Source organism: Bacillus sp. JJ1532 (assembly GCF_036965085.1).
Taxonomy (GTDB): Bacteria; Bacillota; Bacilli; order Bacillales; family Cytobacillaceae; genus Cytobacillus.
The window spans coordinates 1-57671 of record NZ_JBALOW010000016.1 but is presented as its reverse complement, the minus strand read 5'-3'; the positions used below and the strand labels follow the sequence as shown (position 1 = coordinate 57671).

Below are 57671 nucleotides of genomic sequence, written 5' to 3'. Positions count from 1 at the left end.
CAACTCTGCCCTTGCTTATCCAATTGTCGTGGGGATCGTGGCAATTGCTGTTGTTATTTTTCTTTTAGTTTCGGTTGTGCCGACATTTGTTGCAATGTTTGAAGATTTCGGAGGAGAATTGCCAGCCATTACGAAGTTTGTTCTGAGCGCAAGCGAATTTATGCAATCTTATTGGTGGCTAGTTTTAATCTTTTTTATCAGTTTGGTAATTATGATTATAATCCTGAGGAATAATTCGAAGACAAGATATTATTTAGATTATATAATTCTAAGAATCCCTATATTTGGAAAGATGCTGCAAAAAGCAGTAATCGCAAGAATGACAAGGACATTAAGCTCGCTATTTACGAGTTCTGTCCCCATATTACAGGCCATGACGATAGTTGAAAAGGTTGTTGATAATGAAGTTATGGCAAGGGTTATACGGCAATCAAGAGCTTCTCTTGAAAAAGGTCAATCATTAACAGAACCAATGAAAAAGCACTGGGCCTTTCCTCCTCTCCTAACACAAATGATCGCTATTGGGGAAGAAACAGGTGCTTTGGACGCCATGCTTGGTAAAGTAGCTGATTTCTATGAAAAAGAGGTAGAAAACAGTACTGATAGAATTAAATCTCTTATTGAACCGTTAATGATTGTTTTCCTTGCGGGCATTGTCGGAACGATTGTGACATCCATAATGGTTCCAATGTTTGAGATCTTTAATCAGGTCGGATAATGTTTTCAAAAAATTAACATTTTATATCTATTATTTTTATTAGCGTCTAGTATAATTAAATTTAGGTCTTATGTCATAATTTGATATTAATAGAGAGGGAGATTAGTATGTTGAAAAGAATTGGAAAGAGATTGAAGGATCAGCGTGGGTTGACGTTGGTTGAATTGTTGGCGGTAGTTGTAATTTTGGGGATTATAGCGGCTATTGCAGTTCCAAGTATCGGAGGTATAATTGAAAAGTCTAAAGAAGATGCAGTGAAGGCTGAGGCAGTACAAGTTTTAAATGCAGCAAAGCTTTATACAGCTTCTAATAACGTTGTAGGATCAATTACCTTATCACAAGGAACCGCTGCAGGAACGGGGGTTGGTAACTTGGATAATTTTTTAGATAACCCAGGCCCTTATTCCATTACTATTACTAATACAGCTGGGAATGTAGACTATACAGCTGTTTCAGTTACAAAAAATAATATAACAATGACATTTGCTACTGAACAAGTAGTATTAGATGGTAAACCAACAACAACTACAAAAAAATAATTGTTGAAATAGAATATTAAAAATATAGGAGTATTAGGTTGATTTTACTTATAATTTTTTTATATGGAATATTTCTCGGCTCCTTTTTCAACGTGGTCGGCCTCCGAGTCCCACAAAACCAATCCATTGTGGCACCGCGTTCAGCCTGTCCTAATTGCCATCATCAGCTCAAACCTCATGAGCTGATACCGGTTCTATCATACATCATCCAAGAGGGGAAATGCCGCCAATGCAAGGTGCGCATTTCTCCTATTTATCCATTAATGGAGCTGCTAACTGGATTGCTGTTTGCGGCAGCGCCGTTAATATTAGGTTGGTCAAGTGAGCTGTTTGTTGCTTGGACGTTAATTTCATTATTTATGATTATTTTTGTATCTGATATCAAGTATATGATTATCCCTGATAAAGTTTTACTCGTGTTTACAGGGATTTTTTTATTAGAACGGATTCTTATTCCTCTTGAACCATGGTGGAATTCCCTCCTAGGGGCAGCTGTTGGTTTTTCCCTCCTGCTTTTTATCGCAATTATTAGTAAAGGAGGTATGGGGGGAGGAGATATTAAGCTTTTTGCCCTTATTGGCCTTGTGGTTGGATTGAAAGTAGTTCTATTATCTTTCTTTCTAGCAACCTTATATGGGGCGGTTTTTGGTATAATTGGATTATTAACCGGGAAGCTGAAAAGGAAAAATCCAATTCCGTTTGGTCCGTTTATTGTTGCAGGAACACTGACTGCCTATTTTTATGGAGATTTGATCCTCGAAAGTTACTTTCGCTTATTTGCATCTTGATTTTAGTAAGGGGTTTAATAAATGGCACTTTCCCTTTTTTTGCGAAAAAACCGTATCATTAATCTGATTATTAATGACTATTCGATTCGGTTTGTCGAATTGAAGCAAACGAATCCGCTTAGTATCCACAGATGGGGAGAGCGGTTTATTCCGTTTGGGATTGTCAGAGACGGAAAAATAATTGACCATGAAACATTAGAAATGATTCTTGAAGAATGTCTTGCTGATTGGAAAATTCAGAAGCGCGCTGTTCGATTTATCGTTCCTGATTCCTTTGTCATTATTCGAAAGGTAAATATTCCTGGCGATGTCAAGGACGATGAAACCAATGGCTATTTATATCTAGAACTTGGCACTATTATTCATCTTCCATTTGATGAGCCTGTATTTGACACGTATACGGTGAGAAAAGAAAAAGATAAAAAAGAAATTTTAATATTTGCTGCACAGGAAGAGAATGTCTTAGACTATGCTGGACTACTCACGAATGTAAAGCTCGTTCCTGAAGCTGCTGATGTTTCTTCACTTTCTCTTTATCGGCTTTATCATCATTTAGGGATGCCTGATCAAGATGAGCAGCTCTTAATGATTCAATTTGATATTAATATGGTAAACCTCTGCATTTTTGAGAACCAGCTACCTCTATTTATGCATCATTTAGTATTCGATTTTGAAGAAGATAAATGGGAGATCAAATCAGGCAGGAACGGGTCACATGAGCTTCAATATAACGGGGATCCAGAGGATTTGCTTTTTCAACTTGAGGACATATATAAAGAGATAAGTAAATTCATGGATTTCTACCGATATTCAATTAATCAGGGAAAACAGCAGGTAACCAAAATTTTCTTAAATGGTGATCATCCTTACCTTGATATCATCAAAAAAGAAGTGGAAAACCGATTTGACCTTCCACATCAATCGATTAATGCAAACTCAATTCCTTCAGCAACAGAAGAAAAGCTGCCAAGATCTCATTATCTGACTCTTGGGCTTGCATTGAAAGAGGTGTAAGCATGCTCATCGAAATCAACCTATTGCCAAAAAAGGAATCGAGGAATAAATCTCTTGTCATGTCAGCTTGTGTGTTGGTTTTTATTTTGCTTTTGGGAATCGGATCTGCTGTTTGGGTTGGGCAAAGTTATAAAGGAAAAATTGACTCTATTTCACAGCAGCAAGCACAAATACAGAAATTAATTGCTGTGGAGCAAGAAAAAGTGGCCAATGCGGAGTCCCTTAATTCATTGGAAGAACTCGAAAAGGCAGTAAGTTGGGCTCAAGATTACCCGATCAAAACAGTACCTATACTTAGGAAGTTTACCGCCCTATTACCAGAAAGAGGCTTTGTTCAAACCATTAACTACGAGGAAACGGGTAATATTGTGTTAACTGTTCAGTTTGATACAAGTCGCGAAGCGTCCTATTACTTAAAATCAATGCTGGATTCAGAATGGATTGAAGATGCTACTATCAATACTTTAACCACTATTGATATAACAGAGGAAAATAGCGACCAAGAACACATTTTTGAGCCAGATAAAGAAAAAATTCTGCCTCGTTACCTTGCTGAATACGAGATTATTATAAATCGATCGGTTATTAAACAGGATGTAGAGTTAGTTGAAAATGGGGGGAATGAATCATGACCCTTCTTTCTTCAAAAAAAGAAAAATTTATAGGGATTACTGGCTTTATCATATTAGTCTTAATTTTTTTAGGTATCTACTTTCTTTATATTCAGCCGCTAAGGTCTACGCTAGCCAGTAAACAACGGGAGTTGCAAACGGAGGAACAGCTGCTTGCGGTTATTGAAAGTCAGATTAAAAAAACAGACTCTAATACGTATGAAGGAACAGAAGCACTTCAAAAAAAAATCCCCGTAAAGCCGCTGGTTGAACAACTGCTTCTTGATATTGAAAAGGCTGAAACTGTATCAGGGAGTTTTGTTTCAAATATGGAGTTTTCAACAGATGAAAAGGAAGAAGATGCACAGGGTGAAACAAATGATTCAATTTTAGAAGAATCGTCAACCAATCAAGAGGAAGAAGAAAATTCAAACATTCCAATGCCAGCTGGGATGAAAAAAACAACAGTTTTACTAACCGTTAAATCCTCTAACTATTTTGAAATGGAGAAATTTATCGAGTCGCTAGAATCAGAAAATAGGATCATCCTTGTTGAGACCCTTAATATTTTCGGTCAGGATGAGATTGTTTCTACAGATCAAGAAAAACAGACGATTGAATCGGAAATAACCATTTCCGCTTTTTACATGCCGGCATTAACTGACCTGAGAGATCAGCTTCCAAAAATGGAAGTTCCAAAGACAAGCGATAAAAAGAATCCGTTTAGCATGTCTGGAAATATTTCAAATAAAGCAAATAAAGAACAATAAAAAATTTGACGAAAATCCCCCGTAACAAGACGACAAAAGTCTTGTTATTTTTTTTTTTCGATATGTTAGGATGAAACATAATCATCAATCGACATGGAAGGAGGACGAATGGTGGAAGGCCGGGAAAAAGGTAGAACCATTACGATAAAAATAAATGGCGAGCATCGGTCCTACGAAGAAAACCTTGTGGAAGAAAATCAAAAAGAGGATATAAAAATTGAGCATTTACAACAGGAAGGCAGAACAGAAAATTGGGACAATATGTCTTTGGAAGAATCGGCAGCCGCTAAGGAAACAGCTGATGATGATAGCTTTGATTGGATTCTGCCAGAAGACACGATAGAAGAAACAGATTTAAAAGAGTATAATATAGCTGCACAAACGAAGAAATCTAGTAAAAAAGGAAATGGGACATTCGGCCAAAGCTTTAAAAAGAATAGGCATAAGGGATTTCTCACATCCGTATTCATAACAGTATTTTTTGCTATTTTACTAGGGACAGGCTTTGGATTTATCATGTTAAAGCTAGTCATCACTGAAAATTCAGCAGAAATTGAACAGCCGGTTATTGCCGAGCCAGCCGTAGAGGAAGTGGTCAAACAACCTGAAGGTTCTGAAACAGCCGTTTTACAACCTCTATCAACCTTTGTTATCCAAGGTGGTGTTTTCTCTAATATTGAAGCAGCTAGGCAAATCGAAGGGGATCACATACAAAAAGGAATCCCTTCAAAGGTTATTGATATAAATGGACAGGCCGTACTTTATTTAAGTATTGCCTCAAGTATTGAAGAAGCCAAAGAAATAGGGAATCAATTCAAGGACAAAGGATATGAAGCTTTTGCAAAACCTATCACTTTAGATGAGAAATCACTAGAGGGGCTTCTAGCAGTGGAGAAAAAAATAATCGATGCTGCCCCCGGTATTTTTCAAGCTATCGCAGAGGGAGCAACGGAAGCAGCTACGAAACAAACATTATCTGATGCTAATGTTGATAAGATAGCAGCCCAAATTGAAAGCATAAAGACCGATAAAGGTGATCAGATAAAAAACAAAGGGATCATTTCTTTAAATAATGAACTAAATCATGCCCATCAACAGTTAATGGCATATAAAGAGTCAAAGGATTCCGCAGCTTTAACAAAGGTTCAACAGCATTTACTTGAATTTTTTTCGGTTTATCAAGCATTGTAAAAGTACATATTTTCGTGTGCATAAAAAAGTAGTTGAAAGGTTAATTATGTTTTATAAATGAAAGTTCAAGTGCCTATATAGTACCTAAATGCTTTTAAGTCTAACAAAATCAAGTTTCGACATTAACCTCCCTTAATCGAATATTTTCTGGGAAATAACGCACATTATTGGAGTCTGTTCTTACTTTTTCGACAGACTCCTTATTTATTTTGATAAGGTAAAGGGTTAAAGTGGTTAATCGCATTAAAGATTTATTATTTGTTGGAATAAAATTGTTTGTCCTGCTGAATTTTGGTACGATATAGATGTATCTCCCGATATGATACAAATTTAAGGTAAGGTGATTATATGAAAAACCTCATTCTAGCCTCTTCTTCTCCACGACGAAAAGAACTTCTTGAAAATCTTCATTTAACCTTTGAAGTATCCAGCAGCGATGTCGATGAAAGCTTTGACCCGGCATTAACACCGGGTGAAATTGTCATGGAGCTCAGCAATAGAAAGGCAAAGGCAGTAAGTTTACAAAACCGAGAGTCATTTGTCATTGGTGCAGATACGGTAGTAGTTCTTGAAGGAGCCGTATTAGGAAAGCCGAAGGACAGAACAGAAGCCTACACGATGCTAAAAAGTCTATCGGGTAAAACTCATTCTGTCTATACAGGGGTATCCATAATCGCACCGGAAAAAGAAAAGAATTTCTATGTGAAAACAGATGTGGTGTTTTGGGAGCTTTCAGATGAAGAAATAAATGCTTACATTGACACCAGTGAACCCTTTGATAAGGCAGGAGCATACGGGATTCAAGGCTTCGGAAGCGTTCTCGTCAAGGAAATCAATGGCGATTATTTTTCTGTTGTTGGTCTGCCAGTATCAAGGACAGTTCGTGAATTAAGAAATGCAGGATATTCCCAACCATTTCCATAAACAGCGAATTCATCTTAATCTCCCTCGCGCCCATGTGTAAGGGAGGAAATGAAACAATGGAAACACAAAGCTTAATGATCAAGGATTTTCCGCAGGATGAACGTCCAAGGGAACGCTTTATCCAAAATGGACCTCAAAGTTTATCTACCCATGAACTTGTTGCCATCCTTCTTCGTACCGGTACAAAGGATGAATCAGTTCTGCAATTATCTAATAGGCTCCTTACTCACTTTGAAGGCTTACGGCTATTAAAGGATGCAACATTAAATGAAATCACTTCCATAAAAGGCATTGGTACAGCAAAAGCCATTCAGCTTTTGGCAGCCGTTGAAATTGGCAGAAGAATATCCAATTTATCTTATGACGACCGTTATACGATCCGCTCTCCAGAGGATGGGGCAAAATATGTCATGAACGACATGCGCTTCCTATCTCAGGAGCATTTTGTTTGTCTCTATCTAAATACAAAAAATCAAGTTCTTCACAAGCAAACGGTTTTTATCGGCAGCCTAAATGCCTCGATCGTGCACCCAAGGGAGGTATTCAAAGAAGCGTTCCGACGTTCAGCTGCTTCAATCATCTGTGCCCATAATCATCCTTCTGGTGATCCCGCGCCAAGCAGAGAGGACATTGAAGTAACGAAAAGGCTTTCTGAGTGCGGAAAAATAATTGGCATTGAGGTGCTCGATCATCTTATTATTGGAGAAAATAAATTTGTGAGTCTGAAGGAAAAAGGGTATTTATAGCACTATGTTTTTATTTGACGATAAGCTATAATATTGTTTATGCTTTTTTACGTGAATGATTATAATCACCTATTCGAAAAGTAACTTTTTTATGAAAATAAATATACTAGTCAGCTAGCAGCTGGCTCTGTTCATTTTCGCATTTCGTATCAGAAAGGGAGATACAAACGATGTTTGGAACTAAGGATCTTGGAATTGATTTAGGAACGGCTAATACACTTGTATATGTGAAGGGAAAAGGAATTGTAGTAAGAGAGCCTTCAGTAGTTGCTTTGCAAACAGATACAAAACATATTGTGGCTGTGGGGAATGATGCAAAAAATATGATCGGCCGGACACCAGGGAATATCGTAGCACTTCGCCCAATGAAGGATGGGGTTATTGCTGATTATGAGACAACAGCCGTCATGATGAAATACTATATTAAGCAAGCAAATAAAAGCAAAGGACTGTTCTCTGGAAAGCCATATGTGATGGTTTGTGTACCGTCAGGGATTACTGCAGTTGAGCAACGTGCAGTTATAGACGCTACTCGTCAGGCAGGTGCTAGAGATGCATACCCAATTGAGGAGCCCTTTGCAGCGGCAATTGGTGCAAATCTTCCTGTATGGGAGCCTACTGGCAGCATGGTCGTTGATATTGGTGGAGGAACAACTGAGGTAGCGATCATTTCTTTAGGTGGTATTGTAACTAGCCAGTCCGTTCGTGTAGCTGGAAATAATATGGATGAAGCGATTATCAATTACATTCGTAAACACTATAATCTTTTGATTGGTGATCGTACATCTGAAACGATTAAGGTCGAAGTTGGTTCAGCGGGTGATCCTAACGGTATCGATAATATTGAAATACGCGGACGTGATCTTTTAACTGGACTTCCTAAGACTATTGAAATAACAGCTGAGGAAATTTCTAAAGCTCTGCATGACACAGTTTATGCCATTGTTGACGCTGTAAAAGTAACACTAGAGAAAACGCCACCAGAGCTTGCAGCAGATATTATGGATCGCGGGATAGTTTTGACTGGCGGAGGCGCCTTACTTCGAAACTTGGACAAGGTAATTAGTGAAGAAACGAAAATGCCAGTATTAATTGCTGAAAATCCGCTTGATTGTGTAGCGATTGGTACGGGAAAAGCACTGGATCACATTGATTTATTTAAAAATAAATCAAGGGATTCCCGTTAATATCATGATTGAAGCCCATTCACCTAAAATAGTGACTGGGCTCCAATCGTGTTTATGATAAGACAGTTCCTAGATCTTGTTTTAGATATACAATGCTCTTCGTACATTTCTTATATAAATAGTAAATTGAGGTGTTAAAAATGCCACAATTCTTTTTGAATAAACGCCTGATTCTTTTGCTTGTTAGCATCATTATTCTCGTGGCATTGATTGGGTTTTCATTAAAGGAACGTGAACAATTAAGCTGGCCAGAGCAATTTATCAAGGATACCACTGGATGGATTCAAACTGCCATTTCACGCCCAACTCATTATGTTGCTGGTTTCTTTGAAAATTTGCAAGACTTGCAAAATACATATACAGAAAATAAAGAGTTAAAAAAGCGGCTGGATGAACTCGCACGTCTTGAAGCAGATGTACAAATGTTTAAAAAGGACAATGCTGAGCTTCGTGAAATTCTTGATAAAAAGGAATCGTTAAGTGAATTTGATCCAATACAAGCTACAGTAATTGGAAGAAACCCTGACCGATGGACCGACCTTCTTATTATCAATAAAGGGTCTAAAGATGGCATTAAACAAAATATGGCTGTCATTACTGCAAATGGTTTGATCGGGAAGGTGAAAAGCAGTCAGCCTCTAACTTCTACAGTACAGCTATTAAGTGCGATGGATCCGACAAATCGTATATCGGCTGAAATTCAGGCAGATGGAAATAGCTATTATGGCCTAATTGAAGGATATGACAAAGATAAAGGACTTCTATTACTGAAAAGGATTCCATTTGATGCAAAAGTAGAAAAGGGGCAAAATGTCATTAGCTCCGGTAAGGGCGGGGTATTTCCAAAGAATCTTCCGATTGGAAAGGTAGTTGAAGTTGCACCTGCTGAATATGGACTAACTTTAACAGCTTATGTGAAGCCAGGGGCAAATTTATATGATATTGAGCATGTGATGGTTGTAAATAGGAAAGCTTTACAGCCTGACTTGGAAGAAATGATAGATGATAAGGAGGAGGAACTGTGAGAAAATTCCTTCTTCCTCTTTTATTCATTTTGATTTTCATTGCAGAAAGCATTTTTGTAGAGCTAATGCCTGAAAAAGCTTTTGGAGAAGCTTATATTATTGTGCCCAGGTTTTTAATAATTGCTTTAACTTTTCTAACAGTTTATGGACCTGGAAAATATGGGATCATTTATAGCTTCTTTGTTGGACTTCTATTTGATATTGTTTATACCGAAATTATCGGGATTTATTTGTTTATGTTGCCATTAGTTTCCTATATTATTCTGAAGCTAATGAAAATATTACAAACCAATATTGTCATTGTTTCAATTGTTGCCTTGATTGGGGTGCTGCTTCTGGAGTTAGGAGTTTATGAAATGTATTTCCTAATTCATCGAACCAACATGCCATTTTCTACTTTTATGTCACTTCGTTTTTTGCCAACAGCGATTTTTAATTTAATTTTTATTATTATTGCAGCTTATCCACTCAAAAAGCATTATGATAAACTAGTAGCAAGCTTGGATATATAATACCGTTCATTGTAAAAATTAAATTCCCACACTTTCTATCAATGAATTCTTATCTTAAAAAGGATTTTTTAGTCTTTCTGTCGAATTCTTTTTATTTATGGAGCGTATAAAGCGCTTGCGCTTTTCTTATGAGGTGAACATCTTGACATGAAGAAATTCCAAAATATAACGATTAAAGGGACAAAGGATGGGTTAATACTCCATCTCGATGATTCCTGTTCTTATGAAGATTTAAAAAAAGAGTTAGATATTAAGCTTTCTGAAAGCTCGAGATCACGTGAAGATCGCCTAATCACAGTAAAGGTTCAGGTTGGCAACAGATATTTATCGAACGATCAGGAAGAAGAACTAAAAGAGCTAATTCGACAAAAGAAAAATCTTGTTGTAGATTCAATCATTTCCAATGTCGTTTCGAAAGAAGAAGCAGCAAAATTAAAAGAAGAAACCGAAATTATACCTATTGCTAGAATTATTAGGTCTGGTCAAGTATTACATGTACAAGGCGATCTCCTCCTCGTTGGGGATGTTAATCCTGGAGGGACAGTGATTGCAGGCGGAAATATTTATATTATGGGGACCTTAAAGGGGATAGCACATGCGGGCTTTTATGGAAATAAAGAAGCAATTGTTGCAGCATCTAGCATGAAGCCTTCACAATTGCGCATTGCATCTTGTATAACAAGAGCTCCTGATCAAAATCAGGACCAGGAAAAAAGAGAAATGGAATGTGCTTACATAAATGAACAAGATCAAATAACAGTAGATAGATTACAAGTGTTGATGCATCTAAGACCAAACATTACGAGATTGGAAGGGGGACAATAGGATGGGAGTAGCAATTGTCATAACATCAGGTAAAGGTGGAGTTGGAAAAACGACAACTTCAGCTAATATTGGAACAGCTTTAGCTCTGCAAGGAAAAAGAGTTTGCCTCGTCGATACAGACATTGGCCTCCGTAATTTAGATGTGGTGATGGGACTTGAAAACCGTATTATCTATGATTTAGTCGATGTATTAGAGGGACGGTGCAAGATTCATCAGGCACTTGTAAAAGATAAACGGTTTGAAGATCTGCTTTATTTATTGCCTGCCGCACAAACGAGTGATAAAACCGCAGTCACTCCTGAGCAAATGAAGGTACTCGTTAATGAATTAAAGCAAGACTATGATTATATCATTATTGATTGTCCTGCAGGTATTGAGCATGGATACCGCAATGCAGTTGCAGGTGCTGATAAAGCAATTGTTGTGACAACACCAGAAGTTTCAGCTGTTCGAGACGCAGACCGTATTATTGGTCTGCTTGAAAAAGAAGAAAATGTTGAAGCGCCAAGGCTAGTGATTAACCGGATCCGCAGTCAAATGATGAAAAATGGGGATATGCTCGATGTGGATGAGATTGCCGCTCATCTGTCTATCGAATTAATAGGCATTGTGGCAGATGATGATGAAGTCATTAAAGCTTCAAATCACGGAGAACCAATTGCATTAAACCCTAATAGCAAAGCTTCTATTGCTTATAGAAACATTGCCCGCCGAATATTAGGAGAATCGATTCCCCTCCAGCCTCTGGAGGAAGATAATGTAGGCGTTTTCTCAAAAATTAAAAAGTTTTTTGGTGTCAAGTAAAAGTCAGGGAAATTCCTTGGCTTTTTTATTTTAAATAAATAGCCTCTCGTTTCTTCTTCTAGAAGATTCAATTTATTTCAAGTCATACTCCCATTGGACAACTCATAGACTTGTACAAAAGAATCGTAAGGGAATGGTGGGGGCGTATGAGATCACGAGCAGACGAAATACGAAAGCGGATGGAACGAAGAAAAAGAGAACGAGAGCGAATGTCAAAACCGATAACAAAACAAAATCTGTGGACGGAAGATGAAGAAAGATATGGCTTTGATAGGATTTCTTCGTATGACGGCAAAGGGGAAGAAAGCTTTCATCCTTTATTCCGAAAAGAACATTTCTTATTTAAAATACTTGCCTCTGCATGCCTATTTTTAATTATCGCCATCATGTTCAAAAACAATGCTGGAACCTTTGAACCTGCGAGGAACTTTGTCATGAAAGCGATGGAAAATGACTTTCAATTTGTGGCTGTTGCGAATTGGTATGAAGATAAATTCGGCAAACCCCTTGCCCTTTTACCATTTAAGGATGAGAAGGAAGGGAAAAAGGAGTTATCCCCAAAAACGGAGTATGCTTTGCCGGCTTCAGCTAGAATTCTTGAGGATTTTCAAGAAAATGGGCAGAGAATTACAATTGAAACGAGCAAGGATGCTGCTGTTATCGCCATGAGTGAAGGTTTAGTTAAATTTGCGGGGAAAAAGGACGGCTTTGGAAAAACCGTCATTATTAGCCACGCTGATAATAGTGAATCATGGTATGGGAATTTAGAGGAAATTAACGTGAATCTCATGGAGTATGCTGAAAAAGGCACTGAATTGGGTAAGTCAACTGCAATGGAGGATGGAATGAAGGGTTCCTTTTATTTTGCTATTAAAAAGGGTGATGATTTCGTTGACCCGATACAGGTGATCCCATTTGAATAAATTTGCAGGATTGATAAAATATATTTATATTCACCCGCTTCTTTGGGTTGTTATTGGATTAGCTGTGATGACCGCTCATTTTATAGAATTGTCTCTGTTTTTGCTAATAATTTTTGTTCATGAAATGGGGCATGCGGCAGCAGCGTCTTTTTTTTCGTGGAGGATTAAAAGGATTGCCTTGCTGCCATTTGGTGGGGTTGCGGAAATTGAGGAGCATGGAAATCGCCCTTTAAAGGAAGAACTGATTGTTATCCTATCAGGGCCTCTCCAGCACATTTGGATGATGGGGGCTGCTTACCTTCTTTATGAGCTTTCATTTCTTTCAGAAGGCATGTACGAGCTGTTCATTCAGTATAATTTAATGGTCTTATTATTTAATCTGCTGCCCATTTGGCCGCTTGATGGTGGAAAAATCGTTTTTCTATTCTTATCCATCTATCAATCATTTCCAAATGCACATCGGAGAGCTTTGCTAATTTCTGCTGTTTGTACATTGCTTTTTTCAGTTTTTATCTTAATATTTTCACCAATCAATTTAAATATTTGGGTAGTGATCGCCTTTTTGTTATTTTCACTGTACCATGAATGGAAACAAAGCCGTTACGTTTTCATGCGTTTTCTGCTTGAAAGATATTACGGGAAGAATAGTGACTTTCGTCAGCTAAAGCCCATTGTAGTGAAAGAGGATGAAATGGTTATGCATGTGCTTGAGAAATTTCAGCGCGGCTTTAAGCATCCGATTATTATTGAAAAAGACGGGAAAGAAAAGGGTTCAATGGACGAAAACGAGCTTTTACATGCTTATTTTACGGAAAAAATGGTAACATCCCGTATTGGAGATCTACTCTATGTTTATTAGAAGTTAAAGTGAGGAACTATTTTGTATACATTGATTATTAATCATTTAACTAGGGAAAAACGGTTTGCTTTAGTAAAAAATAATGTGGTGGAAAAGCTATTTATTCAACAGCCGAAGCAACAGTCAGCTATAAGCAAAATTTATTTAGGAATAGTTGAAAAAGTGCTACCCGGAATGAATGCCGCCTTTGTGGATATTGGCGAGGAAAAGAGCGGGTACCTACATCGGGATAAAATGGCATCTTTTGTACAGGCAGAGGAAGATGGAGCTAAAAGTGTTTCTTCCTATGCTCATCAAGGCGAAAGGCTGCTTGTTCAAGTAGAAAAGGATGCAGCAGGAACAAAGGGACCGCGTCTCTCTGGTATCATTGAGCTGCAAGGAAATCATTTAATTTACATGCCTCGTGGACGTTATGTCGCCGTATCCAAAAAAATTGAAGATAGCCAAGAAAGAGAAAAGCTGCGGGAGCTTGGCCATGAAATGAAGGAGCCAGAAGAGGGTCTTATTTTTCGAACATCTTCAAAAGGCACACAAAAAGAAATGTTAATAGCCGAGCTTGAACAGCATCGGCTTAAATATAAGGAGATCCTTCAAACGGCTAGTGTTGTAAGAAAGCCAGGATGTGTGCTGGAGCGAAATTCATTGATTGATGAAATTTCTGAGGAGATAGAAAGATTAGAAATAAATGAAATTATTGTGGATGATTCCGCTTTTAAGGTTGAGCTTCAGAAGAAATTTCAATGCTCCATTCAGCTATATAGTGGAAAAGAAAACATTTTTTCTGCTTATAGACTTGAACATGAAATTGAAAAAGCGTTAAAGAGAATTGTATGGCTGGAAAATGGTGCCTATCTAATTTTTGACGAGGCGGAGGCATTAACGGTCATTGATGTGAATACAGGGAAATACTCGGGTATACAAGACCTTTCGGATACGATATTAAAGACAAATGAATGGGCAGCAGTTGAGGCCGCTAGACAAATTCACCTTCGCGATATTGGCGGTATGATCTTAATCGATTTCATTGATATGAAGAAGGAAAAGGATCGGCAGCATATTATTAGCTTGTTAGAGGGTGAGCTTAGGAAGGATGAGAGACGGACAAAAGTAATAGGCTTTACACCGCTCGGAATCCTGCAATTAACGCGGAAGAAGACTAAGCCTGCCCTATTAGAATCCTTGACGATGAAGTGCCCAAGCTGTGAAGGGGCAGGTCGTGTATTAAGTCCAGAGTCAATCGCTTTTCGCTTAGAAAGAGAGCTATGGGAGCATAAAGGCGGGGACTATGAGGCCGTCTTCATAGAAGCTACACAAGATGTTCAAAGGACCTTCTCTGGAGAGAAAAATGTCCACAAGGAAAGAATGGAGGAATTGCTCGGTCTAGAGATTATTTTTAGCGGCAGTGATTCTTTAAAACCAAGTTATGAGATTCGGCAATATGGAACTTCAGCTGATTTAAGAAAAAAGCTAGAATCCAATTGACATTTCGGGGCAATTTATGATAGGATTTTCATGTTATGTTTGTAGCGCACCCGTGCTACAACCGCTCAGAACAGGTTATAAGCTTTTGCATTACTTTCAAGTAATGTAAGACGCCTGATGATGGCGAGTCTTAGTCTAAGAGGAGGTGCAGTTCATGTACGCGATTATTGAAACTGGTGGCAAGCAAGTACGTGTAGAAGAAGGTCAAGCTATCTACATCGAAAAGCTAAACGCAGAAGCAGGCGAAACAGTAACTTTTGATAAAGTTCTTTTCGTTGGCGGAGACAATGTAAAAGTAGGAAGCCCTGTTGTTGAAGGAGCTACTGTTACAGCTAAAGTTGAAAAGCAAGGCCGTGCGAAGAAAATTATTGTTTTCAAGTACAAAGCGAAGAAAAACTATCGCAAAAAGCAAGGTCATCGTCAGCCATACACTAAAGTTGTGATTGAAAAGATCAACGCTTAAGGCGATTAACATGATTCAAGTTACGGTGAATCGAAAAGAGTCCGGTATGATTCAGTCATTTGAAATAAGCGGCCATGCCTTTTTTGCTGAAAGAGGGAATGATATTGTCTGTGCAGGCGTATCAGCCGTATCGATTGGCGCCATTAACGCGGTGCATGCTTTAATCGGCATTACACCCGATATTGAGCAAAAGGAGGATGGTTTTCTCCGCTGTGCAATTCCGGACAATTTGCCGGAAGAAACAAACGAGAAAATTCAACTTCTTTTAGAAGGAATGGTTGTTTCATTGCAGACGATCGAAGAGCAATACGGGCAGCATATAAAAATGACCTTCAAAAAGCAGGAGGTGGAATAAATGTTACTAAAATTAGATCTTCAGTTATTTGCTTCTAAAAAGGGAGTAGGTTCAACGAAGAACGGCCGTGATTCTATCGCGAAGCGTCTAGGTGCTAAGCGTGCTGATGGTCAGTTCGTAACTGGTGGTTCTATTCTTTACCGTCAACGCGGTACTAGAATTTACCCAGGTGTAAACGTTGGTAAAGGTGGAGATGATACACTTTTCGCGAAAGTGGATGGTGTTGTTAAATTCGAGCGCCTTGGCCGTGATCGTAAGCAAGTAAGCGTATATCCTGTAGCTCAAGAAGCATAAGGAATGCTTAGGAAAACTCTAGCCTAAATGGTTAGAGTTTTCTTTTTGGTTTGAATCATGTATATTTTGCTTACGTTAGCTTGGTTTTTTGATATACTAACAGCAAGTGACACTTAACTTTATTCAGCCATTTTCATCCATTACTATAGGCTGTTAGATGAATGCAAAATAGCTATTCAATTAAGTCGAGCTAAAAAAAGGCTGAATAAAGTTAAGCCTCTGGCGGATGCCTCAGATTTTTCAGAGGAATTTATCGAGCGAGCTCAGGTAATCTGGGCGCAAATACGCCAAGGCGAATTTGATTTCATGTGTAGGAGTGCATGTATGAAGACTGATTGGGATGTAATCGAGGTGCTGCGTTACGCACGCCACGACTGGTTAAACAAAATCCAACTAATAAAAGGAAATCTGGCATTAAATAAAATTGACCGGGCTAAAGAAATTATTAATGAAATTGTTGTTGAAGCCCAAGCTGAAGCTAAGCTGTCTAACTTGAATATTCCTCAATTCGCCTCCTTGCTTCTTACATATAATTGGGAAAATCATTCGTTTCAAATTGAATATGATGTAATGGAAAGTTCAGTGAACGGTTTATTGGATGATGATTGGCTTACAAATTGGACTAGATCTTTTTTCGATTATTTGGATTCATCTATTAAGCCGTTTTATGAGAATCATTTATCTGTTACAATTGAGCCGCAAATGGATGGAACCCGTTTCTTTTTTGATTTTAGAGGGATAATAATAAATAAGATGCAGCTAGAGCAATTTTTGGAGATAAAAGGATCAACATATCCAGAAATTGTTATTCAAAGCTGGACTGAACAAGAATTATCATTTGATTTTTTAGTTTCCCCTAGAAAATAATCCATCATCATAGTACATAATGAAAACATACAGTTCTTGCTGTTCTATGAAATGGGAACAGCTAAGACGGGAGGAATAATATGTTTGTCGATCAGGTAAAAATTTATGTTAAAGGCGGAGACGGAGGAAATGGCATGGTTGCCTTCCGCCGTGAAAAATATGTTCCTAAGGGAGGACCTGCGGGCGGAGATGGCGGTAATGGCGCAGATGTCGTTTTTGAAGTGAACGAAGGTCTGCGTACACTAATGGATTTCCGTTATCAGCGCCATTTTAAAGCTACCCGCGGGGAGCATGGCATGTCCAAAAACCAGCATGGCAAAAATGCTAAAGATATGATTGTTAAGGTTCCCCCTGGAACAGTTGTTACAGATGTAGAAACAAATGAGATCATTGCTGACCTTACTGAGCATGGCCAAAAAGCTGTTATTGCAAGAGGTGGCCGAGGTGGAAGAGGAAACTCTAGATTTGCTACTCCATCTAATCCAGCACCAGAATTATCAGAGCATGGAGAGCCGGGAATCGAGAGAGAAGTCATTCTTGAATTAAAGCTTTTGGCGGACGCTGGGCTTGTTGGTTTTCCAAGCGTAGGCAAATCAACGCTATTATCTGTTGTTTCTTCGGCAAGACCGAAAATTGCAGAATACCATTTTACGACTATTGCTCCAAATCTAGGTATGGTTGAAACCGAAGACGGGCGCAGCTTTGTCCTAGCAGACCTGCCAGGATTAATTGAGGGGGCACATTCTGGAGTTGGTCTTGGCCATCAGTTCCTAAGACATATTGAACGTACCCGGGTTATCGTTCACGTCATTGACATGGCGGCAACAGAGGGCAGAGATCCATATGAAGACTACTTAACCATTAATAAAGAATTACGAGAATATAATTTACGATTAACGGAAAGACCTCAAATTATTGTTGCAAATAAAATGGAAATGCCTGGAGCGGAGGAAAATCTTCAAAAGTTCAAAGAGCAAATTGAAGAGGATTATCCAATTTTTCCAATATCGGCGATTACAAGACAAGGGTTAAGAGATTTAGTATTTGCCATTGCTGACAAAATTGAAAAAACACCTGAATTCCCGCTTCATGATGAGGTCGAGACAGGTGTTCATCGCGTAGTCTATAAACATGAAGCTGAAGAATCAGAATTCGTTATTACAAGGGATTCAGCTGGTACATTTATTGTTTCAGGAGACGCGATTGAGAAGCTCTTTAAGATGACTGACTTTTCTAGGGATGAATCTGTCCGCCGTTTTGCAAGACAGCTCCGTGGAATGGGTGTCGATGAAGCTCTCCGTGAAAAAGGGGCAAAGGACGGGGATACAGTAAAGCTTCTTGATTATGAATTTGAGTTTATAGAATAATCTCAGGATGGCTTAATGGAGTGTAGGTATGAGACAGGAGAAATTCGATAAGAAATTTTATCTCGTTCGGGAAGATGTTCTTCCGGAGGCTATGAAAAAAACGTTAGATGCTAAAGAAATGATTGAGAGAGGGAAGGCAGAATCCGTTTGGGATGCCGTGCAAAAGGTAGATTTGAGCAGGAGTGCCTTTTATAAATACAGGGATACTGTCTTTCCTTTCCATACGGTAGTCAAAGAAAGATTAATTACTTTATTTTTCTATCTGGAAGATCGTTCAGGTACTTTATCTCATCTGCTTGCAGTGGTTGCCTCTTCTGGGTGCAATGTCATGACAATTCACCAAACGATCCCTTTAATGGGGAGGGCAAACGTCACCCTTTCCTTAAATATTACTGCGATGGCTATTGAAATTGAAGAACTGCTTGCAAATTTGAGAAAGCTGGAGTTTGTTGAAAAAGTTGAGGTGCTCGGCTCAGGTGCATAATCTTTGTACCTATTCCGGCCCTGATTTTTTCTTTTACGGGCAGTTTATCAAAACAATCAAAATTGATTACTTACATTCTTCGTGTAAAGTGGTAAAGTATTAGTATGAAAGAATGCTTGTAATTAAAGGGAGAGATTTTTCGTGAAAGTAGGTTATTTAGGTCCGAAAGCAACATTTACTGATATCGCTGTACGGGAAATGTTTCCCGAAGAACAGGCTGTGCCCTATTTAACAATTCCTGATTGTTTTGACGCTTTAATAGAGGATGAAATTGAAGTAGCTGTAGTGCCACTAGAGAATGCACTTGAGGGATCAGTTAATATTACGCTTGATTATTTAGTTCATGAAGTGGATCTTCCAATTGTTGGGGAAATAACTTGTCCGATTAGGCAGCATTTTATGGTTCATCCAGCAAATAAAGATCATTGGAAGGAAGTTGGTGTTGTTTACAGTCATTCTCACGCTTTAGCTCAATGCCATAAATTTTTGCATAAGGAGCTTAAGGGGACGCCATCTGAAAAAACAACATCGACTGCTGCTGCAGCTCAATTTGTAAAGGAGCATCCAGACATTAAAGCGGGTGCCATTGCCAACGAGCTCGCGGCAAAGGAATATGGTCTTGAAATCGTACGTGAGGATATTCACGATGTCAGCTATAATCATACACGTTTTATAGTTCTATCGAAGAACGAGGTCTCTTTACGGGAAGAGAAAACATCATTTAAGGGCTACAAAACGACCGTCATGATTACTTTGCCATCTGATCGTTCCGGAGCTCTTCATCAAGTCCTGTCCGCCTTTGCTTGGAGAAAATTAAATCTTTCTAAAATTGAATCAAGGCCAATGAAAACAGGACTTGGAAATTACTTCTTTATAATTGATGTTGATATGAAGCAGGATGATGTTCTCATTCCAGGTGCAGTCGCCGAACTTGAAGCATTAGATTGTAAGGTGAAAATTTTAGGAAGTTATCCATACTTTCAGCTCGGAATGGAAAAAAGCCGAGTTCAACATATATGAGTAATTACGGCATTGTAAATTGGTTCGATAATGTTGGGGGAAAATTCCCAATAACAACAAAAAAATGAACGCTCAAAATCACTTTAAGCGTTCATTTTTTTATAATATTAATCTTAAGCGGACAATGAGTCCGCTATTTTTATTAAATGACCATAATTTAAGAGCTAAGCGGACTCTAGGTACGTTATTTACAAATAACATAAGTAAATTACTGCTTTTTTACAAAATTAGCGGAACCTATGTCCACAAACATAAGGAAATGCCCTATTTTTTCGCATATAACGGAACTGGTGTCCGCCAAGCTCAGATAATCAAAATAACAAAAGTTGTTAATCCTTACTGGTTAAAAATCAGCAGGGCCAATTCCGTATGTCTAGTCACCAATTAGTATACTTGCTTATCCGCAAAATCATTATATGTTTTTTTCTCCTATTCCACGATAAAATTAGCTTGTTTCAATGCATTGACTGCTTCATCCAGTTTTTGTTCAGAGGCAGCTTGGAGGGTGTGGAGGTGAATGCCTTCTGTTAGCTCTGATAGGTAGGCTGCCTTTGTTGCTTTGATTTTTTCAATAAATTGCTTGACTTCTTTTCGATTTGAAACCATAACCGAAGCAATTAAATCCCCGTAAACGGGATGTTCAATTCGCACGTCCTTGACGGTAACTCCATGGTCCACAAGTAAATTCAGCTCTTCTTCTGTTCTTTCGGGAGTGTGGGAACTTGCAACGGTTCGTTCAAAAGATGTGGAGATGGAAGCTTGGGTTAAGTAAATATATCCTTGGCTTGTAGCAAGGATAGGCTCTCCTCTTGCTTTAAGCAAGGTAATATCACCAACAATGACTTGCCTGCTTACGTTCGTTCTCGTTGCAAGCTCATTCCCTGTTATCGGTTCACCATTTTTCTTCAATAACTCGAGCAGCAGTTCTCTTCTTTCCTCACCGAGTACCTTTTTCTGATCCTTCATTTTTCGAAAACTCCCTTTATATGACGATAATGATACATTTTAACATATTTGTTCAGTAAAATTAAATTTGCTTAATCCGGAAACCATTCTTGAGTTATTCTTACAAGAGCTTTCCCTAATGCTTCTGTGTCTGCTTCTGTTGTATCCCAGCCAAAGGAAATTCTAATAAACTCTTTCGCATCCTTCCCTGTTATTCCCATAGCATTCATCGTTTTAGATATCGTTTGTAAGCCTACCTGGCAAGCACTGCCTGTTGAAACAGCAAAGCCCATGCGATTACACTCAAGCATCACAAATTGCCCTTCAATGCCCCTTATTCGCATCCCAATCGTTGATGGGAGCTGTTGATTGTGATCAGAGCCGTAAATAATATACTGACCATTTATAGGTTCAAGGGCATGTAAAAAAATCTCCCGTAGATGATGATAATGATTTGTGTGATTGTCCAGATTCTTATAAGCCTTTTGGGCAGCAATAGTCATAGCAGCAATACCCGGGACATTGACAGTACCTGGCCTGAAGCCTCTTTCATGAGATGTTTTTGGATAATAAGGCATCCAATGTAAATGGGGATCGATATAAACAACTCCTGTTCCCTTAGGTCCAAAAAATTTATGTCCAGAAATAGAGAGACTATCGACCAATAATGCAATTTTTCTAAAATCCGTTTTACTAAATGTGTGTACACAATCACTATGAAACAGAATTTGATTCTTTTTGCAGAGCATACTAATTTCTTCAAGAGGCTGCAAGGTGCCAATTTCAGAATTTCCATGCTGAATGGTTATTTGCACGGTATCCTCCCTGATTGCTGATCTTAGGTCGACTAAATCAATTAATCCCTTAGAATTTAGTGGAAGTGCCGTTACTTCAAAATGATGCTCGTCAATTAATTTGTCTAACGTACTATGAACGGACGAATGCTCTGCCATGCTTGTTATGATATGCTTGCCCTTTTTTTTCGAGGCTGTTAATAGTGCATGAATAGCAAGGGAATTACCTTCAGAGCCCCCGCTTATAAAATAGATTCCTTCCTTCTGAACATGAAGTAAGCTGGCCCATTCACTTCGGCAATGTTCTAATAAGCTGCTGGCTTCACTCCCTTTATCATGCAGGCTTTGTGCATTTCCATAATATTGGGTTGCCGCCTTTATAAATGTCTCAGCTGCTTCCTCATCAAGAGGGCAGGTTGCAGCATAATCAAAGTATTTCATCCCAGTATCACTCCATAGTTATATTCTCTAATTCTCAAAAGATCTAAAGTTATAAATGATAGAGCTGCAATTCTTATGACAAATCTATAATAACTCTTGTCATAAGTTTAAATCTATGTAAATATAAGTGTCAAGACAACTGTGAAGTCAGGAGGTAAATATGAATAAGGCCAATGTCATCATAATTGGCAGCGGGATATCGGCTTTGCAATTAGCAAAGAGTCTTCGCTGTGACTTGAATGTGATTATTCTCACAAAGTCTAATGTGTATAATAGTAACTCATTTTTCGCTCAAGGAGGTGTAGCCGCGGCCATTGGAAAAAAGGATCATCCAAATAAGCATTATCAGGATACGTTGGAAGCGGGAAGATTTCATAATGATCCTGTAGCGGTGGAGAAATTAACGCAGGAAGGTCCAGCATTAATAAATAGCTTAATAGCTGAAGGCTGTTCATTTGATAAAGGATCGGATGGGGAACTCTCTCTTGGAATGGAAGGAGCACATAGTGATCATCGCATTGTCCACAGTGGAGGGGATGCCACCGGGAGAAATCTCATTCAATTTATGACTGCAAATGTAAATCAAAATATAACCATTATGGAGAATATTTTCGTATTTGACTTATTAATAGATGAGCCTGGGGAAAGATGTATCGGCGTCAAAGGAAAATATCCCGACGGAAGAACAGAAACCTTTTTTGCTGAACATATTGTTTTAGCAACGGGAGGCTGTGGACAGCTATTTGCTTATACATCGAATGCTGCCACAGTTACCGGAGATGGAATTTCTCTTGCTTATAAGGCGGGTGCCGAAATCACTGATATGGAATTTATCCAGTTCCATCCAACATTGCTTCATATTAACGGAAAAGCGGTTGGATTAATTTCAGAAGCAGTTCGTGGTGAAGGAGGACGCCTTATAACAAAGGGAGGCAATTCGATTATGAACAGCATTCATCCTTTAGGTGATTTAGCGCCAAGACATATTGTTTCTCAAACTATTTACCATTATCTCGAAAATGGAGAGCCCATTTTTCTGGATATTTCTTCTGTACAGGGATTTGAAGAACGATTTCCAACGATAACTGCTTTATGTGAGCAACATGGGATTAACATAAAGGAAGGGCTTCTTCCTGTAGCTCCAGGCAGTCACTTCTTAATGGGCGGCATCAAAACGGATTTATTAGGACGGAGCAGTTTAGAAGGGCTATATGCAATTGGGGAGGCAGCCTGTACAGGCATCCACGGGGCAAACAGACTTGCAAGTAATTCCTTACTGGAAGGATTATTCATTGGAAAAAAACTCGCCGAATGGATCAATACATCTCCAATAAGGCATTCAGTTAACTTGAAATCAATTGAACAGTCAGAAATTCGAATGAGTATAGCCAAACTACTCCCTTCTCCCTTTATCATCCAAAAATCAATGATGGAGAATGTCGGCATCATACGCACGAAAAATGGCCTCTCGAGGCAGAAGGAATGGCTTGAAAGCTTTCACATCAATAAATATTTGAACGCCAATTTTGCTGAATTATCTATTGAAGAAATTGAGATGGTATTCATGCTTATAACTGCATGGCTTGTAACAGATTCAGCTTTAAAAAGGACTGAAAGCCGTGGCGGACATTTCAGACAGGATTACCCATGTGAAAATGATCGGGATTGGCTGCGAAAGCAAATTATACATTGCAGAAAAACAGAAAAGGATGATAAGCATGAACAAATTGAAGCTGCGATTGCAACTTGAGCAATTTTTTTTGGAGGATATTGGTGACCGGGATATTACGGGTGAGCTTATTTTCGGAAGAGAAGAAAAAGGGGAAATCGTTTTTATTGCTAAGGATAATGGAGTTTTCTGCGGGGAGGATGTTATTCGGACTGGTTTTTCCATTCTGGACAGCGAGATTAAAGTTGAAATGAAGGTAAAAGATGGGGAATCCATTGAGAATGGGCAAGTTTTAGCAACAGCAGAAGGAACTGTCGCCAATTTATTAAAAGGTGAAAGAGTCATTCTTAATCTTATTCAGCGAATGAGCGGCATTGCCACCATTACCAACAAAGCGGTCTCTGTATTAAATAGTTCACATACGAAAATTTGTGATACGAGAAAAACAACCCCAGGTCTAAGAATGCTGGAAAAATACGCTGTACGCTGTGGAGGAGGGTTTAATCACCGTTATGGGCTTTATGATGCGGTGATGATTAAAGACAATCATATTTCCTTCGCTGGCTCGATCGAAAAGGCAGTTTCAGCCGTTCGTTCTTATATTGGTCATATGGTTAAGATTGAGGTAGAGACCGAAACAAAAGCACAAGTTATGGAGGCGGCTTCAGCAAAAACAGACGTCATCATGTTCGATAATAGACAGCCTGAAGAAATTAAGGAATGGATTCCATACGTGCCTGTAGGAATAGTTACAGAAGCCTCTGGCGGGATTACGCTTGATAACATTGCCAGCTACAGTGATTCAGGTGTTGATTATATCTCTCTCGGCTTTTTAACCCATTCTGCTAAGTCATTAGATATTAGTGTAAAAGTAAAGGTTGGAGAGTAAATCAATAAAAGATAGTTAAAACAACTACTATTAGATAAATACCGCAAAGGGGATTAAGGGATGAATATATTTCAAACGCTTGAAAAGGGGTCAAATGTTCTTCCAGATAAATATCGAAAAATGACAACAGAAGAACTAGAGAATCAAGTAAAATCCATTAAAAATAAGCTTGGAAAAAAATTATTTATTCCGGGTCACCATTATCAAAAAGACGAGGTCATTCAATTTGCTGATGCAACCGGTGATTCCTTGAAGCTGGCTCAATTATCTGAGGATAATAAAGAGGCAGAGCATATTGTTTTTTGTGGAGTTCATTTTATGGCAGAAACCGCTGATATTTTGACTACAGAAAATCAAAAGGTGTACCTGCCAGATATGCGCGCAGGGTGCTCGATGGCGGATATGGCGGATATTTACCAAACAGAAAGAGCATGGGAGAAGTTAATTGCCCTTTTTGGAGAAACGATCATACCATTAACGTATGTGAATTCAACAGCTGCTATTAAGTCGTTTGTAGGTGAGCATGGCGGTGCAACTGTCACCTCCTCGAATGCAGAGAAAATGGTTCAATGGGCATTTGAACAAAAATCCAGAATCTTATTTTTGCCTGACCAGCATTTAGGCAGAAATACGGCCTATAATTTAGGAATAGATCTTGAGGAAATGGCTGTGTGGAATCCAATCAATGATACGCTCGAGTATGATGGCCCGATTGAGAATATCAAGGTTATTCTTTGGAAGGGGCATTGCTCCGTCCATGAGAATTTCACAGTCGCAAATATTGAAGATGCTCGTAGGACCTATCCAGATATGAAAATTATCGTCCATCCTGAATGTTCAAGAGAAGTAGTGGCTCTATCAGATATGGCAGGATCGACCAATTATATTGTTGACGCGATTAATAAAGCTGAAAAAGGTTCATCCTGGGCAATTGGGACAGAGATGAATCTTGTCAACCGAATAATAAAGCAGCATCCGGATAAACAAATTATCTCGCTAAATCCACATATGTGTCCTTGCTTGACTATGAATCGTATTGATTTGCCTCATCTAGTATGGTGTCTAGAGACAATTGAACAAGGTGAAGAGCATAACCTAATAAAAGTAGATAAAGCAATTGCTTCAAATGCAAAGCTTGCATTAGACAGAATGCTAATCCAATCATAAACCTCCAATTCGGGGGTTTTCTTTTTTTAAAAGTCATCCGACAGGAAAATTTAACAAAATTCTAAGAAAAAAATTAATTAAATTCGTTGTAAAATGGGTCTCTAATCATATTATTAATAATAAGTGCATAAGTTTTTGTGTAGATTGTTAGCAATTTGCCCACTTTGACATACACTATATGGACATTTGACTAGGAGGGAAATCAGAGTGAAGATCCATATCGTACAAAAAGGGGATACTCTTTGGAAGATCGCCAAAAAGTACGGCGTGAATTTTGAAGAGCTGAAAAAATTAAATACACAGCTCAGCAATCCTGATATGATTATGCCCGGTATGAAAATAAAAGTTCCTGGATCAGGTGGATCCATAAAAAAAGAAGCTCCAATTGGAGGCATACCGGAAACAAAAGTCAGTATGGGTGCTAAAAAGGAAATGCCTATTGCAGAACACCCTTTTGCAAAAGAAAAACCAATTACATTGCCTGTAGTTGAAGCACCAAAACAAATACCGATAAAAGAAGCACCACAAGTAGAAGTACCAAAGCAATTGCCAAAAATGGTATCACCACAGGTAGAAGCACCAAAGCAATTGCCGAAAATGGTATCGCCGCAGGTGGAAGCGCCAAAGCAATTGCCGAAAATGGTATCACCACAGATGGAAACACCAAAGCAATTGCCGAAAATGGTATCACCACAGATGGAAATACCAAAGCAATTGCCAAAAATGGTATCACCACAAATGGAATTGCCGAAGCAATTGCCAAAAATGGTGTCGCCACTAGAAGAAATGCCAGTGAAACCATACGCTCCAAAAATGCCAAAGCCCATTATGCCTAATTTAGCGGCTCAGCAGCAGGCACCACAGCTCCCGCCAAAACCAGTAAACATCCTTCCACAAGTTAAACCAATTGCCCATGTAAGCCCTGAATCAATTGAAAGTGATCATATAAAACAAGGAGGGTTTTATCAGCCAATGTATCCATACCAACCACACAGTTTTTATCCTGTTTCTCCAGTCATGCCTGGAACTGGATTTCCTGGAGGATATCCACAAACTATGGGCTACCCGCAAGTTCAGGGGGCAGCAACTATGCCTATGTATCAGGCACAAGCAATGCCGATGCATCAAATGCCGCATTACGGATTAGCAGGTGTCGAAAGCCATGGTTTTGAGGAATCATCCTCATTCATGCCGATGCATCAAATGCCATATACGAATCCAGCCTTTACTCAAGTACCAGGAGCACAGATGCCAGCACCTGTAATGGGTGTTCAAGAGATGGGGCAGCATCAATTGCCGCTTCAGCCAACATATACGGCACCAGCGATGCAGCCAGCCTATGGATATCCACAGGCGCCATGTCCTCCTTTCCTGCCACCAATGATTCCGATATCACCAGTCATGCCTGGGTCCGGTTTTTGCGGACCAATGCTATACGAACAAATGCCGTATGGATATCCGCAAATGGGTGTAATGCCTCAAGTACAAGGGGTGATGGAGGAATCACCTGGTATGGCTCAGATGCCTTTAATGCCAACTCAAAGTCAGATGCCGATAATGCCAACTCAAACCCAGATGCCAATAATGCCAACTCAAACCCAGATGCCAATATTGCCATCCCAAAGCCAAATGCCATTAATGCCAACACAAGTTATGCCAATGCAAGGAGTAAAAGAAGATTGCGGCTGTGGCAGCGGAGCCCCACAAATGTTTCAGGGAGCGTATAATCCAGGCTTTGGAGCACCTGGAATGTATGACATGGGAGTAGCTCCAATGTACCGTGCTCCATATGGACAGCAATATGGCAATCCGCAAATGGGTTACCCTATGACTGGGGGCATGAACCCATATATGAGTCCATATGGACCAGGGCCATTGGGAGGTCAGGCTTTGGAGATGCCGCGAAGCTTTGAAGAAAGCGATGAATATGAAGATTAATCACGGAGGAGACGATTTATTTCTTAATCGTCTCTTCTCCTATTTACAAAATCAGCTAACGATTACAATTGAAGAAATTAAACCAATTAGAAAAAAGGTTTTTTATGTTAAGGCGACTGACGAGGATTTTATATTAAAGGGATTTTCGACTTTTTCACGACTAAAGCAGCAGGAAGACTTTGTAACGTCTTTGAAGGAAAAAGGATTTTTAAAAACATATTCTTTTTATCAATTGGCAAAGTATCCGCCATTACAGTTTGAAGGCAGCTTTTATGGTTGTCTGGAATATATACAGCCTTCAGATCATTCATTTACATTTCATCACCAGCAAGATCAGCAGGAAGGTTTATACTTATTAAACGATTTTCACTCAGCAACAGAAAATATGGCAAAACAATTTGAACAGGGACTCCCCCAATTTAATCAATTTGCCAAATGGAATGAAAGATTAACGATATTTTTTAATAATCTGCCGATCATTAAATATTATGTGCAAAAAGAAATAATTAATGAGTTACTCGTTTGGGCAAACTGGTCTTTAAAAGGGATTCAGGCAGAAGATAACTTTTTTCAAAGCGGGAAAAAGGTTATTCTGCATGGCGATGTCGCCCATCATAATTTTTTGCGAGCAAACAACGATGAATTACATCTGATTGACTTTGATTTAATTAGTATAGGACTACCACATTCTGACTATCTCCAATATGCCAATAGGATATTGCCTAACTTACAATGGTCATTTAAGGAGCTGGAAGGTATTAAGATCATACACCCGTTTATGCTTGAAAAGGGGTTTTTATACGGGCTCGGGTATCCAACCGACATTTTCAGGGAATGGAATCGTTCTATAAGAGAACGGTCGCATTTACAGCAAGAAAAAATTCAGCAATTGCTGCATATAACAGTTGGACAATTTAAGCAGAGACAAGATTTTTTCAAGGAATTGCAAAATAAGGTTGAATGAGTGTTATTTGGTCGTAACTAGGCAGAATGAAAGCGAGTCTAACCTGCCACCCTATTAATGAGCATTAGCTCATGCTTTTACTTTGCGAGGGGGTATTTCGCTTGAATAAAAAGCTATTTGCACTGCCAGTTGCAGCAATTATGTCGATAGGATTAGCTGGATGCGGGCTAAATGATAATGAAACAGCTGTCCAAGACCGAAACAATAAAAATGTTCAGCCTATAGGCTATTATTCAAGTGATAATCAGCGAAATGGCGGAGGGAATGCCCGTATTCTTGATGGAGTGGATAATGATGGACCCGTTACTGAAATGATGGATAATACGATTAATAATGGGGACCGAAATTACCAGCGACTGCAAAATGACGGTTTCAGCCGGAATGATGCCAATTACCATGGGCATCTAGGCTTTAATGAACGTAAGCCGCGATCCTCTTATTATGAAGGCTACGATGGAAATTTCATCAATCAAATTAATCAGGCTGCCCGTGTAAATAATGTGAGGGACGTTGAATCACTTGTAAATGGAAATGATGTCCTAATCGCTGTCAATCTTGCTGATAATGATCGAAAACAAGAAACGATCACAAAAATCCAACAAGCAGTTAGTCCTTACTTAAATGGAAAAACTGCCCATATTGTCACAGATTCATCGACCTTTAATCGTATAAAGGTGATTGATAATGACTTGCGGGAAGGCGGCCCAAGGGATCAGATTAATTTAGACACTCAAAACATCTTTAATTCGCTGAAAAAACGGTAAATTTAACGGATTTGGACAGGTTTTTGATAAAACGCTGCAACAAGTACAGAAACATAAGGAGCAAAGTTATGCTTTGCTCCTAACTTTACTTATTTGTGGAGAATGGTTAATACTCTGCGTAGCTCTGTAGCAGCTATTTGTCCTGGTGCAGATACTTTTTTCGCAGAACCGAATGTTATGCTTGAACCAAAAATTCCTCCTGATAAACGGCTTATTACCCCTTTTTCTGCCATCGACATCGTAATAATCGGGCGATCAGCATAATGATCATACATTGTAAGTGTGGCTTCTAATAGTGTTAAGACATCTGATGCAGTTGTAGGCATGACAGCAATTTTGGGAAGATCGCCGCCAAGCTCTTGCGCCTTACGGAGACGTCTAATTATTTCATCTTTTGGAGGCGTTTTTTCAAAGTCGTGATTGGAAATGATGACAAAAACATGATTGGTGTGTGCGGTATTTACAACCTCTCTAATAATAACCTCATCACTAAATAATTCTACATCCACAATATCCACTAAACCTGTATTGATAACTGCTTTATTTAATTCCGTATAATAGGCAAGGCTGATGTCTTTTTCGCCGCCTTCCCTTGCACTTCTAAAAGTGAAAATAATAGGCGTGGAAGATAATTCCTTGTGGATCATTCCCAAAGCCATTTTAACTTGGTCAATATCCTCAACATTCTCGAAAAAGTCGGCCCGCCATTCTACTAAATCTGCATCAATTGTTTTTAAATACGTTGCCTCTTCCTTTATTTGACTTATTGTCTCCCCAATAATAGGGACACATATTTTCGGAGGCCCATCGCCAATTACAATATTCTTAACTGTTATTTGCTTGTTCAAGAGTAATGTTTTTACAATCTGGTCGGAAACTTCCTCCGCTTCTAGATTTTCTGTTTCAAACTTGTGATGGTGATGAGAATAAATTTCCTGTCTTATCTGAAAAAGCTCTTGAATTTCATTCAAAGATTTTCCTTGCAGCACAGGACGGCTATCAATAATTAAAGGAATTCTTTCCTTCCAGCTTTCCCAAGGCAAGTGAATATAAATAACAATACAATTCGCTAAACAGGCCTCTCTAATTTCTTTCTGAAGAAAAGCTCCTCCGCCAAGAGATAAAATATGAGATTTTTCTTGGCTCAATTTAATAATGAGTGCTTTTTCCTTCTCCCTAAACTGCTTCTCACCTAGCTGACTAAAAACTTGGGATATGGGCATTTGAAATTCTTTTTCTATTTCAACATCTGTATCAATAAATTTACGGCCTAGCTTTTCAGCAACCAAATTTCCTATAGTTGTTTTGCCAACTCCCATAAATCCAATAATAACTATGCTTTTTTCCCTCAAAGGAATTTCTCGGCTTAACAAAATACATGATCCCCCTAAGTAAATATAACTTTTCCTCATTATAGAACTTCTTTCATGCTAATCATAGTTTAAATATTTTGTTATTTGCTCAATTACTTTTTTGAATGATTCACTGTTTATTAATTAATTTGTAAAATATAACCGGATAAGGAAGAAAAATATGGTCACAATAGTTAATGATATGAAACAAAATTTAAAAGCACCGTATTCAATAACGAGGTGATCAATAATGAGAACCAAATGGTCCATAGCCCTTTGCTTTGCTATTCTACTTTTGATTCAGTTTTCCCCTATCAATGGATTAGCAGAGGGAAATGCTTCACAGGGGAATATGGGGAATAACAAGGTTACAACTTTTGAGGAACCACTGCATATAACGGTCGTTTTAGAGCGTATGTATATGGATGGAGAGTTAAGCCAGGAACTTCTTACGGAAACAATCTGGTCCATGGAAGAATTTTGGGCGAAATATGATGAATGGCAGCTTATAGATATGGAAGAAGAGAAAATGATCTTCCGTAAATATATGGATGACATATCCCCATTACTGAAAGCGAACGGTTATTTTGGCATTACAGATAAAGGGGTTTTAACGATCTTTAACGGAAGGCCGCATAAGTCAAATATAATCCAGTCCTTTTTTCAGATTGACTTAGGCCGGCTTGAAAGTAAAAAGTGTGAGGAATTAAAAGAAGGAATCCCAATAAAAACAAAGGAACAGTTTGTTGAAGTGCTGGAGACATTTAAGTCTTACTCCAAAGTAGATAAACAAGCGAATTAAAAAACAGTGACAGCTACTACAATTACAGTGGCTGTCACTGTTTTTTTGTGATGATTATTTACATACTCAGCCTTGGTTTTTTACTGCTATTTTTTCTACGAATATATGTAAAGTATGATACAATGATGTACAGCAAAATAGAGGAGCGAAAAGGCATTGTATGAATTTATTAAAGGGCGGGTTGACTATATTGGGCCCGAATTTGTTGTCATCGAGAATAACGGTATAGGCTACCAAATCTCTACTCCAAATCCATTTAGCTTTTCAAAGGATTTAGGACAAGAGGCTAAGGTATTCACTTACCACCATGTGAGACAGGATGTCATAGCCTTATACGGTTTTCATTCGAGAGAAGAGAAAACGCTGTTTATTAAACTATTAGATGTTACTGGAATTGGACCGAAGGGGGCATTGGCCATTCTGGCATCAGGGGAACCGGAACAAGTGGTTCAGGCGATTGAAAATGAGGATGAAGCATTCCTTGTGAAATTCCCGGGAGTCGGTAAAAAAACAGCGAGACAAATGATCCTGGATCTTAAAGGGAAATTGCAAAATATTGTACCGGACTTTTTTCCAGATTTATTTTCACAGGATAAATTACATCCTCAAATGAACGAGCATAGCCAAGAGTTTGAGGAGGCAATCCTTGCATTAAAGGCACTTGGATATTCGGAAAAGGAGATTAACAAAATATCTCCGGCATTAAAAAAAGAAAAATTAACAACAGACCAGTACATAAAAAAAGCGCTGCAAAGGCTGTTAAAATAATGGCTTAGTTATTACTAAGTGAAATTGTGGTGATGATATGGAAGAACGTATAATATCTAGTGAGGCTGATCTGCAGGATCTCTCATTTGAACAAAGCTTACGTCCCCAGAATTTAAAACAATATATCGGTCAGGATAAGGTAAAGGAAAACTTGGAGATATTTATTAAAGCGGCTAAGCTCCGACATGAAACCCTTGACCATGTTTTACTTTACGGTCCGCCTGGCCTTGGGAAAACGACCTTGGCAGCCATTATTGCTAATGAAATGGGTGTGAATATCCGCACGACAGCTGGACCTGCTATAGAGAGGCCAGGAGATCTTGCAGCCATTCTTACAGCACTAGAGCCTGGGGATGTGTTGTTTATTGACGAAATTCACCGCTTGCCGAGGACAATTGAAGAAGTTTTATATCCAGCAATGGAAGACTTCTGTCTAGATATTGTCATTGGAAAGGGCCCTAGTGCGAGATCCGTTAGGCTAGATCTCCCCCCATTTACTCTAGTGGGAGCTACAACAAGGGCAGGTTCTTTATCAGCGCCTTTACGGGATCGCTTCGGAGTACTTAGCAGATTGGAATACTATAATGAATTCCAGCTTCAGGAGATTGTGACTAGGACAGCGGAAGTATTAGATACAGAGATTGAGCCTTTGGCCGCAGCCGAAATTGCTAGAAGGTCCAGAGGGACTCCGCGAATTGCCAATAGGCTGTTAAGAAGAGTGAGAGATTTTGCCCAAGTTAAAGGGAACGGCATAATTGATGAGGCCCAAGCAAATGAAGCCTTGGAGCTTCTTCAAGTTGACCGTTTAGGTCTTGATCATATTGACCATAAATTATTAAGAGGGATCATTGAAAAGTTCCGTGGAGGCCCTGTCGGTTTAGAAACCATTGCCGCAACAATCGGTGAGGAATCACTTACTATCGAAGATGTTTATGAACCATACTTATTGCAAATCGGGTTTCTACAGCGGACACCGCGAGGACGGATCGTGACAGATTTGGTATACAGGCATTTACAAATAGAGGTGCCTGAAGATTAATCCATCCTTTTTGTATGAATGGAGAAAAGCAGAATAATATTAAAGTTGGTGTCAGCATGAAAGTAGACTTATTTGATTTTCATTTACCTGAGGAACTTATTGCACAGACTCCTCTTACCGAGAGGACTAGCAGCAGATTAATGGTGCTTGATAAAACGACAGGTGCAATCACACATGATACATTCAAACATTTAAAAGATTACCTAAAAGCTGGGGACTGCCTTGTCTTAAATGATACAAAGGTGCTGCCAGCAAGACTTTTAGGTGAAAAAGAAGGCACCGGTGCAAAAATTGAGGTGCTCCTATTGAAACAGCAGGATGGGGATGTATGGGAAACGCTTGTAAAGCCAGCGAAACGAATAAAAGAGGGGACAAGGATTGAATTTGGAAATGGACTGCTTTCCGCTGTTTGTGTTGGAAGCTCAGATCATGGAGGAAGAACCCTTGAATTTCATTATGAAGGCATTTTTTATGAGGTGCTCGATCAATTAGGGGAGATGCCTCTTCCGCCATACATAAAGGAGCAATTAGAGGATCGAGAACGGTATCAGACTGTTTTTGCCCGTGAAAGAGGCTCTGCAGCTGCACCTACGGCAGGACTCCATTTTACAGAGGAATTGTTAGAGGAAATAAAAAAAATCGGTGTACATATTGCTTTTATTACTCTCCATGTTGGTCTTGGTACATTCAGGCCTGTTAGTGTAGAGGAAATTGATGAGCATGATATGCATGCAGAGTTTTATCAAGTAACAGAGGGGACGGCTAATCTTTTAAATAAGGTTCGTGAAAGCGGCGGCAGAATTATTACGGTCGGGACAACCTCTACAAGAACACTAGAAACAATTGCTTCTAAACATGATGGCCGGTATGAAGAGGCAAGCGGCTGGACAGATATATTTATTTATCCTGGCTATGAATTTAAAGGTATTGATGGGATGATCACAAACTTTCATTTGCCTAAATCCACGCTTATCATGCTAGTTAGTGCTCTAGCTGGCAGGGAAAATATATTGCATGCCTATCATAAAGCGGTGGAGGAAAAATATCGATTCTTCAGCTTTGGGGATGCCATGCTAATTTTATGAAAAAGTTTAACTGAAAAAATGGTTTAATCATGGAAGGAGAAAACTGAATTGACAGCAATTCGCTATGAATTAATTAAAACATGTAAACAAACGGGTGCTCGTCTTGGACGAGTTCATACGCCGCATGGCTCCTTTGAAACCCCTGTGTTCATGCCTGTCGGTACGCTTGCAACCGTCAAGACAATGTCCCCTGAAGATTTAAAGGAAATGGGAGCAGGTATTATCCTAAGTAATACATACCACCTATGGCTACGCCCGGGGCAGGAGATCGTTGAGGAAGCGGGCGGTCTGCATAAATTTATGAACTGGGACCGTGCCATCTTAACCGACTCGGGAGGCTTCCAAGTATTTAGCTTAAGCGAATTCCGTAAGATTGAAGAGGAAGGGGTCCATTTTCGCAATCACTTAAATGGAGATAAGCTCTTTTTATCACCGGAAAAAGCGATGGAGATTCAAAACTCGTTGGGCTCCGATATTATGATGGCTTTTGATGAATGTCCGCCATTCCCGGCTACTTTCGAATATATGAAGAAGTCAGTGGAACGAACTTCCAGGTGGGCTGAGCGCTGTTTACAGGCGCATAAAAGGCCAAGTGACCAAGGTCTTTTCGGTATTGTTCAAGGTGGCGAATATGAAGAATTACGGAAACAAAGTGCAAAGGACTTAGTTTCACTTGATTTCCCTGGCTATGCTATCGGTGGATTATCAGTAGGTGAACCAAAAGATATTATGAACCGTGTGCTTGAATTTACAACTCCATTACTCCCATCTGATAAACCAAGATACTTAATGGGGGTTGGATCACCTGACTCATTAATTGATGGAGCCATTCGCGGCGTAGACATGTTTGATTGCGTGTTGCCGACTAGAATCGCAAGAAATGGTACTTTAATGACAAGCGAAGGCCGATTAGTTGTAAAGAATGCAAAATATGCCAGAGATTTTGGTCCAATTGATGAGCATTGTGATTGCTATACTTGCCGAAATTACAGCCGTGCCTATATCCGGCATTTAATTCGTTGTGATGAAACTTTCGGAATTCGACTTACGACTTACCATAATCTATATTTTCTGCTAAAATTGATGGAAGGGGTCAGACAAGCGATCAGAGAAGACCGACTTGGTGACTTTAGAGAAGAGTTTTTCGAAAAATACGGTTTTAATAAGCCTAATGCGAAAAATTTCTAATTTGCATATTCAAAAAGATGGACAAACCCTGACTTTTTGAGGAAAATCTTTTTATATGGAAGGAGGGAAAGTAAATGGAAATGTTAGGTACAATTGGACCACTATTGTTAATGTTTGTTCTATTTTATTTCTTGCTTATTCGTCCGCAGCAGAAGCGCCAAAAGGCGGTTCAAACAATGCAGGGCGGCCTGAAAAAGGGAGATAAGATTGTTACAATCGGGGGTCTACATGGCTTTGTCGATGCTATTGATGAAGGAAAAGTAGTCATTAAATGTGGTGATGGTAGCCGTCTTACATACGATCGTGCTGCGATTCGCGAAGTAACAGAGTCAGCTGCTGGCGGAGATATGCTAGCAAAATCTTAATGAGAAAAGAAGCGGGATTATTAGATTCCGCTTCTTTTTTTATTATATGTCTAGCTCCAGCGCCTACCCCCTCGAGGTCACAAGCCAATCCTCCCAGAAAGGCAAAGTACACCTTTCCGGGAGGCTCGTCTTGTGCTTGTCGGGGGTGAACAAGGCGCTTGCGCTTTTCTACGCATTTCTCGTTGTCTTATTCGACATATTAACACCCAATATGCCGCCCATCATCGCTGTCAGCATATAACATGTATGATAAATAATTTGCTCTGTATCAAATAGACTGTCTACTCCTAAGTATTGATAAAGAAAAATAATAATAGAATAAACAAGCCCTGTTAACCCACCAAGAAGCCATCCCTTTTGTTTTCCCTTGCCACCCGAAATGAAGCCGCCAATAAATAACGAAATGAAGGAGATTGCAGTAATGACAAATTGTAAGGATGACTCCTGTAGAGAAGTGAATCTTAATAATAGTGAAAATATTAAGCTGCTGATCAAGGCTAGCACAAAAACTGCAATAATCCCATAAAGAATAGCACCGCTGATATTTCTTGATTCTTCTATATTGCCCCTCTCCCTTCTTTTTTATTTAGATCGCAGATTGGTACAAGAATACTGCTAGTACAAGCATATTCACACAAAGAAAAAATAGAATCGAATTCTTAGTTAAGGAATTGCATTTGCTCAAATTGGAACTAATATATCACATGAATATGTTTTTTTTGCCCATAATAAAAGAGAATGCCACTAAAGGGGGAATGAAAAGTGCATGATTATTCCATGATCATATTGCGGACCATTATTTTGTACACCCTAATATTGGCAGTTTTTAGAATCATGGGTAAAAAGGAACTTGGACAGCTAAGTATGATAGATTTCGTAGTAACGATCATGTTGGCTGAAATGGCCGTATTGGCTATAGAAAACCCAACGTCCCCGCTCTTACCAAATGTTCTCCCTATGTTAGTGTTAATGGTTATCCAAATCACGCTTGGCTTTTTGACCTTAAAGAGCAAAAAGTTTCGTGATCTTGTTGATGGGAAGCCAACCATTATAATTAATAAAGGTAAGATCGATGAGGCAGCCATGAAAAAGCATCGTTATAACTTTGATGATTTGCTTCTGCAATTAAGAGGGAAGGATATACGAAATATTACCGATGTAGAATTTGCCATATTGGAAACGACAGGTGAATTATCTGTATTAAAAAAGGAAAAAAAGAAAACAGGAAATTTGACAGTTCCGTTAATTTTAGATGGAATCATTCAGGAATCAGGTCTAGAAAGCATTAACCAAACAAATTTTTGGCTCCGCCAGCAGCTTAGAAAAAGGGGATACACCGAAATACAGAAAATCTCCTTTTGCAGCTTTGAAAATGGTCAGTTTTATATCGATTTAAAGGATGAAAAAAAGTAAGGGACACTGTGCGGTCTCTTACTTTTATTTAAAGACAAATCTTGAAAATGGTTTGCCAATCCAAGGTATACGGCTGACTTCATCCTTTTTTACAAGTCCAAGCAAGAGAGTAAAAATTAAATAAACTATCGTGATGATGAATGTAATGATCAGTACTTGAATGGTGAGAGAAAACTGTGAGTTTAAATTCTGAAGCAGCCAAAATCCTACCCATGCTGAAAGCGCCATGACCAAAAAGGTTTTCAAGTAGTCGCGTACATAAAATGTAAAAGAAATGGCTTTTAACACAGTTGCGAAGTGCAGCAGTGTGACAAGCACGAATCCAACAAGAATCCCCATGGCTACGCCGTTTATTCCGAATGTAGGCTGACTAGCCAAAATAAAAATGACCGCGGTTTTGATTATGGCTCCAATTAAGCTATTGATCATAGCGGCTCTTGCTAAATTTAGTGCCTGGAGGGTAGCTTGAAGAGGACCCTGATAGTAATAAAAGATGATAAATGGAGCCATCAGCTTAATAAATTGAGCCCCGCTATTGGATCCATACATAACCTTCATCAATTCATCTGACAGTACGAATAATACAACAACAGCCAAGCCGCCTGTTAAAAATGTAAGGCGAAGTGCCTGCTGCAGCCGGTATTCAATAATATGATGCTGATTTCTTGAATTTGCTTCACTAATGGCTGGAACTAAAGCAGTTGACAGCGAGTGAGTAATAAATGATGGGAGCATTAATAACGGTAAAGCAAAGCCAGTAAGCGCCCCATACTGCTTTGTTGCAGCGATGGCAGCCACCCCCGCAATAGCAAGACTGTGAGAAACAACGATGGGCTCAAAAAACCATGCCAAAGAACCAATCATTCGGCTTCCTGTAGTTGGGAGGGCGATGCTCATTAATTCTTTAAAGGTGCTTTTTCCTGTTTTGACAGACTTAAAAAAATGCTTCCGGACTTTGAATTTCTTTTTGATTTTGAAAGTGGTTATTAAATAGATTAGTGAAGCTAATTCACCTATTACCGAAGCAAGCATTGCGCCGGCCGCAGCATATTCGATCCCATATGGAAGAAACGCTTTCGTCATCGCTGCAATTAATGTAATTCTTACGATCTGCTCTAGCATTTGTGAAATAGCTGCAGGCTTCATATTTTGCCGGCCTTGAAAATAACCTCTTAAAACAGAAGAAATAGCAATAATTGGAACAACAGGTGCAATGGCTAATAGTGGAAGATATGTGCGTGAATCGGTAAATAACGTATCAGCTAGATAAGGGGCTAAGAAAATTAATGCTGGAGTAAATATGACAGAAAGAGAAATAGTGGTTGCTAATGATACAACTAATATTTTCTTTACTTTGGCTTTATCCCCTCTTGCCTCTGCCTCCGCCACATTTTTGGATATAGCTACAGGTAAACCAAGCTGTGTTATAGTAACAGCAAGAATTAAAGTTGGGAAAGCCATCATGAATAAACCAACGCCTTCTTCCCCAATAAATCTTGCAATAACAATCCGATTAATAAACCCAAGCACCCGTGTAACAAGTCCAGCTGCCAGTAGAATCATCGTTCCTTTTAAAAACTTCGACATTTGGCTCCCTGCCTTCTCAAAATAGGTGTTATCATATACAATTAACTATATGCTAGGAAGTGGACAAAGCATGACAAGCAAAGTTTTATTTTCCTTTTAAATTGAATAAGGAGGCGGCTGTTATGGAAATCAGCCATACATATGATCATCTTCGAAATGAATTGAAACCGGCGTTGAAAAGTAAGCAAGAGGAGTTTGCTTTATTAGGGTATGGTCAAGTTTCTGAACAGGAGCTCTGGAATTTTCTAAAGAGAAAAAAGTGGCGGAAAGCAGATGAAAATAAGAGAATATCTGAAATTGTTCAGGATGTTCTTTCCGTAAAGGTTGGCGAGTATTTCAATTATGCCACGGTCGAAGCTTTTAAAGAGGCAGACTTTGCATTTGATGATGAGGAAGAGCTTCGCAAGCTTTTAAAATAACTCACCTATAGAAAAATTGACAGCTTTTGCAAACTGTTTCATAATTATAAATGGAATTCTAGTCGAATCATAGGTATGAAATGATGAGATAGATTGTTTATGTATGTTTTATGCTGTGAGCCTTTTTTAGGCTTGTATTTAAGGAGGACATTTTCATAATGGTTAAGCGAGGACGCATTGTTGCCTTCTTTCTGATTGTATTATTGATTGGAAGTTTGATGGGTACAACAACAAATAATATTCTGAAAAATATTAAGCTAGGACTGGATCTTCAAGGTGGATTCGAGGTTCTGTATGAGGTATCACCGATTGATAAAAACCAAAAAATTGATAATACTGTTTTAGCCAGTACGGCAAAAGCTTTGAATAAACGCGTAAACGTATTAGGAGTAAGTGAGCCTAATATTCAAATTGAAGGGGAAAATAGAGTTCGTGTTCAGCTTGCTGGAGTGACTGATCAGAAACAAGCGCGTGAAATTCTCTCCACTGAAGCCAACCTGACATTCCGTGATGTAAATGATGAACCATTGATGGATGGATCCGATTTGGCAGAGGGCGGAGCAAAGCAAACTTTTGATGAAAATGGAAAGCCAAGTGTTTCAATTAAACTGAAAAGTGCAAGTAAATTTAAAGAGGTAACCGAACGTATTGTCAGTATGGGGGTACCTAATAATCTGCTTATCATTTGGCTCGATTTTGAGGAAGGTACTACTTTCCGAGAAGAAGCAACGAAAGCAGAGCCAGGATATATCTCTGCTCCAGCGGTAAGTCAAGTATTTAACCAGGATACGGTCTCGATAGTTGGAAGCTTCACCGTCGAGGAAGCAAAGACATTAGCGGACTTATTAAATGCAGGATCTCTGCCTGTTAAATTAACAGAAGTGTATTCAACATCTGTTGGTGCCCAATTTGGGGAGCAAGCCTTGAACAAAACAGTTTTAGGCGGGATAATCGGTATTGCGCTTATTTACTTATTTATGATCGTTTACTACCGATTCCCAGGATTTATTGCTACTGTGGCTCTGTCGATTTATATTTATCTAATTCTCCTTATTTTTGACTGGATGAATGCGGTATTGACGCTTCCTGGTATTGCCGCCCTCATTCTTGGGGTTGGTATGGCAGTCGATGCCAATATTATCACGTATGAAAGAATTAAAGAAGAATTACGAGTAGGGAGAACGGTTAAGTCTGCTTTTCAAGCAGGTGGCAAAAATTCTTTATCTACGATTTTTGATGCCAATATTACAACGATCTTAGTGTCTGGTGTTTTATTTGTTTATGGGACAAGCTCCATTAAAGGGTTTGCCACGATGTTGATTATTAGTATCCTAGTCAGCTTCATTACCGCTGTCTATGGCTCTAGAATACTCCTTGGACTATGGGTAAACAGCAATCTATTTAATAAAAAGCCAAGCTGGTTCGGTGTTAAGAAAAGTGATATTAAAGATATTGCAGAAAATTATGATACAGTTGATTTGCCGACAAGGTTTGATCGCTTTGATTTTGTTAAACATCGGAAAAAATATTTTACATTTTCCGGGGCCATTCTCGGAATTGGGCTGATTTGTGTGGTTATGTTTGGCCTGAATTTAGGGATTGATTTCACCCAAGGGACTCGTGTGGAGCTTCTATCAAATAAACCAATAACAAAAATTGAAGTAAAAGAGCAATTAGCTGATTTAAATATTGAAACAGATGATATTGTCATATCTGGAGCCAATCAAGAAATTGGTGTAGCAAGATTTAAAGAAGTACTTACCAAGGATGAAATTGCTGAGTTAAAAGCCCATTTCCATGAGAAATTAGGAGCAGAACCAAATGTAAGCACAGTTTCACCAACAGTTGGAAAAGAGCTAGCAAAAAATGGGTTTATTTCTTTGTTGATTGCCTCTATTGGTATCGTGATTTATGTGACCATTCGTTTCGAAATGTATATGGCGATCGCAGCTATACTTGGTCTATTATATGATGCATTCTTTATCATCATTTTCTTTAGCATTACAAGATTAGAAGTTGATTTAACCTTTATCGCGGCTGTCTTAACAGTTATTGGTTATTCCCTTCATGATTCAATTGTTACATTTGACCGGATGCGCGAAAACATGCAAAAGAAAAAGCGTATTAAAACGTTTGAGGAACTTGCGGATGTTGTTAATTCAAGCTTACGTCAAGTGATGGGACGATCTATTAATACGGTCTTAACCCTACTTATTGCTGTATTAGGAATCTTAATATTCGGAAGTGAATCCATCCGTAACTTCTCCTTTGCTCTACTAATCGGATTGGTTGCAGGTGCTTATTCTTCCATTTTCTTATGTGCCCAATTGTGGCTCGTTTGGAAAGGGAAAGAATTGAAGAAAAAAGGCGTCATTAAAACAGTGAAAGAAAAACGAAAAATTAGCGATGAACCTCAAGTATAATTCAAGCCCCAGGATATCCTGGGGTTTTCTTTTTTTCAAAACATGCTCATAATCATTGGAATTAGGATAAACTAGCAATAAGTTCATTTTTAGGAAGGAAGTTTCATTTTGAATCATAAAGATGATCGTTTTAAAAAGGCTGAATTTGCTGCCATGCTTGGCATCGTGATTAACATTGTCCTTGCGATTGTCAAATGGGGAATTGGCGTCTATGCGGGGAGCCGTGCTTTAATTGCTGATGCTGTACATTCTGCCTCGGATATTGCTGGATCATTAGCAGTCTATTTAGGCTTGAAGGCAGCAAAGCAGCCGCCTGATGATGATCATCCATATGGACATGGGAAGGCAGAATCTATCTCAGCTATTATTGTTGCTGTATTGTTATTGTTTGTTGGATTTGAAATTGGTAAGTCATCTGTAACAGCTTTTTTTAAACCGATAGAAGCACCAAAAACAATAGCTATTGCGGCAGTTATTTTTTCGATTATTGTAAAGGAAGCATTATTTCGCTACAAATACAAGCTTGGGCGTGAGTTGAATAGTGATGCATTAATTGTTAATGCCTATGAGCATCGTTCAGATGTTTATTCATCCTTTGCTGCATTGGCTGGTATTGGTGCTGCGATCATCGGCGGTAAGCTTGGCATCGATTGGCTGGAATATGCGGACCCTGTTGCTGGGGTGATTGTTTCCCTCATGGTTATCCAAATGGCGTGGTCGCTCGGGAAAGAGTCGATTCATAACACACTTGATCATGTGCTGCATGAAGAGGATACACTGGAATTAAGAGAAGCAGTGGAAAGTGTTAAGGAAGTTAAGAAAATTAATCAGCTTCATGCAAGAGAGCATGGACATTATGTAATCATTGATTTGAAGATTTCGGTTGATCCGAATATGACAGTGGAAGAGGGACACCGAGTTGGCAAGAAAGTAAAGGAAAAGCTATTAAAAATGAATAATGTTCACAATGTGTTTGTTCATATTAATCCCTATAATGAAGATGATGAAAATTAAACAGCGTCCTTCGCTGTTTTTCTTTTTTCAGGACTACGCATTGAAACACAAAGGACCCTCTTGTATAATTAAAAAGTTGAGGGGTGAACAAATGTTACAATCAAAAACTCGCTGGATTGTTCGGAAATCAGATGAAGACAAGCAAAATCTTCTCGTTCAACAATTAAATTTAACTCCTCTCCTTGCTTCATTGCTTGTAAATAGAGGAATAGAATCACCGGAATTAGCACAAAGTTTTCTATTTGATGATAAACAAGAATTTCATGATCCTTTTTTATTAGCTGATATGGAAATTGCCGTAACACGGATAAAAAAGGCGATAGATAAGGAAGAACCGATTTTAATATTCGGAGATTATGATGCAGATGGTGTGACAAGTACGACCGTTATGATGAAGGTTCTTCGGGAATTAGGCGCTAATGTCGAATTCTACATACCAAACCGATTTTCGGAAGGCTATGGTCCAAATATCCCAGCCTTTCAATATGCAGCGGAAACTGGAATCAAACTGATAATAACGGTTGATACGGGTATAGCTGCAGTAAAGGAAGCCGCTGCTGCTGCTGAGCTTGGACTCGATTTAATTATTACAGATCACCATGAACCAGGGCCAGAATTGCCAAAGGCATTGGCTATCATCCACCCGAAACTTGAAGGAAGCCAATATCCATTTCGTGAGTTAGCTGGTGTTGGGGTTGCTTTTAAATTAGCTCATGCACTATACGGTAAACTGCCAGAGCATCTGCTAGAAATAGCTGCTATAGGGACGATTGCGGATTTAGTTTCCTTAAAAGGAGAGAATCGTTTAATCGTTAAACGAGGCTTGAAGAAGCTTAAGTCCACTAATAATGTTGGCTTAACCGCCTTATTAAAACAAAACAAGGTAGAACCAGGCTCAGTAACGGAAGAAACGGTAGGATTCCTGATCGCGCCACGATTAAATGCTGCTGGGAGATTGGATAGTGCAGACCCGGCTGTTGACTTATTGCTTACTGAAGATATTTATGAGGCTGAAGCGATTGCTGAGGAAATAGAGCAAATGAACAAGGAAAGACAAGCGTTAGTAAGCAATATTGCTGAAAAAGCTATTCGTCAGGTTGAAGAAAATTATCCAATCGATGAAAATGCAGTCCTTGTCATCGGTCAAGAAGGCTGGAATCCAGGTGTTATAGGAATTGTCGCTTCAAAGCTAGTAGAAAGATTTTACCGTCCAGTCATTTGTTTGAGCTTTGATAGAGAGAAGGGCTTAGCAAAAGGCTCTGCACGCAGTATATTAGGATTTGATTTATTTAGAAACCTATCTGAATGCAGAGATATATTACCTCATTTCGGCGGGCATCCGATGGCTGCCGGCATGACATTGGAACTGAGTCATGTCGATGAGCTTAGAAATAGGCTAAATTCAGCAGCAAAGGAACAATTAGCAGATGAGGACTTTATTCCAGTTACTACGTTGGATGGGACAGTAAATATGTCAGAGATCCACTTGAATTCTATAGAGGAATTGCAGATGCTCGCCCCATTTGGAATGGATAATCCGAAGCCAAAAATATTAATTAAGGATGCAAGCATTGCAAATATGAGAAAGATCGGTTCGGATCAAAATCATTTGAAAATGACAATTGAGAGTGAAGGCAGTACACTTGATGGTGTAGGATTCGGACTAGGAGAATTATATGAGCATATTTCGCCATATTCTAAAATATCCGTAATTGGAGAGCTTTCGATTAATGAATGGAATAATATCCGAAGGCCGCAAATTTTCCTCCAGGATGCGGTTATTCAAGACTGGCAGCTATTTGATATAAGGGGGATTAAACGATTTGAACAATTAATAGATTTGATCCCTAAAAAACAATCAAAATGGATTGTATTTAATAAAGAAAATGCTATAAAGTTTCCAACATATATAAATGAGAATATGGTAACAGTAAGTTCATATGAGGAAGCAGCGGCATTAAATATAGATCAAGAAAATGTGATATTAACGGATCTTCCACCCTCCAAGGAATTTCTGACCCAATTATTTTCTGGGAAAAATCCTTCAAGGGTATATGCACATTTCTATAAAGAGGAGAGTGCCTTTTTTAGCACACTTCCAACGAGGGATCATTTCAAATGGTTCTATGCCTTAATATTGAAAAAGGGTCCAATTAGCCTTCAGCAATACCGAGACAATATTGCAAAGCATAAAGGATGGAGCAAAGAAACAATTGACTTCATGTCACAAGTGTTTTTTGAATTAGATTTTGTTAAAATAAACAATGGAATCATTTCTATTAATGAGACTTCACAAAAACGTGATTTAACAGATTCGCTTATTTATGAACAAAGACGTAAACAGTACACAATCGAAAACGAATTGCTATATTCACCTTATCAACAGTTAAAAAGCTTTTTCGATTCAGTAATCCAAGGTTCTGTGAAATTTGAGGAGGAAGTAAAAGAATGGACTTAAAACAGTATATTACAATCGTCCAGGACTGGCCAAAGCCAGGTATTCAATTTAAAGATATTACGACATTAATGGATAATGGTGAGGCATATAAATATGCCACAGACAAAATCGTTGAATACGCACAAAAAAAGCAAATTGATTTAGTTGTAGGTCCAGAGGCGCGCGGATTTATTATTGGCTGCCCTGTTGCTTATTCACTAGGAGTCGGCTTTGCTCCAGTTAGAAAGGAAGGAAAGCTTCCTCGTGAGACGATTAAAGTGGAATACGGGTTAGAATATGGGAAGGATGTTCTAACCATCCATAAAGATGCCATTAAGCCGGGACAAAGAGTACTAATAACAGATGATTTGCTTGCAACTGGAGGAACAATTGAAGCAACCATTGAATTAGTTGAACAGCTTGGCGGTATTGTAGCTGGAATTGCCTTCTTAATTGAATTGTCATATTTAAAAGGGCGAGATAAGCTTGGAAAATATGATATTCTTACTTTAATGGAATATTAATTTAAATGGGAGCGCTGATGGGGCGCTCTTTTTATTATGGAACGATCGGCACGCTTAATAAAAAGCAGAGGATATATCCTTTTAAAAACTTACAGATTTCGACAATTTTTTTATTTTTCAGGAAAATAATCGCTATCCCTTTACATATTCGCTTTTTTTTTCGATAATAGTAGCAATCATTCTAATTTTGTTATGACAGTTTTAAACGGAAAATGACAAATCGACAAATGAAAATTAATAATAAAAGGTGATCCCATGGCGAACGATCATGTTCTGACCGCTGAACAAGTCATCGACAGAACGAAAGTATATTTAAATGATGAGCATGTGGCGCTTGTTGAGAAGGCATATGAATATGCAAGACATGCCCATCGTGAACAATATAGAAAATCGGGTGAGCCTTATATCATCCATCCCATTCAAGTAGCAGGCATTTTGGCCGACTTAGAAATGGATCCATCTACGGTTGCAGCCGGTTTTCTTCACGATGTTGTAGAGGATACAGATGTCACACTAGCTGATATTACGGCAGCCTTTAATGAAGAAGTGGCCATGCTTGTTGACGGTGTAACAAAGCTTGGAAAAATTAAATATAAATCGAAAGAAGAGCAGCAAGCAGAAAACCATCGCAAAATGTTTGTAGCAATGGCACAGGATATCCGTGTCATCTTAATAAAGCTGGCAGATAGACTTCATAATATGCGTACCCTTAAGCATTTGCCTGCTGAAAAACAGCGCCGTATTTCTAATGAAACATTAGAAATTTTTGCCCCTCTTGCCCATCGTCTGGGAATTTCAAAAATTAAATGGGAGCTTGAGGACACAGCTCTAAGATATTTAAATCCACAGCAATATTATCGAATTGTGAACCTAATGAAGAAGAAACGGGCTGAGCGGGAGCAATATCTTGAAGATGTAATCAATGAGGTGCGCAGCCGAATGAATGAAGTTTCCATTCGATCAGATATTTCCGGCAGACCTAAGCATATTTATAGCATTTATCGTAAAATGGCTTTGCAAAACAAGCAATTTAACGAAATCTATGATTTGCTTGCTGTCAGAATTGTTGTAAATAGTATTAAGGATTGCTATGCTGTCCTCGGTATTATCCACACATGCTGGAAGCCAATGCCTGGCCGCTTTAAAGATTATATTGCGATGCCAAAGCAAAATATGTACCAATCTCTTCATACGACAGTCATTGGTCCTAAAGGTGATCCGTTAGAAGTGCAAATTCGTACATTCGAAATGCACCGAATCTCTGAATTCGGGATTGCTGCTCACTGGGCGTATAAGGAAGGTAAAAAGGTCAATGAAAGACTGTCAATTGAAGACAAGCTAACATGGTTCCGTGAAATTCTAGAATTTCAAGACAGCTCCAACGATGCAGAAGAATTTATGGAGTCTTTAAAAATTGATTTATTTTCTGATATGGTGTTTGTCTTTACTCCAAAAGGTGATGTCATCGAACTGCCATCAGGATCAGTTCCCATTGACTTTGCGTACCGGATTCACTCCGAGATTGGAAATAAAACAATTGGTGCGAAAATAAACGGGAAAATGGTAACACTCGATTATAAGCTGAAAACTGGCGATATTATTGAAATTTTAACCTCCAAGCACTCATATGGCCCAAGCAAGGATTGGCTAAAACTAGCTCAAACCTCACAAGCCAAAAACAAAATTCGTCAATTCTTTAAGAAACAAAGAAGAGATGAGAATGTTGAAAAGGGTAAAGAGCAAATTGAAAGAGAAATCCGTAATATGGATTTCGATTTGAAAGAAATTCTTACAGCCGAAAATATAAAACGAGTAGCCGAGAAGTTTAATTTCATGAATGAGGAAGACATGTATGCAGCAGTGGGCTATAACGGTGTAACGGCCCTTCAAGTAGCGAATCGCTTAACGGAAAAGCTGCGTAGAAAGCGTGATATGGAACAAGAGGCTGACATAACAAATGCTGTTTCCGAGTTAAGATCATTCCCATCTACTAAAAAGCGTGAATCAGGGGTCCGTGTTTCCGGTATTGACAATTTGCTTATCCGTCTTTCCCGCTGCTGTAATCCGGTACCAGGGGATGAAATTGTTGGCTTTATTACGAAAGGACGCGGAGTCTCTGTTCATAGAGCTGATTGCACGAATATCGTCAATGATGAAGCAAAAGAAAGACTTATTCCTGTTGAATGGGAAACGGACTTAAATGACCGGAAAGAATATAGTGTTGAAATCGAAATTACTGGCTTTGACAGGCGAGGCTTGCTTAATGAAGTATTGCAGGCAGTAAATGAATCAAAAACAAATATTTCTGCTGTATCAGGCCGTTCTGACCGAAATAAAGCGGCAACAATTAATATGACAATTGCGATTCACAATGTAAACCATTTACAGAAGGTTGTCGAACGTATTAAACAAATTCCTGATGTTTATGCAGTTCGCAGGATCATGAATTAAGGAGTATTTGTTATGCGAGTAGTTGTACAACGAAGCAAGGAAGCAAGCGTTAAGGTTAACGGTGAAATAGTTGGGAGTATTCCAAAGGGCTTTGTCCTCTTAGTGGGAGTGACCCATGAAGACGATGATAAGGATGCTGAATTTTTAGCTGATAAAATTGCCAATCTACGAGTCTTTGAAGATGAAAGCGGAAAAATGAATTTATCAATACTGGATAAAGGCGGAGAAATTTTATCGGTTTCCCAATTCACCTTATATGGAGATTGTCGAAAAGGGCGCAGGCCTAATTTTATGGAAGCAGCTAGACCTGAACACGCATTGAAAATATATGAAGCCTTTAATACCAATCTTCGTGTAAAAGGATTAAAGGTTGCGACAGGTGAATTTGGCGCCATGATGGATGTTCAGCTAACGAATGATGGACCAGTAACACTAATTGTTGATAGTAAATAAGAAAAGTGTAAGCGCCTTGCAAAGGAACATCGACTAAAGGCCGCCACGTCCTGTGGCGAACGCCGATGTCAGCACATCCTGTGCAAGTCCGACAAGCACAAGACGAGCCTCTCGGAAAGGTGTCTTTTCCTTTCTGGGAGGATTGGCTTGTGACCTCGAGGTCGACAAAAACGCGACGTCCTCCCAAAAGCTTCACTTTTGGTCGTGCGCTGTATCGCTGCCGAAGTCTTCCTTGTCCTGTCGCATTGTCGACACTAGTACGTCCTGTACGTCGGGGGTAGGCGCTGAAGCTAGACAATAAAAAAGGCCAGACAGTGTTCATACTTAAGTATGAATGTGTCTGACTTTTTTTATTTAGCCTTTAAGAATTAAATCTAGTTCTCCTTAAAATACCTAGCTAGCCCCTGGTAAATGCCAGTCGTCACCGTGTCTTGAAATTGGCTGGAAGATACGAGTATTTCTTCCGTAGGATTGCTGAGGTAACCTAGTTCTAGCAGAATTGCATTGCGCTTATTTTCTCTTAACACATAATAATCTCCGGAACGATAGCCGCGGTCCTTTAGATTTGTCTTAGAAGTAATAGAGGAGTGAACATTGGCAGCTAAATTCTTTTGATAGGAATGATAATAATAGGTGGTCATTCCATGAACACTTCGGTCTAACATACTATCATAGTGAATACTGATAAAGGCATCGGCGTTATGATAATGTGATGTATACACCCGTGATGATAGAGGGATATATGTATCATTATTACGAGTTAATATGACGTTAGCCCCTGTAGATTTCAATTTTTCATATAAGCTTTGAGCTGTCTGCAATGTTAATAATTTTTCAAGCGTCCCTCTTGCCCCTGTTGTCCCATTGTCTCTTCCGCCATGACCGGGGTCAATAACAATTTTTTTATTCTTCAAGTGTAATTCTGATCCGGGTTTTTCTACCATAGGTGCTGAACCATTTACTGAAACAATCCAACCGGCAATATAGCCGCTTTCCCCATTGGTGAGACGGATTTCATACCAATCATTTTGGATACTAATAATATCAAATATATCTCCCTGGTTGGCCCTATGTACGACTTCAGAATGAGCATTTGCATTTTTTCTAATGTTAGATCCATTATGAATAATGGTAAGAGAGCTATCCTTCACTTTTTGCTCACTTACAGCTGGTTGGGCAGTTTCAGATTTGTCCAAATACCAGCTAGCCACCCAGCCGAATAATCCCTTTTCATACTCGATTTTTGCCCAGTTATTGGCTTCCTCGATAATTTGATAGCTTTCGTTTTGTTGTACCGAGCCAATTGCTTTTCCACTTAGAGAAGCAGTATCTCTGACAGTTAACGATGTTGCTGTTACCTTGGCTTTTTTACCTGCGCTTGTCGATTTACTTTGTTGTTTTTCGGGAGCGGGGCTATTGGAAACAGCTTTGTCTATTTGAATATATTGGCTGCTTATCCATGCTTTCGTCCCAGAAAAAGAGATTTCAGTCCATTCACTTGTCTGAGATAATATCTTTACATTATCTCCTAAACTTAGTTTTCCAATAATAGAACTATTTAGAGAAGGTGAGTTTCTGACATTTAAGGAATTCGCAGTAATACTGCCATTCCATTTTCCTTCTACACTAGTAGTTTTGCTACTAGTTTGGATTTGGATAAAGTCACTAGAGACCCAGCCATTGCCAAAAGAAGTTTGAAGATTCACCCAATTTCCATCCATACTGTGAACCGTGTATGCTTCTCCTTTATTAACTGTTCCAATCACTGGAAAGCTTGTCCCTGGACCTTTTCTAATTCGAAGGCCATCTGTTGAAATGATGGCAGTCTTGTTCTTCTCTAATTTTTCTGAGGAACTGCCCGAGATAGTCGCGCTTTCCTTCGTCACGAGCCAATTGGCTACCCAGCCACGAACACCGTTACCAAGCTGAACTTCAATCCATTCATTCTTTTCGGAAAGGGAAGGGTATTTTTCTCCTTTTTTTGCCTTCGCAACGATCGGATAGCTCAAACCGGGACCTTTGCGAATATTTAAGCTATCTGTTCCCACTGTGACAGTTTGGCCCACTGCTTTTGCCGCTGACGGAGGAGTGGCTAATCCTATGAAGAGAACAGTGCAAAAAAATAAGAGAATTTGTTTCTTGAGCATTTGCTCCCTCCTTTTTGATAGATTCACATCTTTAAGAAAAACAAATTTTGTTTTTTTAGTCAAGCCTTTCCTTTTACTAAATGATATTACTTCTCTTTAGATCGCTTAAATCCTTCCAAATGAGATGAAAAGTTTCAAAATATGCGTCTGATTGCTCTATTGTCAAAATATCATAAATTTTATTGCTTATTGGCGACTTTTTCATCAAAGAAAAAAGCTATCTCAAATGAAATAGCTTTTTTTCTTAATATTTAATGTTTTTCGTGTAAATTACCTAGTTCATTTCCGGTTTCTAAAACATATCTTAAAAGTGACTGTAACTTATCTTTGTGGTTTTATTTATATAACTTACAAAGGAATTTTTTGAGGCGCTGCTTTTGCCTCTTTTTTTTGTAGTTTTACATAAAAGCTGCTTAGGGACTTCATGCATCCCGCTATTATGGTATTTGAATTGATTTTATATGGGAAAGCCTCAAACATATATTCTCCCCCTTTGCGAGTATTATTTCTGCGAGGTTATTTTCAATCTTTTTTAACAGTCCCACTTTTTTAGGATCTTTTCCCCCATCAAAGATGACAAGTTTTCCTGCTTCTTTTTTTAACTGATCTTCCAAATTAGGAAGTAAAGGAAAATTCGTTGGACTTACTCGCAAGTGTACGTGACTTTTGCCTAAAGATAGGTTCATGTTGTTTAAAGTATAAGGTGAAGAGTTTTCATTAAAAGGGACAAGCCATTTTATATGGTCTATTGAAATAAATATCAACTTATAAATGGGTGAATAAAAAGCCACATAGTCATTATAGACATTTGTTATATATCCATAGTAAGATAAATCTTTTCCTACATAAATTTCTGTAAACACTGCCTTTGATTTATTTAATACTTCTTTAACATTAAGAAGATCCATTTTTGCAAACGCAGAAGATTCACTAGGCGAATCTACATAATCATCTTTATTGCTGTTAAGCTGGAAATGATGTACGTGTAACAAAGGGATATATATATACCGTTGACCATTAAAGATGACAACAATATCTTTTCCTGCGTCAAGTAAAATCCCATTAATTGTTTCTTTCCCAAGCTGTAAATTTACTTGTTTACCTTGTAAAGTGATTAAATCAGTCAAACTCTTTCCCTCCTTAATATTTTTCCATATTTCATCATTAAATTTAGGCAAATACCATTTGTACCCAATAGTACAATAAGAATAAGGTGAAAATTGTAGATATTGGGATAACAACTAATGACACACTTAAATAATCCTTCCATTTCACTTTCACTTTATGCTGTCTGAGAATATACAACCAGATCAGAGACGCAAGCGTACCAATTGGAAGCAATAAGGAACCTATATCGCTGCCGATGATATTTGCAAGATAAATCGTCTTTAAAGTAATTGGATCGAGCCCCATTTCTGTTAAAGTTATCGTCCCAACCATCAAGGCTGGATGATTGTTAAAGATATTAGAGAGAATTGAAACGAGTCCGCCCATCGTAAAGCTTGCATAGAGCAGCCCTTGGTTGACAATAGGTTCACATAATTTCACGAGGAATGCCGTCAGTCCTACATTGTGAAGTCCGTAAATAATGACGTACATGGAAAAAGCGAAAATCAGAATGTGCCAAGGAGTCTTTATCAAAATATCAATGGGGTTTGTTCGCAGGTGATACCATCGCCATACTAGCAAAGCAACGGATCCGAGCACAGCAACTAGAGAAATTGGAATGGAGAGAAAAGAGGCTACAAATAATAAACAGCGCATGATAAAAACAAACAGCAATACTTTCAACATAAACTTTGTACGTTTTCTCTTTGTCTCGACAGAAAGTTTTCCTTTTAAAGGATGAAAATTTTTGGTGAAAAAACTCTCCTCGATCTCATAAGTGGAATTTGGCAATTTTCTTGGCAATTTTTTCTTCACTACGACAAACATTAACCAGGACATAAACAGTAAACCTAATGTTGCTGGGACAAACATCATGGCAGTATGCATATATAACGTCATATCTACAATTTCCAATGCAATGAGATTAACGATATTGCTGACGCCAATGGGAGCACTTGAAGCGGTAGCTGTAAGAGCGCCACTTAATAGGTACGGGATTTGCTGATGGGGTTTTAACTGCAGGTTTTTCAGTAATAGAATTAAAATCGGTGTTGTAATTAAGATGCTTCCATCATTATTAAATAAAAGTGTCATCAAGAAGCATAGAAGCTGAACATACCAATATAGACGGTAGCCTGATCCTTTTGCCATACTAGCAAGCCGGGCAGCTGCCCAGTGGAAGAAACCGAAGCTTTCTAATATGACTGCCATGACAATTGTCGCCATAATCGTAATAGAGGCTCCGCCAATTTTGCTGATAATATCCTCAATATTTGCTCGAGATACGATTCCTGTTATTAAAATGATCCCTGCACCAACAGCAGCTGGATAAGCTTCATTGAGCCCCTTTGGCCTCCAAAAAATGACCAGCATGGTCGTGACAAATACAAATATGGTAATTCCTAATTCAAATGACATTTTCTCACTCCATTTCTTTTTTTTCAGAGCAGAGTCATATGACACTGCATGTCCGTTTGCTTATATTTATATTCGCCTGAAAAAAGAAGGGACTAGATTATTGACCAAATTTGTCTAAATGTATGTTTGTCTAATAGAGACAATTGCATGATTAGATGAGTGTCTATTAAATTAAAGTCTTAGTTTTACTAGTTGTTCATCCAGAAAATGCATTTTCTATTCTAAAAGTGGGAAGAATAGGAGATAACTACGTAACGAAGGGTGAAAAAAATGAGATTTGGTGAAAAGGGAACATCTGCCCACTTAGGAGAAAACCAGATATTTGGAGTAGATTTTCATGACTTTATTCAAAAAGAACAAGGCTCAAACATGGTGGAATTAGCTTCAGAGTTTGGTTTATCTGTAAGAGATGTTCGTAAATTAAAAAAACATTTAGAAAGATCTTAAATAACGCTATTGACAATCCGATTGTTGATACGTATGATAATATAAATATTAGGATGAAATATTAACCGTTGATGAAGAATAGTAGTTAAGCTCCACATGAAAAGAGAAGAAATGTCATAGGCTGAAAACATTTCTGCATGATGATTTAATGAAAGAACACTTCGTAGGTTTCTCTCTGAAAGAGGCATTCACTTTAGTAGGAGCTGAACGTTCACAGGCGTTAACTGTAAAAGAGGAAGCACGTTCTTTTTAGGACGTCTTCAATTAGGGTGGCACCACGGGAAATTACAAGCTCTCGTCCCTTGTATTGTATACAAGGAGGCGGGGGCTTTTTTATTTTTTATAAAATACTACTTATTTTTGGAATAAGGAGGATTCAGATATGACATCAATCCAAATACCACGGGGAACTCAAGATATTCTCCCAGGCGAAATTGAAAAATGGCAGTTAATAGAGGAAAAAGCAAGAGAGCTTTGCGAGAAGTTTCAATATCGCGAAATCAGAACCCCGATATTCGAGCACACAGAGTTATTTTTGCGAAGTGTTGGGGATACGACTGATATTGTTCAGAAGGAAATGTATACATTTGAAGACCGCGGAGAACGCAGCTTAACGCTAAGACCAGAGGGGACAGCTGCAGTTGTTCGTTCTTTTGTTGAAAATAAAATGTATGGGGACGCAACTCAGCCTGTAAAGCTTTATTATATGGGACCAATGTTCCGCTACGAGCGTCCGCAGGCAGGACGATACCGCCAATTTGTTCAATTTGGTGTTGAGGCCATTGGAAGCAATGATCCTGCCATTGATGCAGAGGTTATAGCTTTAGCCATGAGCCTTTATAAAGAACTAGGCTTGGAAAAGATAAAGCTAGTCATTAATAGTCTCGGTGATAAAGAAAGCCGAAATGCACACCGTGAAGCATTAGTAAACCACTTTAAGCCAAGAATAGACGAGTTTTGTTCAGACTGCAGGAGCAGATTGGGTAAAAATCCAATGCGAATTCTTGACTGTAAACAAGACAGAGACCATGAGCTAATGAAGGCTGCTCCATCGATTATCGATTACTTAAATGAGGATTCCAAGAAATATTTTGAAAAAGTACAGCAGTATTTAACTGATCTTGATATTGCATTTGAAGTGGATCCAAATCTAGTTCGCGGACTTGATTATTATAACCATACAGCATTTGAAATTATGAGCAATGCAGAAGGATTTGGGGCCATCACCACACTTTGTGGAGGCGGAAGGTATAATGGTCTCACCGAAGAAATTGGCGGCCCTGAGGCACCTGGAATCGGTTTTGCGATGAGTATTGAACGTTTTATCGCTGCCCTAGAGGCTGAACAAATTAAACTGCCAATTAATGAGAAGATTGATTGCTATTTAGTTTCGCTAGGAGAAGAAGCAAAGGACTATACAGTTGGATTACTGCATAGGCTTCGCCTCGCTGGCTTCTCAGCAGAGAGAGATTATTTAAATAGAAAAATAAAAACACAGTTTAAAGCAGCAGACAGGGCCAATGCTAAATATGTGGCGATTTTAGGGGAGGACGAACTTAAAGCTAATAAAATCACCCTAAAATCAATGGAAACTGGTGAACAGTCGGAAATGGAACTAAATACATTTGTGGAAAAATTCACAGAGCTAGCTAGACAATAGGAGGAATAAAGAATGTTTGGGAGAACGTACTACTGCGGAGAAGTGACAGAAGCCGCCATTGGTGAAAAGGTTATTTTAAAAGGTTGGGTACAAAAGCGTCGTGATTTAGGAGGACTAATCTTTATCGATTTACGCGACCGGACTGGCATTATCCAAATTGTTTTTAATCCCGAGGTATCACAAGAGGCACTTGCTATCGCGGAAAAAGTAAGAAATGAATATGTGCTTGATATTGAAGGAGAAGTCATCGCCCGCGGAGAAGGCACGATCAATGAAAATCTTGCAACTGGACGTATTGAGGTACTAGTTAAAAAGATTTCGATCTTAAACGAAGCGAAAACTCCTCCATTCATGGTTGATGATAAAACAGATGTTTCCGAGGATATTCGATTAAAATATCGGTACCTTGATTTGAGAAGACCGGCAATGTTTGAAACATTAAAAATGCGTCATCAAGTAACAAAAGCAATGAGGGATTTTCTGGACGGGGAAGGCTTCCTTGATATTGAAACACCGATTTTAACGAAAAGCACACCAGAAGGGGCGCGTGACTATTTAGTTCCTAGCCGCGTACACCCTGGTGAATTCTATGCTTTGCCGCAGTCGCCGCAAATTTTTAAGCAATTGCTAATGGTTGGGGGATTTGAAAGATATTATCAAATTGCCCGGTGCTTCCGTGATGAGGATTTACGTGCGGACCGTCAGCCTGAATTTACGCAGGTCGATATGGAAATGAGCTTTATGAGCCAAGATGAAATAATTGGCCTAATGGAAAACATGATGAAAAAAGTCATGAAGGAGGTAAAGGGGTTAGATATCCAACTTCCATTTCATCGCATGACTTACCAGGAGGCGATGGACCGTTTTGGATCCGATAAGCCTGATACTCGATTTGGCATGGAATTAACTGATTTATCGGAGATTGTGAAGGACTCCAGTTTCAAAGTGTTTGCAGGAGCCGTATCATCCGGTGGTCAAGTGAAGGCAATCAATGTGAAAAATGGCGGCAGCCAATATTCAAGAAAAGATATTGACGCCTTAACAGAATTTGCAGCTGTTTATGGGGCAAAAGGTCTTGCTTGGTTAAAGGCAGAAGAGGACGGATTAAAGGGACCAATTGCTAAATTCATAACAGAGGAAGAACAAAAGGCAATGACAGCCACTCTATCTGTTGAAACGGGAGATTTATTACTATTTGTGGCAGACAAGAAAAACATTGTGGCTGATGCACTAGGAGCACTACGTTTAAAGCTTGGTAAAGAGCTTGGTCTAATCGATCAAAGCAAGTTTAACTTCCTTTGGATTACAGATTGGCCATTATTAGAATATGATGAAGAGGCAGGCCGTTATTTTGCGGCACATCATCCATTCACAATGCCATTTAGAGAGGATTTGGAACTTTTAGAAACAAATCCATCCGAAGTTAGAGCTCAAGCCTATGACCTTGTATTAAACGGTTATGAGCTTGGCGGCGGATCTCTTCGTATTTTTGAAAGAGCTGTTCAGGAAAAAATGTTTAATGTCCTTGGCTTTACACAAGAGGAAGCAAATGAACAATTCGGATTCCTAATGGAAGCCTTTGAATATGGCACACCTCCACATGGGGGAATTGCCCTTGGCTTAGACAGATTAGTCATGCTGCTGGCAGGAAGATCCAATCTCCGTGATACGATTGCATTCCCGAAAACAGCAAGTGCAAGCTGTCTGTTAACAAATGCTCCTGGAGAAGTAAGTGTAGCCCAATTAGATGATCTTCACTTGGCATTAAACGTAAAAAAATGAGCATGGACCTAGATTTGTACGCTTGTAAGAGAAATATGAATATGATAAAATACAATTAATCTTTAAAGAGTCCTGATGTGTTCGTTGTGTAACCTGACATTTTGACCGAACATCTATCCTTCGGGAGTCCAGAGTTTTCTATAGCGGCGTAAACGCCTCATGGCATGAGGACTTACATATGCAGAAACAGGACACCCACCTGCTTTGTGCGGGTTCAAAACGAAGGCATCTAAGCGACGGCACGATTGGGACTCTTTTCCTTTCATATGAATGCAAAATCTATTCCACATCGAAGGAATAGGTTTTTTTGTTTTGGTTCGAGTGAAAAAATGCCTAACAAGGTCATCAGTCGCTTCATCTGGTGCCCGCTGAAGGGGAGAATTATTATGATCAGTCATCAGTCACTTCATCTGATGCCCGCAGAAGTGGAAAATTGCCCCGATCGGTCA

Annotated in this window: 56 protein-coding genes, 1 other RNA gene, 1 pseudogene and 2 other annotated features (1 of these 60 running past the window's edge); of the genes and pseudogenes, 48 read left to right on the top strand and 10 right to left on the bottom strand. The window is 38.9% G+C overall.

The features are described 5' to 3' along the window. From V7122_RS07285 to pheA, 24 genes are all read left to right on the top strand, one after another. Positions 1–718: the 3' portion of a type II secretion system F family protein gene (locus V7122_RS07285; protein ID WP_335486274.1), read on the top strand. The gene continues 488 nt to the left of window position 1, outside the view; only the last 718 of its 1206 coding nucleotides appear in the window; its start codon lies off the left edge, out of view; the stop codon is at positions 716–718. 107 nt (positions 719–825) lie between these two features. Next, entirely contained in the window at positions 826–1257 is a 432-nt protein-coding gene (locus V7122_RS07280; RefSeq protein WP_335486277.1) for a type IV pilin protein, read from the top strand. 38 nt (positions 1258–1295) lie between these two features. Beyond that, a complete protein-coding gene (locus V7122_RS07275; RefSeq protein ID WP_438824000.1) occupies positions 1296–2045 on the top strand; it encodes a prepilin peptidase in 750 nt (249 codons plus the stop codon). 21 nt (positions 2046–2066) lie between these two features. Continuing rightward, positions 2067–3059: a type IV pilus biogenesis protein PilM gene (gene pilM / locus V7122_RS07270; protein ID WP_335486280.1), complete on the top strand. Its 993-nt coding sequence runs from the start codon at positions 2067–2069 to the stop codon at positions 3057–3059. A gap of 2 nt (positions 3060–3061) precedes the next feature. After that, positions 3062–3691 carry a hypothetical protein gene (locus V7122_RS07265; RefSeq protein ID WP_335486284.1) on the top strand — a complete coding sequence of 210 codons (630 nt, stop codon included), beginning with the start codon at positions 3062–3064 and terminating at the stop codon, positions 3689–3691. Continuing rightward, positions 3688–4440 (top strand): pilus assembly protein PilO, encoded by a 753-nt coding sequence (locus V7122_RS07260; RefSeq protein WP_335486287.1) that lies wholly within the window; start codon positions 3688–3690, stop codon positions 4438–4440. Before V7122_RS07265 ends, V7122_RS07260 begins: the two co-directional genes overlap by 4 nt. A gap of 108 nt (positions 4441–4548) precedes the next feature. Beyond that, a complete protein-coding gene (locus tag V7122_RS07255) occupies positions 4549–5631 on the top strand; it encodes an SPOR domain-containing protein (RefSeq protein WP_335526155.1) in 1083 nt (360 codons plus the stop codon). 348 nt (positions 5632–5979) lie between these two features. Further along, entirely contained in the window at positions 5980–6555 is a 576-nt protein-coding gene (locus V7122_RS07250) for a Maf family protein (RefSeq protein ID WP_335486293.1), read from the top strand. Between the two features lie 56 nt (positions 6556–6611). Then, positions 6612–7301, top strand: a complete 690-nt coding sequence (gene radC, locus V7122_RS07245) for a RadC family protein (protein WP_335486297.1) — start codon at positions 6612–6614, stop codon at positions 7299–7301. Between the two features lie 170 nt (positions 7302–7471). Continuing rightward, positions 7472–8488 (top strand): rod shape-determining protein, encoded by a 1017-nt coding sequence (locus tag V7122_RS07240; protein WP_335345760.1) that lies wholly within the window; start codon positions 7472–7474, stop codon positions 8486–8488. A gap of 140 nt (positions 8489–8628) precedes the next feature. Further along, the gene (gene mreC, locus V7122_RS07235; protein WP_335345759.1) at positions 8629–9513 is read left to right on the top strand and encodes a rod shape-determining protein MreC; all 885 of its coding nucleotides are present in this window, start codon (positions 8629–8631) and stop codon (positions 9511–9513) included. Continuing rightward, positions 9510–10025, top strand: a complete 516-nt coding sequence (gene mreD / locus V7122_RS07230; protein WP_335345758.1) for a rod shape-determining protein MreD — start codon at positions 9510–9512, stop codon at positions 10023–10025. Before mreC ends, mreD begins: the two co-directional genes overlap by 4 nt. Before the next feature lie 147 nt (positions 10026–10172). Then, positions 10173–10850, top strand: a complete 678-nt coding sequence (minC, locus tag V7122_RS07225; RefSeq protein ID WP_335345757.1) for a septum site-determining protein MinC — start codon at positions 10173–10175, stop codon at positions 10848–10850. Between the two features lies 1 nt (position 10851). Then, positions 10852–11655 (top strand): septum site-determining protein MinD, encoded by an 804-nt coding sequence (gene minD, locus V7122_RS07220; RefSeq protein WP_335345756.1) that lies wholly within the window; start codon positions 10852–10854, stop codon positions 11653–11655. Between the two features lie 146 nt (positions 11656–11801). Further along, the gene (locus V7122_RS07215; protein ID WP_335526154.1) at positions 11802–12578 is read left to right on the top strand and encodes a M23 family metallopeptidase; all 777 of its coding nucleotides are present in this window, start codon (positions 11802–11804) and stop codon (positions 12576–12578) included. Continuing rightward, positions 12571–13437 carry a M50 family metallopeptidase gene (locus tag V7122_RS07210; RefSeq protein WP_335345754.1) on the top strand — a complete coding sequence of 289 codons (867 nt, stop codon included), beginning with the start codon at positions 12571–12573 and terminating at the stop codon, positions 13435–13437. Before V7122_RS07215 ends, V7122_RS07210 begins: the two co-directional genes overlap by 8 nt. A gap of 21 nt (positions 13438–13458) precedes the next feature. After that, positions 13459–14919, top strand: a complete 1461-nt coding sequence (locus tag V7122_RS07205; RefSeq protein WP_335526153.1) for an Rne/Rng family ribonuclease — start codon at positions 13459–13461, stop codon at positions 14917–14919. Between the two features lie 49 nt (positions 14920–14968). Continuing rightward, positions 14969–15060: a sequence feature (ribosomal protein L21 leader region), on the top strand. Positions 15061–15073: 13 nt separating this feature from the next. After that, on the top strand, positions 15074–15382 hold the full coding sequence (gene rplU / locus V7122_RS07200) for a 50S ribosomal protein L21 (RefSeq protein WP_066292891.1): 309 nt from the start codon (positions 15074–15076) through the stop codon (positions 15380–15382). A gap of 10 nt (positions 15383–15392) precedes the next feature. Further along, positions 15393–15737, top strand: a complete 345-nt coding sequence (locus V7122_RS07195; RefSeq protein WP_335347765.1) for a ribosomal-processing cysteine protease Prp — start codon at positions 15393–15395, stop codon at positions 15735–15737. Next, a complete protein-coding gene (rpmA, locus tag V7122_RS07190) occupies positions 15738–16031 on the top strand; it encodes a 50S ribosomal protein L27 (protein ID WP_066292897.1) in 294 nt (97 codons plus the stop codon). A gap of 324 nt (positions 16032–16355) precedes the next feature. Continuing rightward, positions 16356–16898, top strand: a complete 543-nt coding sequence (locus V7122_RS07185; protein ID WP_335347766.1) for a sporulation initiation phosphotransferase B — start codon at positions 16356–16358, stop codon at positions 16896–16898. Between the two features lie 80 nt (positions 16899–16978). Next, positions 16979–18265, top strand: a complete 1287-nt coding sequence (obgE, locus tag V7122_RS07180; RefSeq protein WP_335486306.1) for a GTPase ObgE — start codon at positions 16979–16981, stop codon at positions 18263–18265. 28 nt (positions 18266–18293) lie between these two features. Beyond that, positions 18294–18749, top strand: coding sequence for an ACT domain-containing protein (locus tag V7122_RS07175; protein ID WP_066292905.1), 456 nt, complete (start codon positions 18294–18296; stop codon positions 18747–18749). A 141-nt stretch (positions 18750–18890) separates the two neighbouring features. Continuing rightward, positions 18891–19769, top strand: a complete 879-nt coding sequence (gene pheA / locus V7122_RS07170) for a prephenate dehydratase (protein ID WP_335526152.1) — start codon at positions 18891–18893, stop codon at positions 19767–19769. A gap of 429 nt (positions 19770–20198) precedes the next feature. On the opposite strand, the gene V7122_RS07165 is transcribed toward pheA, so the two are convergent. Further along, the gene (locus V7122_RS07165) at positions 20199–20735 is read right to left on the bottom strand and encodes a transcription repressor NadR (protein ID WP_335526151.1); all 537 of its coding nucleotides are present in this window, start codon (positions 20733–20735) and stop codon (positions 20199–20201) included. 71 nt (positions 20736–20806) lie between these two features. Then, entirely contained in the window at positions 20807–21949 is a 1143-nt protein-coding gene (locus tag V7122_RS07160) for an IscS subfamily cysteine desulfurase (RefSeq protein ID WP_335486313.1), read from the bottom strand. Between the two features lie 160 nt (positions 21950–22109). On the opposite strand from V7122_RS07160, the gene nadB reads away from it, so the two are divergent. From nadB to V7122_RS07130, 6 genes are all read left to right on the top strand, one after another. Next, positions 22110–23699 carry an L-aspartate oxidase gene (gene nadB, locus V7122_RS07155; protein WP_335345556.1) on the top strand — a complete coding sequence of 530 codons (1590 nt, stop codon included), beginning with the start codon at positions 22110–22112 and terminating at the stop codon, positions 23697–23699. Next, a complete protein-coding gene (gene nadC / locus V7122_RS07150) occupies positions 23668–24507 on the top strand; it encodes a carboxylating nicotinate-nucleotide diphosphorylase (RefSeq protein ID WP_335345555.1) in 840 nt (279 codons plus the stop codon). Before nadB ends, nadC begins: the two co-directional genes overlap by 32 nt. A 60-nt stretch (positions 24508–24567) precedes the next feature. Further along, complete coding sequence (nadA, locus tag V7122_RS07145; protein WP_335345554.1) at positions 24568–25674, top strand: quinolinate synthase NadA; 1107 nt, start codon at positions 24568–24570, stop codon at positions 25672–25674. Between the two features lie 207 nt (positions 25675–25881). Further along, entirely contained in the window at positions 25882–27612 is a 1731-nt protein-coding gene (safA, locus tag V7122_RS07140) for a SafA/ExsA family spore coat assembly protein (protein WP_335526150.1), read from the top strand. Beyond that, positions 27584–28576, top strand: a complete 993-nt coding sequence (locus V7122_RS07135; protein ID WP_335526149.1) for a phosphotransferase — start codon at positions 27584–27586, stop codon at positions 28574–28576. The genes safA and V7122_RS07135 overlap by 29 nt, the downstream gene beginning before the upstream one ends. 101 nt (positions 28577–28677) lie before the next feature. Beyond that, on the top strand, positions 28678–29340 hold the full coding sequence (locus V7122_RS07130; RefSeq protein ID WP_335353764.1) for a YhcN/YlaJ family sporulation lipoprotein: 663 nt from the start codon (positions 28678–28680) through the stop codon (positions 29338–29340). Positions 29341–29429: 89 nt separating this feature from the next. Here the strand turns inward: V7122_RS07130 and aroD are convergent, their stop codons facing one another. Together aroD and V7122_RS07120 are read right to left on the bottom strand one after the other, a co-directional pair. After that, positions 29430–30188: a type I 3-dehydroquinate dehydratase gene (aroD, locus tag V7122_RS07125; protein ID WP_335526305.1), complete on the bottom strand. Its 759-nt coding sequence runs from the start codon at positions 30186–30188 to the stop codon at positions 29430–29432. A gap of 15 nt (positions 30189–30203) precedes the next feature. Then, positions 30204–30659: pseudogene (locus V7122_RS07120) on the bottom strand (shikimate kinase); the annotation flags it as partial. 283 nt (positions 30660–30942) lie between these two features. Between V7122_RS07120 and V7122_RS07115 the strand changes: the two are divergent. The 6 genes from V7122_RS07115 to yajC all read left to right on the top strand — a co-directional run bounded on the left by V7122_RS07115 (position 30943) and on the right by yajC (position 35939). Continuing rightward, on the top strand, positions 30943–31494 hold the full coding sequence (locus V7122_RS07115; protein ID WP_335526148.1) for an intercompartmental signaling factor BofC: 552 nt from the start codon (positions 30943–30945) through the stop codon (positions 31492–31494). 156 nt (positions 31495–31650) lie between these two features. Next, entirely contained in the window at positions 31651–32262 is a 612-nt protein-coding gene (ruvA, locus tag V7122_RS07110; RefSeq protein ID WP_335345549.1) for a Holliday junction branch migration protein RuvA, read from the top strand. Positions 32263–32299: 37 nt separating this feature from the next. Then, positions 32300–33301 (top strand): Holliday junction branch migration DNA helicase RuvB, encoded by a 1002-nt coding sequence (gene ruvB / locus V7122_RS07105; protein WP_335345548.1) that lies wholly within the window; start codon positions 32300–32302, stop codon positions 33299–33301. A 56-nt stretch (positions 33302–33357) separates the two neighbouring features. Then, a complete protein-coding gene (gene queA / locus V7122_RS07100; protein WP_335345547.1) occupies positions 33358–34386 on the top strand; it encodes a tRNA preQ1(34) S-adenosylmethionine ribosyltransferase-isomerase QueA in 1029 nt (342 codons plus the stop codon). 48 nt (positions 34387–34434) lie between these two features. Next, positions 34435–35574, top strand: a complete 1140-nt coding sequence (tgt, locus tag V7122_RS07095; protein WP_335345546.1) for a tRNA guanosine(34) transglycosylase Tgt — start codon at positions 34435–34437, stop codon at positions 35572–35574. 74 nt (positions 35575–35648) lie between these two features. Then, entirely contained in the window at positions 35649–35939 is a 291-nt protein-coding gene (yajC, locus tag V7122_RS07090; RefSeq protein ID WP_335345545.1) for a preprotein translocase subunit YajC, read from the top strand. A 168-nt stretch (positions 35940–36107) separates the two neighbouring features. On the opposite strand, the gene V7122_RS07085 is transcribed toward yajC, so the two are convergent. Next, positions 36108–36500: a TIGR04086 family membrane protein gene (locus tag V7122_RS07085; protein ID WP_335345561.1), complete on the bottom strand. Its 393-nt coding sequence runs from the start codon at positions 36498–36500 to the stop codon at positions 36108–36110. A gap of 201 nt (positions 36501–36701) precedes the next feature. Between V7122_RS07085 and V7122_RS07080 the strand changes: the two genes are divergently transcribed. Then, positions 36702–37352 (top strand): DUF421 domain-containing protein, encoded by a 651-nt coding sequence (locus V7122_RS07080; protein ID WP_335345544.1) that lies wholly within the window; start codon positions 36702–36704, stop codon positions 37350–37352. A 24-nt stretch (positions 37353–37376) separates the two neighbouring features. On the opposite strand, the gene spoVB is transcribed toward V7122_RS07080, so the two are convergent. Further along, the gene (gene spoVB / locus V7122_RS07075; protein ID WP_335345543.1) at positions 37377–38939 is read right to left on the bottom strand and encodes a stage V sporulation protein B; all 1563 of its coding nucleotides are present in this window, start codon (positions 38937–38939) and stop codon (positions 37377–37379) included. Positions 38940–39061: 122 nt separating this feature from the next. Between spoVB and V7122_RS07070 the strand changes: the two genes are divergently transcribed. From V7122_RS07070 to dtd, 7 genes are all read left to right on the top strand, one after another. Further along, a complete protein-coding gene (locus tag V7122_RS07070) occupies positions 39062–39358 on the top strand; it encodes a post-transcriptional regulator (RefSeq protein WP_335345542.1) in 297 nt (98 codons plus the stop codon). 158 nt (positions 39359–39516) lie between these two features. Beyond that, the gene (secDF, locus tag V7122_RS07065; RefSeq protein WP_335526147.1) at positions 39517–41781 is read left to right on the top strand and encodes a protein translocase subunit SecDF; all 2265 of its coding nucleotides are present in this window, start codon (positions 39517–39519) and stop codon (positions 41779–41781) included. A gap of 153 nt (positions 41782–41934) precedes the next feature. Next, a complete protein-coding gene (locus V7122_RS07060; protein WP_335526303.1) occupies positions 41935–42795 on the top strand; it encodes a cation diffusion facilitator family transporter in 861 nt (286 codons plus the stop codon). Positions 42796–42886: 91 nt separating this feature from the next. Beyond that, positions 42887–45253: a single-stranded-DNA-specific exonuclease RecJ gene (gene recJ, locus V7122_RS07055; RefSeq protein WP_335526146.1), complete on the top strand. Its 2367-nt coding sequence runs from the start codon at positions 42887–42889 to the stop codon at positions 45251–45253. Next, positions 45244–45756, top strand: a complete 513-nt coding sequence (locus V7122_RS07050) for an adenine phosphoribosyltransferase (RefSeq protein ID WP_335345539.1) — start codon at positions 45244–45246, stop codon at positions 45754–45756. Before recJ ends, V7122_RS07050 begins: the two co-directional genes overlap by 10 nt. A 255-nt stretch (positions 45757–46011) precedes the next feature. After that, entirely contained in the window at positions 46012–48207 is a 2196-nt protein-coding gene (locus tag V7122_RS07045) for a RelA/SpoT family protein (protein WP_335345538.1), read from the top strand. Positions 48208–48219: 12 nt separating this feature from the next. Beyond that, positions 48220–48660 (top strand): D-aminoacyl-tRNA deacylase, encoded by a 441-nt coding sequence (gene dtd, locus V7122_RS07040; protein ID WP_335345537.1) that lies wholly within the window; start codon positions 48220–48222, stop codon positions 48658–48660. Positions 48661–48693: 33 nt separating this feature from the next. Here dtd and V7122_RS07035 read toward each other — a convergent pair whose 3' ends face one another. The 4 genes from V7122_RS07035 to V7122_RS07020 form a co-directional block, all read right to left on the bottom strand. Beyond that, positions 48694–48828, bottom strand: coding sequence for a hypothetical protein (locus V7122_RS07035; RefSeq protein WP_335526145.1), 135 nt, complete (start codon positions 48826–48828; stop codon positions 48694–48696). Positions 48829–49034: 206 nt separating this feature from the next. Beyond that, positions 49035–50807, bottom strand: a complete 1773-nt coding sequence (locus V7122_RS07030) for an SH3 domain-containing protein (RefSeq protein WP_335526144.1) — start codon at positions 50805–50807, stop codon at positions 49035–49037. 437 nt (positions 50808–51244) lie between these two features. After that, complete coding sequence (locus V7122_RS07025; protein ID WP_335526143.1) at positions 51245–51934, bottom strand: DUF2642 domain-containing protein; 690 nt, start codon at positions 51932–51934, stop codon at positions 51245–51247. A 43-nt stretch (positions 51935–51977) separates the two neighbouring features. Then, entirely contained in the window at positions 51978–53333 is a 1356-nt protein-coding gene (locus V7122_RS07020; RefSeq protein WP_335345534.1) for an arsenic transporter, read from the bottom strand. A 270-nt stretch (positions 53334–53603) separates the two neighbouring features. Here V7122_RS07020 and V7122_RS07015 point away from each other — a divergent pair, with 270 nt between their 5' ends. From V7122_RS07015 to ssrS, 4 genes are all read left to right on the top strand, one after another. Further along, positions 53604–53780: a hypothetical protein gene (locus V7122_RS07015; protein WP_335345533.1), complete on the top strand. Its 177-nt coding sequence runs from the start codon at positions 53604–53606 to the stop codon at positions 53778–53780. 59 nt (positions 53781–53839) lie between these two features. Next, positions 53840–54086: a binding site (T-box leader), on the top strand. A 76-nt stretch (positions 54087–54162) separates the two neighbouring features. Beyond that, a complete protein-coding gene (hisS, locus tag V7122_RS07010) occupies positions 54163–55440 on the top strand; it encodes a histidine--tRNA ligase (protein WP_335526142.1) in 1278 nt (425 codons plus the stop codon). A 12-nt stretch (positions 55441–55452) separates the two neighbouring features. Beyond that, complete coding sequence (gene aspS, locus V7122_RS07005) at positions 55453–57222, top strand: aspartate--tRNA ligase (RefSeq protein ID WP_335526141.1); 1770 nt, start codon at positions 55453–55455, stop codon at positions 57220–57222. A 66-nt stretch (positions 57223–57288) separates the two neighbouring features. Then, a non-coding RNA gene (gene ssrS / locus V7122_RS07000) (6S RNA) lies at positions 57289–57478 on the top strand. Positions 57479–57671: the final 193 nt, after the last annotated feature.

Excerpts from the sequence above, each read along its gene's own strand:
- V7122_RS07280 (WP_335486277.1), top strand. The coding sequence starts at position 826 with ATGTTGAAAAGAATTGGAAAGAGATTGAAGGATCAGCGTGGGTTGACG.
- pilM (WP_335486280.1), top strand. The coding sequence starts at position 2,067 with ATGGCACTTTCCCTTTTTTTGCGAAAAAACCGTATCATTAATCTGATT.
- V7122_RS07265 (WP_335486284.1), top strand. The coding sequence starts at position 3,062 with ATGCTCATCGAAATCAACCTATTGCCAAAAAAGGAATCGAGGAATAAA.
- V7122_RS07260 (WP_335486287.1), top strand. The coding sequence starts at position 3,688 with ATGACCCTTCTTTCTTCAAAAAAAGAAAAATTTATAGGGATTACTGGC.
- V7122_RS07255 (WP_335526155.1), top strand. The coding sequence starts at position 4,549 with ATGGTGGAAGGCCGGGAAAAAGGTAGAACCATTACGATAAAAATAAAT.
- V7122_RS07250 (WP_335486293.1), top strand. The coding sequence starts at position 5,980 with ATGAAAAACCTCATTCTAGCCTCTTCTTCTCCACGACGAAAAGAACTT.
- radC (WP_335486297.1), top strand. The coding sequence starts at position 6,612 with ATGGAAACACAAAGCTTAATGATCAAGGATTTTCCGCAGGATGAACGT.
- V7122_RS07240 (WP_335345760.1), top strand. The coding sequence starts at position 7,472 with ATGTTTGGAACTAAGGATCTTGGAATTGATTTAGGAACGGCTAATACA.
- mreC (WP_335345759.1), top strand. The coding sequence starts at position 8,629 with ATGCCACAATTCTTTTTGAATAAACGCCTGATTCTTTTGCTTGTTAGC.
- minC (WP_335345757.1), top strand. The coding sequence starts at position 10,173 with ATGAAGAAATTCCAAAATATAACGATTAAAGGGACAAAGGATGGGTTA.
- minD (WP_335345756.1), top strand. The coding sequence starts at position 10,852 with ATGGGAGTAGCAATTGTCATAACATCAGGTAAAGGTGGAGTTGGAAAA.
- V7122_RS07215 (WP_335526154.1), top strand. The coding sequence starts at position 11,802 with ATGAGATCACGAGCAGACGAAATACGAAAGCGGATGGAACGAAGAAAA.
- rplU (WP_066292891.1), top strand. The coding sequence starts at position 15,074 with ATGTACGCGATTATTGAAACTGGTGGCAAGCAAGTACGTGTAGAAGAA.
- V7122_RS07195 (WP_335347765.1), top strand. The coding sequence starts at position 15,393 with ATGATTCAAGTTACGGTGAATCGAAAAGAGTCCGGTATGATTCAGTCA.
- rpmA (WP_066292897.1), top strand. The coding sequence starts at position 15,738 with ATGTTACTAAAATTAGATCTTCAGTTATTTGCTTCTAAAAAGGGAGTA.
- V7122_RS07185 (WP_335347766.1), top strand. The coding sequence starts at position 16,356 with ATGAAGACTGATTGGGATGTAATCGAGGTGCTGCGTTACGCACGCCAC.
- obgE (WP_335486306.1), top strand. The coding sequence starts at position 16,979 with ATGTTTGTCGATCAGGTAAAAATTTATGTTAAAGGCGGAGACGGAGGA.
- V7122_RS07175 (WP_066292905.1), top strand. The coding sequence starts at position 18,294 with ATGAGACAGGAGAAATTCGATAAGAAATTTTATCTCGTTCGGGAAGAT.
- V7122_RS07165 (WP_335526151.1), bottom strand. The coding sequence starts at position 20,735 with ATGAAGGATCAGAAAAAGGTACTCGGTGAGGAAAGAAGAGAACTGCTG.
- V7122_RS07160 (WP_335486313.1), bottom strand. The coding sequence starts at position 21,949 with ATGAAATACTTTGATTATGCTGCAACCTGCCCTCTTGATGAGGAAGCA.
- nadB (WP_335345556.1), top strand. The coding sequence starts at position 22,110 with ATGAATAAGGCCAATGTCATCATAATTGGCAGCGGGATATCGGCTTTG.
- nadC (WP_335345555.1), top strand. The coding sequence starts at position 23,668 with ATGAACAAATTGAAGCTGCGATTGCAACTTGAGCAATTTTTTTTGGAG.
- nadA (WP_335345554.1), top strand. The coding sequence starts at position 24,568 with ATGAATATATTTCAAACGCTTGAAAAGGGGTCAAATGTTCTTCCAGAT.
- V7122_RS07115 (WP_335526148.1), top strand. The coding sequence starts at position 30,943 with ATGAGAACCAAATGGTCCATAGCCCTTTGCTTTGCTATTCTACTTTTG.
- ruvB (WP_335345548.1), top strand. The coding sequence starts at position 32,300 with ATGGAAGAACGTATAATATCTAGTGAGGCTGATCTGCAGGATCTCTCA.
- queA (WP_335345547.1), top strand. The coding sequence starts at position 33,358 with ATGAAAGTAGACTTATTTGATTTTCATTTACCTGAGGAACTTATTGCA.
- yajC (WP_335345545.1), top strand. The coding sequence starts at position 35,649 with ATGGAAATGTTAGGTACAATTGGACCACTATTGTTAATGTTTGTTCTA.
- spoVB (WP_335345543.1), bottom strand. The coding sequence starts at position 38,939 with ATGTCGAAGTTTTTAAAAGGAACGATGATTCTACTGGCAGCTGGACTT.
- V7122_RS07070 (WP_335345542.1), top strand. The coding sequence starts at position 39,062 with ATGGAAATCAGCCATACATATGATCATCTTCGAAATGAATTGAAACCG.
- secDF (WP_335526147.1), top strand. The coding sequence starts at position 39,517 with ATGGTTAAGCGAGGACGCATTGTTGCCTTCTTTCTGATTGTATTATTG.
- V7122_RS07060 (WP_335526303.1), top strand. The coding sequence starts at position 41,935 with ATGCTTGGCATCGTGATTAACATTGTCCTTGCGATTGTCAAATGGGGA.
- recJ (WP_335526146.1), top strand. The coding sequence starts at position 42,887 with ATGTTACAATCAAAAACTCGCTGGATTGTTCGGAAATCAGATGAAGAC.
- V7122_RS07050 (WP_335345539.1), top strand. The coding sequence starts at position 45,244 with ATGGACTTAAAACAGTATATTACAATCGTCCAGGACTGGCCAAAGCCA.
- V7122_RS07045 (WP_335345538.1), top strand. The coding sequence starts at position 46,012 with ATGGCGAACGATCATGTTCTGACCGCTGAACAAGTCATCGACAGAACG.
- dtd (WP_335345537.1), top strand. The coding sequence starts at position 48,220 with ATGCGAGTAGTTGTACAACGAAGCAAGGAAGCAAGCGTTAAGGTTAAC.
- V7122_RS07030 (WP_335526144.1), bottom strand. The coding sequence starts at position 50,807 with ATGCTCAAGAAACAAATTCTCTTATTTTTTTGCACTGTTCTCTTCATA.
- V7122_RS07020 (WP_335345534.1), bottom strand. The coding sequence starts at position 53,333 with ATGTCATTTGAATTAGGAATTACCATATTTGTATTTGTCACGACCATG.
- V7122_RS07015 (WP_335345533.1), top strand. The coding sequence starts at position 53,604 with ATGAGATTTGGTGAAAAGGGAACATCTGCCCACTTAGGAGAAAACCAG.
- hisS (WP_335526142.1), top strand. The coding sequence starts at position 54,163 with ATGACATCAATCCAAATACCACGGGGAACTCAAGATATTCTCCCAGGC.
- aspS (WP_335526141.1), top strand. The coding sequence starts at position 55,453 with ATGTTTGGGAGAACGTACTACTGCGGAGAAGTGACAGAAGCCGCCATT.